Raw genomic sequence first — 54,982 nt, forward strand, 5'->3', positions numbered from 1 at the left:
GCCTGGTCGCGGCTGTTCTCGTTGATGCCGTACTCATCGTTCCAGTGCACCGCTTCGATCTTGTGCTGGCGGCATACGTCAAGCAGCGTTTGCGCCGCCTGATCCCAGGTGTCGATCCTGCGGACCAGCAGCGGGATATTGAGGCCCTCGAGTGACTTTCGCAGGTCGCGCAGGTTACGCAGCCAGAAGTCGACCTTGCAGGCAGCGTCGTCGTGCGCCTGCCATTGGCCTGGGCTGGCCAGCCACAAGGCCACGGTAGGGCCGCGTTCACAGGCGGCGCTCAGGGCAGTGTTGTCGTTGACGCGCAGGTCGCTGCGCAGCCAGATCAATTGCATGGGGTATCTACTCTACAGGCGGGCGGTCACTGCCTTGCAGCGTTCGCAATGCCGCCTGCGGGGTATCGAACAGGAAAAGCTCGGGCAGACCGAAGGCTTGCAGTTGAGCTTGATGGAGGGAAATCGTGGCACCGCCCAGCAGCTTCGTGCCTGCTATGCCCTGCAGGGTGCGCAGCAGGGCCCTGCCTTCGATGCGCGGGCCCAGGTGCAGCAGCAGGGCGCGAGGTTGCAGAGCGGTGACGGCGCGCTGCAACTCCACCCCGCTCACGGGGTATTCCAGCACTTCGACGGGGATGCCACTGCTGCTCAGCAACCAGGCAGAAAGCCAAAAGCTGGGGTCGAAGGCGTGCTCGCTGTCTTGGGCCAGCAGCACGGCCGGGCCGTGCAGTGATTGATTGTCGTGGTATACCCGCGCCCCCAGCTTGCTGCGCAGCCACGTGTGGAAGAACACCTGTTCAAGCCTGGCATTGAAGTAATTGCACCAACGCTGCGCCAGGCTATCGAGCAACGGCAGTAGCAATTTCTCGCACAGGGTGACGGCAGGGTACAGCGCCATGGCTTGGTTCAGCTGCTGGTCGAGGCTGCGCTGGGACAGATTGGCGATGGCCTCGATCAACTGTTGCTGGCGGGTTTGCCAGTCGCCTTGCGGGGCTGCGCCGGGTGGTTTGTCGAGCAACTCACGCACCTGGCCAACCGATGCCCCCCGTTCCAGCCACGCCAGGATCGCTTGGACCCGTTCGACCTGATCACGGCCATACAAGCGGTGGCCTTTGGCGGTCCGTTGGGGCTTCAGCAGGCCATAGCGCCGCTCCCAGGCGCGCAGGGTGACTGGGTTCACGCCGGTGCGGCGGGCCAGTTCACCAATGGGCATGGACGTTTCAGACTGCATTACGTAGCCCCAAGCTGTCGGGGTGTGGCTGCAAGTAGGCCTGCTGCAGCAGGTACGGGTCTGGGTGCTTGCGCAAATGGTGTTTGAGCAAGGTCAGCGGCACCACCAGCGGCACGACCCCTTGCTGGTACTGGTCGATGATGTGTTTCAGCTCGGCCTTGTCCTGCTGCGTCAATGCGTCTTTGAAATAGCCACTGAGGTGCTGCAGAACGTTGCCATGGGTGCCGCGGCTGGCGCAGCGACGCAGCGCCTGCATCAACTGGCTGAAATAGCGGGGCCCGATGACCTCAGGGTCGTCGTCCCGGCTCATGCTGCCAAGCAGGCGCCCAAGCTGCCGGTAAGCCTGCGGGTTGTTGGCCATGAGCAGGTACTTGTAGCGCGAATGGAAGCGCACCAGTGCGCCACGGCTCAAACCCTCGGCCAGCAGATGCTGCCAGTCCGCATAGGCGTAGACGCGGCTGATGAAGTTTTCGCGCAATACCGGGTCGTGCAGGCGGCCCTCTTCCTCCACCGGCAGGTCCGGGCGACGGGCGCAGAAGGCCGCTGCATAGGCGCCCCTGCCGCCCTGTACTGCCGGGTGACCGTTATCCTGGTAGACCTTGACCCGTTCCAGCCCGCAGGACGGCGACTTCTGCATGAAAATGTAGCCACAGATATCATCCAGCTCATCGGCCATCTGTTCGCCGTAGCTGGCGAGTGGGCCAGTGAAGTCCTCGCCAGGGTTGCGTGTCCCGACTACGGCGGGGTGTTCGGGGTCACCGACCAGGCGGATCGGGTCGCGGGGCACGCCCAAGCCGATGGCGACTTCTGGGCAGACCGGCCGCCAATCGAAATGTTCTTCCAGCTGGGTACGGCACAGATCGGACGACTTGTGCCCGCCGTTGTAGCGCACACTGTGGCCTGTCAGGCATGAGCTGATGGCAATGCGGGGCTTACGCTGGGCGGATGGATCGTGCATGGCTGCCTCCGAAAACTTGTACATGGAATCGCGCGTGTACAAGGTTATTCCAGCACAGCCACAAACTTATGCAAACTAGTATTTTTGTATAGTTTTGCAGTTTTGCTTATTCGAGATGCTCCAGCAGGCGTCGGGCCGCCTCCTGACCGCTGAGCCAGGCGCCTTCCACGCGGCCAGACAAGCACCAGTCGCCGCAGGCATAGAGCCCTTGGTCGGCATCGGCCAGCGCGCCCCATTCGTGACTGCCGGCCGGCCGCGCATACAGCCAGCGATGCGCCACGGAGAAGGACGGTGCGGGCACCACGCAGCCGACCAGTTCGGCGAATTCGCCCCAAAGCTGTTCGATCACTTCTTCCTTGGCCAGGTCGATGTGCTGCTTGCTCCACGTGGAGGTGGCATGCAGTACCCAGGTATCGAGCTGCTCATCGCGGCCTGGCTTGCTACGGTTGCGGGCCAACCAGTCGAGCGGGTTGTCTTGTACGAAGCAGCCCTGCATCGGGGTGTCCAGCGGTGTCTGAAAAGCCAGGGCAACGGCCCATGTGGGCTCCATCACCACGCCCGCTGCCACAGCGGCCAGTTTGGGGGTCGCGGCCAGCAGCGGCGTGGCTTGCGGCGCGGGGACGGCAATTACAACGCGGCTGAACGGGCCATGGCTGCAGCCTTCGGTGTCCTGAAGGTGCCAGTACTGCTTGCCGCGGAACACTTCGGCGATGCGGCAGCCGAAGTTGACCGTGACGTCCTTGAGCATGCCGCGGGTGATCGCGCTCATGCGCGGCACGCCGACCCAGCGCGTCTGTTCGTCGGGGGAGGGAGTCAGTTCACCGTCACGGTAGTTGTACAGCTGCGGCTTCCACTGTTCGGCCCAGCCGGCGGCCACCCATTGCTGCACTTGCTCGACGAAGCGCCGGTCGCGCGCAGTGAAGTACTGGGCGCCCAGATCGAGCGCTCCGGCCTCGCTGCGTTTGCTGGCCATGCGCCCGCCACTGCCGTGGCCTTTGTCGAACAGGTGAACGGATTGCCCGGCCTTCTGCAGGGCCTGGGCAGCGGAAAGGCCGGCGATACCGGCACCGATGATGGCAATAGGTACTGTCATGATGGCCTCTTCGAACCTTGCTGTAAGCAGACTACGCTGTCAGGCAAACCTGTACAATGCTTAAAATCTGTATAAGGTTATACCGCTTCTTAGGGCAGGTTGGCCTATGTTTATCTGAGAGCGTTGGGTTAAAAAAGTGCCTTGCTGTAAAAATAGACCATCGCCGCACTCTGTGAGGACACAGCCATGCATATATTGCTGACAGGCGGCACTGGCTTGATCGGCCAGCATCTTTGCCCGTTCTGGCTCGCCCAAGGTCATCGCCTGACCGTGTGGAGCCGGCGCCCCGACCAGGTTGCGCGCCTGTGTGGCAGCGGGGTGCGAGGTGTTGCCCGGCTGGAAGAGCTGGCCGCAGACGAGCCCGTGGACGCCGTGATCAACCTGGCCGGCGCACCGATTGCCGACCGGCCCTGGACTGCGTCACGGCGCAATGTGCTATGGGCCAGCCGTATCAGCCTTACCGAACAATTGCTGGCCTGGCTCGAGACCCGCGAGCAACGTCCCGAAGTGCTGATTTCGGGGTCGGCGGTGGGCTGGTATGGCGATGGCGGTGAGCGTGAATTGACCGAGGCTTCGCCGCCGGTGCGCGAGGATTTCGCCAGCCAACTGTGCATCGCGTGGGAAGAAACCGCGCAGCGTGCGCAGGCCCTTGGGCTGCGCGTGGTGTTGGTGCGCACGGGGCTGGTGCTGGCCAGCGATGGGGGCTTCCTGTCGCGCCTGCGCCTGCCGTTCAAGCTGGGGCTGGGCGGCCCATTGGGCAATGGCCGGCAGTGGATGCCTTGGGTGCATATAGACGACCAGGTTGCCCTGATAGATTTTCTGTTACGGCACAAGGACACCAGCGGTCCTTATAATGCCTGCGCGCCAGAGCCTGTGCGTAACCGCGAATTCGCCCGGCGCCTGGGCCGTGCGCTGCACCGGCCGGCGCTGTTGCCGGTACCCGGCCTGCTGCTGAAGGCGGGCCTGGGCGAGCTGTCGACGCTGTTGCTTGGTGGCCAGCGGGCACGGCCTGTGCGTTTGCTGGCCGCAGGCTTCACCTTCCGTTTCAACGATCTGCAATCGGCCTTGGACAACCTGTCCAAGCGCCTCTGACATAGGACGCTGCATGACCGATCACGCGCTGTTGCTGGTCAACCTGGGTTCTCCGGCTTCCACCTCGGTAGCCGATGTGCGCCGCTACCTCAATCAGTTCCTGATGGACCCCTACGTAGTCGACCTGCCATGGCCGTTGCGGCGGTTGCTGGTGTCGCTGATCCTGATCAAGCGCCCGGAGCAATCTGCCCACGCCTATGCTTCGATCTGGTGGGAGGAGGGCTCGCCCCTGGTGGTGTTGACGCGTCGGCTGCAGGCCGCGATGGTCGAGCACTGGCCCCACGGCCCGGTGGAAATCGCCATGCGTTATGGCGAGCCGGCGCTGCCACAGGTGCTCGAGCGCCTTGCCGCTCAAGGTGTACGCACCGTGACGCTGGCGCCGCTTTACCCACAATTCGCTGACAGTACGGTGACTACGGTGGTGGCGCAGGCCAACCAGACTGTCGCCGAACGCGCCTTGCCGTTGCAATTGCGTGTGCTGCAACCATTCTACGACCACCCTGAATACATCGATGCCTTGGTGGCCAGCGCCCGGCCTTACCTTGAACAGGACTATGACCACCTGTTGCTGAGTTTCCATGGTTTGCCGGAGCGGCACCTGAAGAAGCTCATGCCTGGCAGCAAGCATGATCTGCGGGCAGCGGACTGCTGCAAGGACGCCAGCGCCGAAGTGCGGGCGGTGTGCTACCGCGGGCAGTGCCTGGCGTCGGCCAAGGCGTTCGCCACCAGGATGGGCATCCCGGACGGCAAGTGGTCTGTCTCGTTCCAGTCGCGGTTAGGGCGGGACAAGTGGATCGAACCCTATACCGAGACGCGTCTGGATGAGCTGGCCAAGGCCGGTGCCAAAAAGCTGCTGGTGATGTGCCCTGCATTCGTGGCCGATTGCATCGAGACGCTGGAGGAGATTGGCGATCGCGGCAAGGAGCAGTTCATCGAGGCGGGGGGCGAAGAGTTGGTCCTGGTGCCGTGCCTGAATGATCACCCGGAGTGGGTGAGGGTGCTGGCGCAGATGTGTGAAAAGGCGTGAATGAAAAAGGGCCGCTTAGCGGCCCTTTAGCGACGCGAGGCCGCTTCTACACATCCAGCTTCTCTTTCTTCCAGCCATCGTTGCCCGGCAGGATCAGGTTCAGGGCAATGGCCACGATAGCGCACAGGGCGATGCCCTTCAGGCCCCAATCATCTGGGCCGTCGCCGCTGCCGATCAGCACGCCGCCGATACCGAATACCAGGGTCACCGACACGATCACCAGGTTGCGTGCTTCGCCCAGGTCGATCTTGTGGCGGATCATGGTGTTCATGCCCACCGCTGCGATCGAGCCGAACAGCAGGCAGAGGATGCCGCCCATCACCGGCACCGGGATGCTTTGCAACAACGCGCCGAACTTGCCGATGAAGGCCAGGGTGATGGCAAAGATCGCCGCCCAGGTCATGATCTTCGGGTTGTAGTTCTTGGTCAGCATCACGGCGCCGGTCACTTCGGCATACGTGGTATTGGGTGGGCCGCCGAACAGGCCTGCTGCCGTGGTGGCCAGGCCGTCACCGAGCAGGGTGCGGTGCAGGCCAGGCTTCTTCAGGTAGTCGCGGCCGGTCACGCTGCCGACTGCGATCACGCCGCCGATGTGCTCGATCGCCGGGGCCAGGGCTACCGGTACGATGAACAGGATGGCCTGCCAGTTGAACGCTGGTGCGGTGAAGTTGGGGATCTCAAGCCAAGGCGCGGCGGCAATCTTGGCGGTGTCGACCACGCCAAAGGCGAACGCCAAAGCAAACCCTACCAGTACCCCGGAGATGATCGGCACCAGGCGGAAGATGCCTTTGCCGAACACCGCGACGATCAGGGTGGTGAGCAACGCCGGCATTGAAATCAGCATGGCGGTCTTGTACGGCATGAGTACCGCGCCGTCACCGGCCTTGCCCATTGCCATGTTGGCCGCGATCGGTGCCATGGCCAGGCCGATGGAGATGATCACCGGGCCGATCACCACGGGTGGCAGCATGCGGTCAATGAAACCGGTGCCCTTGATCTTCACCATCAGGCCCATGAAGGTGTACACGAAACCTGCGGCCATCACGCCGCCCATGGTCTCGGCCAGGCCGAACTGGCCTTTGGCAAGGATGATGGGCGTGATGAAGGCAAAGCTCGAGGCCAGGAACACCGGGACCTGGCGGCCGGTGACCAGCTGGAACAGCAGGGTGCCGATACCCGCGGTGAACAGCGCGACGTTAGGGTCCAGGCCGGTGATCAGCGGCATCAGCACCAGCGCGCCAAATGCCACGAAGAGCATCTGCGCGCCCGAAACGACCTGGCGCCAGAGCGGGTCGTTGAAGCCGTCCTGCATGGTCAGGCGTCCTTCTGCTTGGTGCCGAAGATCTTGTCACCGGCGTCGCCCAGGCCCGGCACGATGTAGCCGTGTTCGTTGAGGCGCTGGTCGATCGAGGCGGTGTAGATCTGCACATCCGGGTGGGCTTTTTCCACCACTTCGATACCTTCTGGGGCTGCGACCAGCACCATGGCGCGGATTTCCTTGCAGCCGGCTTTCTTCAGCAGGTCGATGGTGGCGACCATCGAACCACCGGTGGCGAGCATCGGGTCGATGATCAGCGCCAGGCGCTGGTTGATGTCCGGCGCCAGCTTTTCCAGGTAGGTGTGTGCTTCGAGGGTCTCCTCGTTGCGGGCGACACCCACGGCACTGACCTTGGCGCCCGGGATCAGGCTGAGCACGCCATCAAGCATGCCGATGCCGGCGCGCAGGATCGGTACCACGGTGATCTTCTTGCCGGCGATTTTTTCAACTTGCACCTTGCCACACCAGCCATCGATCTCGTAGGTTTCCAGTGGCAGGTCCTGAGTGGCTTCGTAGGTCAGTAGCGCGCCGACTTCCTGGGCGAGTTCGCGAAAGTTCTTGGTGCTGATGTCGGCACGGCGCATCAGGCCGAGCTTATGGCGGATCAGCGGGTGGCGGATCTCACGAGTGGGCATAGGGGGGCTCCGAAAGGCGGGCAAAAAAACCGCGCTAGATTAATCTATTCAGCCTTTGCTGTCGTGCAGTCCTTTTGCACGTTAGTCCATAAATGCTTGATCTGTGACGAGCGGATGCGTACCTTTGCCCGCTTTTCCAAAATCCCCCTGGAGAGCGCAATGTCCGCTGATCTCGAGCACATCCGTCAAGTCATGCGCGAGGCAGACTGCCTGTACAACGAAGCCGAAGTCGAAGCGGCCATTGCCAAGGTTGGCGAGCAGATCTGCAAGGACCTGCACGACAAGAACCCGGTGGTGTTCTGTGTCATGAACGGAGGCCTGATCTTCGCTGGCAAGCTGCTGACCCACCTGCAGTTCCCGCTGGAGGCCTCGTACCTGCATGCCACGCGTTATCGCAACCAGACCAGTGGCGGTGAGCTGTTCTGGAAGGCTAAGCCTGAGGTGTCGTTCATCGATCGTGACGTGCTGATCGTCGACGATATCCTCGACGAGGGTCACACCCTCAGCGCCATCATCGAGTTCTGCAAGCATGCCGGCGCCCGCTCGGTGCACACTGCAGTACTGATCGACAAAGACCATGACCGCAAGGCCAGCCCGGACCTGAAGGCCAGCTATGTGGGCCTGCCGTGCATCGATCGCTACATCTTCGGTTATGGCATGGACTATAAAGGTTACTGGCGTAACGCGAACGGCATCTTCGCCGTCAAGGGACTGTGATCATGAGCCAGCCTGCTTTCATCGACCAAGCGTTGTTTGCCGGGCTGGCGCAAAAAGCCGCCGAGGCACCGCGTGGTCGCTACCATCACAACTTCCATGACATGCAGGACCCCTGTCACCGTTTGGCAGTGGGCTTGCAGCCGTCCACTTACATCGCGCCTCACCGGCACCTGAGCGAGGACAAGGCCGAGACCTTGTTGGCGCTCAAAGGCCGCTTGGGGCTGCTGATGTTCGATGAGCAGGGTGCCGTCATCGACAAGCGCGTGCTCGAAGCCGGTGGCGACTGCCTTGGCGTGGACCTGCGCCCGGGCATCTTCCATTCTTTGGTGGTGCTCGAGGCAGACAGCATCCTGTTCGAATGCAAGGCGGGCCCGTACCGGCCCTTGGCCGACGGCGAGCATGCCCCTTGGGCGCCGCGTGAAGGCGAAGAGGGTGTTGCCCAGTATCACGCCTGGATGCTCGCGCAGTTCGATTGACAGCCCCTGTCGTTGCGCGTGCTAGAGTGCGCCTTCATGCCAAGGAGCCTCACATGCGTGCGATCGTTCCCCTGTTGCTGGCGGTCAGCCTGCCTCTTGCCGCCGCACCGCTGCACAGCCAGTTTCTCCCGCCCGATGACCAGGCCCTGCGCCAGGAAGCGCCGACCGGCCAGCAACTGTTGCAGGTCACCGACTACTCGGTAGTGGTTGGAGCGCAGCGCCAATCTGATCAACAGCCCATTCCGATCACAGCCTCCTTGCAGATGCGCCTCAAAGGCAAGCCGCTGAGTAAAGGTGCGACCATCAGCCAGGTGTTGCTCACCTTCGAGGGCGAGGCGGGCAAGAGCCTGAAAAAGCCGGTGTATGACGACAAGACCCGTACGTTGAGCCTGAATTATCCGGTCAGCGACTACCGAGTGGTGATGGACCTGCTGCGCAACGAGACGGTGTATGTACAGTTTCTGACCTACCCCAACGGCCATGTCTGGGCCGACTTGCACACGGGTACCGTACGTACGCGTTGAGACGTGCTGCGTGTGGGGGGTAAACTGCCGGCCTTCGAAAATTCGTGATGGTCCAGTTGGAGCCGGCAATGCGCAAAGACAAGAAGCAGGTGATTGGTGACGAAATCAGCGACGACTATATCAAGTCGTTCCTTCAGTTTGAGCCTGCGGATGGTGTGACCTCACCTGCTCAGCACAAGCTGATCAAGGCTTACCGCGGTTTGCGTGTCGACGATTTCGAGCGTTTCGTAGGGTTCTTCGTCGAAGCCGGGTTGGACCTGGATGGCAAAGACGAACAGGGCAAGACCTTCGTCGAAGTGATCGCCGATCAGCGCAATGCGGCTGAGTACATCGAGATCATCGAAAAAGCCCGGGGCTGACTGATCCCCAGGCACAAAAAACGCCCCAGGGGCGATGCCATACAGTCAGTGTGATCAGGGCCGCAAAGCGGCCCTGGATCACCTAACTGACAGGCATAACTCCAAGGGGCGTTTTCGTCTCAGCCGGTTCAGGCGTAATGCTTGGCCGGGCTGCTCTCTACCAGGTCCAGCGCCTCATCATTCTCGGCACTGATCTTGTGGTACAGGGCTGCATCGGTGGCCAAGGTCTTTTCGCGAGCCGGGAAGATCTCCTTGAGCTTGGCGGCCCAGGGGCCCTTGGTCTGCTCGGGGAAGCAGCGTTCGATCAGTTCAAGCATGATCGACACCGTCACCGATGCGCCAGGGGACGCGCCGAGCAGCGCTGCCAGGCTGCCGTCCTGTGCCGACACCAACTCGGTACCGAACTGCAGGATGCCGCCTTTTTTCGGATCCTTCTTGATGATCTGCACGCGCTGGCCAGCCACTTCCAAGCGCCAGTCTTCGGCCTTGGCCTGCGGGTAGAAGCGGCGCAGCGACTCGAGGCGCTGTTCCATCGACTGCATCACTTCGCTGACCAGGTACTTGGTCAGGTCCATGTTGTCGCGGGCAACGGCCAGCATCGGGCCAATGTTGCCCATGCGCACCGACAGCGGCAGGTCCATCAACGAGCCGTGCTTGAGGAACTTGGTAGTGAAGCCGGCATAGGGGCCGAACAGCAGCGATGTCTTGCCGTCCACCACGCGGGTGTCCAGGTGCGGCACCGACATCGGCGGCGCGCCAACGGCGGCCTGGCTGTAGACCTTGGCCTGGTGCTGCTTGACGATTTCCGGGTTGTCGCAACGCAGCCACTGGCCGCTCACCGGGAAGCCGCCGAAGCCTTTGCCTTCCGGGATGCCCGACAGTTGCAGTAGCGGCAGTGCCGCGCCGCCGGCGCCGAGGAACACGAAGCGGGCGTCCACTTCACGGCTGCCGCCGCTGTTGACGTCCTTGATGCTGACGGTCCAGCCAGCGCCATTACGGCGCAGGCCAACGACCTTCTTGCTGTACTTGACCTGCGCATTCTGCGAGTCGCCCAGCAGCTTGAGCAGCTTGTTGGTCAGTGCGCCGAAGTTGACGTCGGTACCCTTGGTCACGCGGGTGGCGGCAATATGCTGGTCGGCCGGGCGGCCTGGCATCATCAGCGGCATCCATTCATTCATCACCGCCTTGTCTTCGGTGTATTCCATCTCGGCGAAGGCGTGGTGCTGCTTGAGCAGCTCGAAACGCTTCTTGAGGAAGGCAACACCTTTGTCACCTTCGACGTAGCTCAGGTGCGGGACAGGGTTGATGAAGGCACGGGCCGGGCCGAAATTGCCTTTTTTGCTCAGGTAAGCCCAGAACTGGCGCGATACCTCGAACTGGGTGTTGATGTGCACGGCCTTCTTGATGTCGATGCTGCCATCGGCGGCCTGGGGCGTGTAGTTCAGCTCGCACAGGCCGGCATGGCCGGTGCCTGCGTTGTTCCAGGGGTTGGAGCTTTCCGCGGCCCCGGAGTCCATCGCCTCGACGACCTCAAGCTTCAGGGTCGGGTCGAGCTCCTTGAGCAGTACGGCCAGGGTGGCACTCATGATGCCCGCGCCTACCAGTACTACATCAACCGATTCGTTCTGCGCCATTTAACGCGTCTCCACAATCTACAGCTACCTAATTGACAGCATAGGACCCCAGGGGTGCCAGGATCGCCATGTCCGACTTTTCGCAGTTCTTGCAACTTCCGCGGACACCGCCAAATCAGTCTTCGGGTTCGTCTATTGAACGCCGTTTGCCCCAGGTGCGGCAATTCGACTTATGGTCAAGGTGTCGTGCGTGCGTTATGGAACGGATTCAGACACCCATGTGAAATGAGCGTATCAGCCGCCTGTTAAGGGCCGTTCGGGACACCTCTGTCGCTATTGCACATGCCAGACTGTTCATTTGCTCGCCACACTCTCGTGAAGTTGTGAAAACCGTTTTTTTCACGCTCTTTTGGAGACGTGAACCTCAAAAGGGGACTGCGCGATGGCAACCCACAGGTTCATGCAGTGCGAAGGGCCGGAAAAGCAGGCACGACAGCTGATGCAAGACCTGAGTGGAAGGCTCTCTGTGGGCGAAGCGGTGAAGGTGCCGGGGTCAAACGGCAAATGCGGGGCCCGATCAGGAGACGTCCTTATAATCGGGGGGAGATTATAACGATGTCGCGGGCAGAAAGGTCGTTATTCGTGCTTTTTATTGCAGCGTTTGTCAGGCGGGCAGGGTGCGCCGCTGCCAATGGCGGTTTGCATGGGCGCAAACCCGGGCGCTGGCGGGCAGTGGGCGGCCCAGCCAGGCAAGCTGGATTTCCGTGACCTGCACCCAGCCACTGTTGCCGGGTGGCTGGGTGCATTGCTTGAACCCCAGGCAGATGCCGTCGCCATCGAGGCGGGCATAGGTGGTGTGGCGCGAGCGTTGGAAGAGTAGGGTCCAGAGCGAGGCCATGGTGTTGAGTCCTGTGTGTTAGGGCTTGTGGCGAGGATAACCGCCGGACCATGAACCGCGTGTGACAGACGCCCCTGGTATCAAGCGGCAAGCCACAACAAGGTGCCCGCGGGCTTTTACTTCTAGCTTGCCGCTTGTAGCTTGCCGCTAGGTATACTGTGAGCCTTCGCCGCATTTTCTGGAGAAACACGCATGTTGCAACGTCTGTTGTTCGGTTTGCTTGCCGTGGCCAGCCTGAGCCTGGTGGGTTGTGCCCACAGCCCGCAACAACTCAGCCCGCAACCCAAGCTCAACGCCCAGCTCGCTCCGGTCGGCCACGGCCAGCCGGTGGTGGTCAAGGTAGTGGACGGCCGGGCTTCGCAGTCCCTGGGTACTCGTGGTGGCATGTACCCCGAGACCAGCACTATCAGTGTCAGTGGCAATGACATCGTGCCCAAAGTGCAGGCCCAGGCCGAGGCCGCCGTACGCCTGTTGGGCTTCACCCCCACGGCCAACGCCGGCAATGCGCCGCAGCTGACCGTGACCCTGGCCGAGTTGAAGTACCAGTCGCCCAAGGACAACCTGTACGTGACCGAAGCCACCATCGGCGCCACCTTCCGCGCCGATGTGTCGAACGCCAACCGCCGTTACAGCGGCCGCTATGGCGCCTCGTTGGACCAGCGCTTCGGCATGGCGCCCAACCAGGAAACCAACACCAAGCTGGTGAGTGACGTGCTGAGCGATGCGTTGACCCGCCTGTTCAAGGACCCGACCATCGGTCAGGTGCTGGGCGAATAAGCTTTTCGCTGGAGCGAGAAAAAACCGCTGCCTGTTTGCCAGGCAACGGTTTTTTTTTGCTCGTGCACAGGCCTCAGGCCGCGTCGAAATGAAAGTCCAGCACGCTCACGCCCGTCAGCAGGTCCACCTCTGGCAAATGCTCATGCGCATGCCCGCCCAGCGCGCAATACACCAGCCACTGGCGGTCCTGGACATTGATGGCGAAACCATCGATCAACGCCTGCTGTTCATCGCTCTGGGCAACGAGATAGAGGCGATCCTGGTTTTCGGCGTGCAGCATGAACAAGCTCCGGCTTGGGAAAAGGCCGACAGGGTGGCCTGCCCTTATGACGAGCGTGTGACAGATGAAATTTAGTGACACTTTGTCGCCAATGTCGGGCGTCGGCGCCGGCCTTCGGTAGAATGCCGGCCTTCGCTGACGTTCTGACCGAGGTTGCGTGATGTCCTTGCAAGTGCTCTGGGGGGTTCTGGCCGCCCATCCGACCAAGCTGATCAATCTGCTGGCACTGTTGATGACCTGCCCGGGCGGGTTGCTGCTGCACAGTGCACGGCGTCGCCAGGCCATCACCCGCGAGAGCCTGGCAGCGGACGAAGGCTTGGTGGATGCGTTCGACCAGCGGGTGCCGCGCTATTACTACATTCTCGGCTTTTGCTGCCTGGCGATGGCCTTGCTGCTGTCCTGGTTCAGTACCTGGATCTGAACCCTGCGGGGCCGCCAAGCGGCCCCTGTGATCAGGCAACCGGTGCCTGTTGCCTGACCTGATACTGGTTGCGCACCGGGGTGGCGTATTGCAACACCAGGTATGGCCGCTGCTCCTGCGGGCAGGCGTCCAGGCGGCGTTGCCATTCTTCCTTGGCTTTTGCCAGCTCCTCTGCGGGGAACACCTTCTCGGCGCTCGGCACCTGCAGTGCCTCATCCTTTTCGTCCCACATTGCATAGGCCAGGTAGTGCACTGGGAACAACCGGTAGCCCCCCAGGATCTGCCGGTCGATCTCCTGCGCCAGCTGTTTGGTGTCCTCGTAGAACGCGGTTACCGGCGGGGCGAAGTTGATATGGACACGGCCCTTGTAGCCGGTGATGCCTTTGGCAATGCTGTTGTCGTCTTCACCTGGCGCTTTCTGGTAGGTACCGGTGGTCGCACGGATATACAGCTCGCGCGCCTTGGCCTGATCGCAAGGGTCGTACTCGTAGCTGATGGACACCGGGGTGAGGTTGAGGCCCTGGATCACTGCACCGAAAGGCTCATCCTTGCGGCTCATGTGGAACATCTTGAGGATGGCTGAGTCGGTACGGTCATCACCATCCTTGGCACGGCCTTCGGCCTGGGCGATCCAGATCGAGGTACCGTCGTTGCGGATCGAATGGTTGATGTAGGCCGAGAGCAACTGGTAGGCCGCGAGCTTTTCACGCCGGCCGCTGAGCGAGCGGTGGACGATGAAACTCTTGTTCAGGCGCATCATGTCGCTGACGAATGGCTTTTGCAGCAGGTTGTCGCCAATGGCGATGCGTGGCGTCGGCAGGCCGGCGTGGTACACCGCGTAGTTGACGAAGGCCGGATCCATGACGATGTCACGGTGGTTGGCCAGGAACAGATAGGCGGTACCGGATTTGAGTTGCTCGACGCCTGTGTACGTGACCCCGTCGGTAGCGCGCTCGATGGTGTGGTCGACGTAGTATTCGACCTTGTCCTGCAACGTGGACACGCAGGTGACCCCGGCGAACTCCTTGCGCAGGCGGCGGGCGATCAGCGGCTTGAGCAGCCAGCCGAATGCCCCGGCTGCGCGCGGGAAGCGGAAGTGGGTGAGGATATCGAGGAATGCCGGGTCGCTGAGCAGGCGTGCCAGCACGGCAGGGACCTCAGCATCGTCGTACGGTCGGATGGCATCGAATTCGCCCATCATGCTCTCTTGTTGGAAACGGCTAGGGTAATAAGGTAGGGGTGGGGCCCGAAAAACGGCTCGGACACACGCAGGCCCTGTAAACAGACCGGCAATTATACGCATAAGTCACTGCGGAGGCCGCGATGCTGGAAACCGACTTCTACGATTGCCCTTATTGCGGCGAGCGCGTGGAAACCACTGTGGACATCTCCGGTGGCGACCAGATGTACACCGAAGACTGCCAGGTATGTTGTCAGCCGGTGGTTTTCATCCTGCAGGTGCACGGCGACGAATGGATGCTTGAAGTCAGACGCGAGGACGATGCCTGATGCGGCGGATCTACGAACCAGAAACGTTGCTGGAAGCAGAAATGCTCGCTGGCATGCTGGCCAGCGAGGGTATCGAGGTGCACCTGATCGGCCGTGACCTGATGGGCGGTGTTGGCGAGTTGCCGATGCAAGGCTTGCTCGGGCTTGCGGTGGCCGATGAGCAGGCCGGTTACGCACGGCAGCTGATCGATGCGTACAATGGTGCCCAGCCGCTTGTCGGCGACGAACCGGAGAGCTATCCCGGTACCTTGATCTGCTAGGTTCTGAATTCGCCCATGTGTGGACGCTATGCCCTGTTTCGCTGGCCCCAGGCGCTTGCCAGCCTGCCAGGCTTTCCTGCCGGCCAGCCGGCGCAATGGAATATCGCGCCCGGCGCTTCGGTGCTGATCCAGCGCCAGGTCGACGGCCAGATGCAAGTGGCCAAGGCACGCTGGGGCCTGACCCCGGCCTGGCTCACTGACCTCTCACGCACCCCCGCGCATGCCCGGGCCGAAACCTTGGCCGAGCAGCCCATGTTCCGCGAAGCGTTGCGTCTGCGGCGCTGCCTGATGCCCGCCAACGGCTTTTACGAATGGCGTGGCACGGCACGCAAGCGCCCTTACTGGCTGACGCCGGGGGAGGGCGCGTCGTTGTGGTTCGCGGCCATATGGGAGGCTTATCCGGTCCAGGACCAGGTGTGGTTGAGCTGTGCGGTAGTGACCCAGGCGGCGATGAACCAGCGTCGGCCGCTGATCCTGGATGAGGCGGGGCAGGCTGCATGGTTGGACCCTGACACGCCGCTGGCGCGTTTGCATGAGCTGCTCGCCAGCCCACCAGCCACGCTACGTGAACGTGCGTTGGCCAATTTCGTCAATGACCCGAAACTGGACGCGCCGGAGTGTTTGACACCGGTATGACTGTAGTTGGCTGCCAATAACGCCTGTCATTTATGCTAGTTGACCACCTCTAGGTCCCGCCATAACGTTGTTCGTACCGAATTGGTGCAACCGTTTAAAGGGGCCATTATGAAAAATAACCCGTTGCCAGGCGAGGAGCAATCTGCGGTTTCGTCTGCACTCACGAATTTCAAAGTTCTACCTTCGGCCGATACAGATAGAAGGGTGTATGGGCGCTGGTTTCGTTATGCTGACTTTCAGCCAACGGGCATCTTCATTGAGCCCGGAGGTTATGTCATGTATCACTTCTCGATGCCGCCCAGGGCAAACGTCAAGATGCATTTCATGGTCGGGACTCCCGGCTTCAATACACAAGGCGCTGAGACTGAAGATCCTCGTACCTATGAAGTGCTCGAATCCCCCGGGATGATAAGCGATCCGGAAGGAGGGTTGCTGTGGTTGCGGGTAATACCTGACGAGCTCGCCCCGGCCGCCGAGGAGGTAACGTGCAATTTTGAATGCGTCGCTCTTTCGCATCGAGTACCTGTATTTATACAAGGTGAAACCTCCGCTGGTCAGTGGGGCCAGATGCTTGAGGCGGCCAGAGCAAAAGGACGAGCTCCAGCGCAGCTCATCAGTGATAAAGTCGTTCTAACCGCGTGGTGGGAGACGGCCTATGAATTTAAGGGTTATGACCCCTCGGAAGTATTAGATGAATACAAAGAAATTCTGAGAGTTGAAAATGAAATTGGCGCAATTGGTGAGGGTGCGGATCAAGCCCGGCCAAGTCCGCTGCGCATATTGGTCTCGGAGAAAGAAAGTGGTTATCCTAACGCCACTCACTTTCGAATAAGCCTACCGCAATACGGCAGTTCGTTATTGACGCCCGAGGGTGTGCGCGGCGAATGGGGCGTCTGGCATGAGTTGGGTCATATGCAGCAACAAATTGCTTGGAGCGCTAATGCGTTGACGGAAAATTCTGTCAATATATTTTCTCTTGCGGTTGAGCGCGCACAAGATAAACCCTCTAGCGCCGTGCGTTATGACAGCGAGGCTCATGCCTTCTTAAACAATACTGATCCGAACAAAAAGTTTGAAGATAATGGCCCCTACGTCTGTCTTGTCATGTGGGAACAGCTGCGCATAGCTTACGGTGACGCCTTCTTTCATAGGCTCCACCGCGAAACCCGTGCGAATGGCAACAGTGACTCCGGCCAGGGTGATGCTCAATATCGCCATTACTTTATGGTCACCACCGCACTGGCTGCGCAGCACGACCTCACGCGATTCTTCATTCGCTGGGGTTGGCACCCCACTCAGCGCACGCTAGATGCTATTCGAGATTTGCGGCTGCCTTCACCTGACCCCGACCCCTCTACCATCCACCTGAGAGCCAACACACAGATTGATGCGGGCGCGCAATTTTCCAGTTGCACGGCACATACGGGAGGTGACGATCATTGACAGTCGGAGATGGCAATTGACAGGGAAGCATGGCCATTCAGTACGCCGGTGAAATGCCGGCGTGCTGCAGTGTGTGAAAGCCCAAAGGTGACGTGAGTGCGAGCGCAGGTGTAACGGATGTCAAGAATCTTCCCTGCGGCTCTGGTAGCGCATGGGCGACTCGGCCTAGGATATCCCGCATGTAAAAAGGGAGTGTTTTCATGCGTAAGTCTTTTGTCGTCAGCCTGTTGAGTGCTGGCATCCTGCTGGCTGGCTGCCAGGCGGTCAATACCACCAGCGGGGGTGCTGTGGGCGTTGAGCGCAAGCAGTACATGTTCAGCATGCTCTCGACCGATGAGGTCAACCAGATGTACGCCCAGTCGTACCAGCAGACCCTCGGCGAAGCGTCGAGCAAGGGCGTGCTGGACAAGACCAGCGCCGATGCCAAGCGCGTGCAGGTGATTGCCGACCGGCTGATCGCTCAGGCGCCGAAATTCCGTCCTGATGCCGCGCAGTGGCAGTGGGAGGTCAATGTGATCAAGAGCGATGAGCTCAACGCCAACTGCGGCCCTGGCGGCAAGATCATCGTCTACACCGGTCTGATCGACCAGCTCAAGCTCACCGATGCCGAGATTGCCGCCGTGGTTGGCCATGAAATCGCGCATGCCTTGCGTGAGCACAGCCGCGAAGCGATGTCCAAGGCTTATGGCGTGGAAATGGCCCGCCAGGGTGCAGGTGCGTTGTTTGGCCTTGGTCAGAACAGTATTGCGCTGGCAGATCAGGTGGTGAACTACGCGATGACCCTGCCCAACAGCCGTGCCAATGAAAACGAAGCTGACCTGATCGGCCTGGAGCTGTCGGCACGTGCCGGCTACGACCCGAATGCCGCGATCACCTTGTGGAACAAGATGAGCAAGGCGTCCGAAGGCGCACCGCCTGAGTTCATGAGCACTCACCCGGCGTCCGAGAGCCGGATCGCCTCGTTACAGGCGGCGATTCCCAAAGTCATGCCTCTGTACCAGGCCGCCAAGAAGTAAGAGCAGCTGCAAGCTTCAAGCTTCAAGCTACAAGCTACAAGCTACAAGCTACAAGCTACAAGCTACAAGCTGCAAGCAAGAGCAAGAGCAGTACGCGTATGTCTGCCTCTCTCGTACAGCTTGCAGCTTGCAGCTCAAAGCTTGCAGCTTAACCCCCCACCCAGCCGCTGGCTTTCATGGCCGAGTAGACTGCGACGATTGCCAGCACGATGAAGGCTGTTGCGGCGAGGCGGCGAATCAGCGTCAGCGGCAGCTTTTCTGCGGCAAAATTGCCCGCCAGGACTACCGGTACATTCGCAATCAGCATGCCCAGCGTGGTACCGATGATGACCATGATCAGGTGCGGGTACTGAGCTGCCAGCATCACCGTCGCAACCTGGGTCTTGTCACCGATCTCGGCCAGGAAGAATGCGATCAGCGTGGTCAGGAACGGGCCGAAACGTCGCGCAGGGTTTTCATCATCATCCATCTTGTCCGGCACCAGGGTCCACAGGGCCGTCGCCGTGAAGCTCGCAGCCAGTATCCAGTGCAGCGCTGTCTCGCTGAAGAACCCGCTGACCCAGGCACCCACTGCACCTGCTGCGGCATGGTTGGCCAAGGTGGCGGCGATGATGCCGGCGATGATCGGCCACGGCTTGCGGAAACGGGCAGCGAGAATGAGCGCGAGCAGCTGCGTCTTGTCGCCAATTTCGGCTAACGCGACGATCGCGGTGGGTACGAGAAGAGATTCCAGCATCAGGATTCCTGTGGGGGCGGGTCGACACGGCTATGACACGTACAGCCTCCCCGCCCCGGGTAAGGTGTGCGTGTCATAGGTCTTGTCAAACCCCGGATCCGTCTGCGCAGATCGTGGGTCGCACGCGCCATGGCCTGTGGGCCAAGTGTGTTGACGCGTGCCGGGCAAGCAGGTTGCTTGCGGGAGACTACTCCCCTAGGACGGTGCGGATTCTGCCTAGGCGAAACGGTTTGGGCAAGCCCTGTTTTTGTCAGCGTGTTGCCTGATAGATGCGAAAGCCGTCTGCCTCGGCGCAGGTCCGGCAGTTGCCCAGAGCGCCTTCGATCAGCGGCTGATAACGCAGGAAGCTATTGGCAACCAAGCGCATTTCGCCGCCTTTTCGCAGATGTTGCCCTGATTTTTTCAGCAGGTTTTCCGAAGCCTGGTAGTTGGTATGCACCCCGGTATGGAACGGCGGGTTGCTCAGGATCAGGCTCAAGTCGCCGGGCGCAGCATCGATACCGTCGCCACTGATCACGTCACCTTCCAGCTGATTGGCCGCCAGTGTCAGGCGACTGGCGGCCACGGCAAAGGCGTCCACGTCCAGCATCGTGACCCGGCTCTGGGGGTAACGGCGTTTGACCGTGGCGCCGAGTACGCCGGCACCACAACCGAAGTCCAGTACATGGCCCACGGGCAGGTTATCCAAGTGTTTGAGCAGCAACGCCGTGCCGCGGTCCAGACGGCCGTGGCTGAACACCCCAGGCAGGCTGACCACGTGCAGTGGGCCGTCTTCCAGCTCGAGCGTGAAGCGTTCGGCCAGGCTTTCCAGTGGCTTGGCTTCGGGCGCGTTGTCCACGGTGACCTGCCACAGCTGGCAATGCCGGGCACTGTCGAGCTTGCGTGGCTTGCCCAAGGCTTGCAGAAGCTTGGCCGCGCCTTCGATGCCGCCGCGTTTTTCGCCCACCAGATAGAGCTCGCCACCGCCCAGGCGTGACGCCAGTGCGTTAACCAAGTAGGCCGCCAGTTCGCGCGACTTGGGCAGGTACAGCACTGCCGCCTCGAAGGGGACCGACGGCACGTCGACGCCGTAATGGCTGCGCCCGGCAAAGCGGGCGTCGAGCATGGCCTGATCGCCCGCATGCCACGTCCAGGCCTGAGCCTGCGGCAACTGGCCGAGCAGGTCATCGGCGGGGGCGCCGGCAATCAGCAGCCGACCCTGGAACAGGTCCGCCTGGCGGAGCAAAACTTCACTGCGCGGGTCCATGGACGACGCCTCCTGAAAAAAGTGGCGCAGTGTAGCAGAGCCTGCCCTTGCGCTCAGCTGACCACGCGGCGTGGCTGGCCGGCAAAGAATGCCTGGGTGTTCTCGCTGAGCTGGCCGACGATGCGCTGGCGCGACTCCACCGCGCCCCAGGCGCTATGCGGTGTGATCAGCAGGCGTGGGATGTCGCTGGCCAACAGCGGGTTGCCGTTGACCGGTGGCTCGACGCTCAGTACATCGGTGGCGGCGCCGCCCAGATGGCCGCGACGCAGGGTTTCAGCCAGGGCGTGCTCGTCGATCAGGCCGCCACGGGCAGTATTGACCACCAGCGCGCCGGGCTTGAGCAAGGCCAGCTCACGTGCACCGATCATATGCCGGGTGTGTTCGTTGAGAGGGCAGTGCAGGGTCAGGGCATCGACTTGCGGCAGCAATTCGTCCAGCGGCAGGCGATCGTCGCGCGCCGGGCGCCCGGGGATCTGCCCGCTCAACACGCGCATGCCAAAGGCTTGCGCCAGCCGCGCGACGGCGCCACCGAGTTCACCATGGCCGAGCAGGCCCAGGGTTTTGCCTTCCAGTTCCACGATCGGGAAGTCCAGCAGGCAGAACTGGCTGGCCTTGGCCCATTGCCCCTCGGCCACCGCCCGGTTGTAGTCGCACAGGCGCGTGGCCAACGCCAGCAGCAGGGCCAGAGTGTGTTGTGCCACCGAGGGTGTGCCGTAGCCCTGGCAGTTGCAGACCGTGATGCCCTGGGCGCGGGCGGCAGCCAGGTCGACGTTGTTGGTGCCGGTGGCGGCGACCAGGATCAGCTTGAGCTGTGGGTTGGCAGCCAGGGCGTTGGCGTCGAGCATGACCTTGTTGCTGATCACCGCAACGGCGCCCTGCAGGCGCTCGGCTACCTGATCCGGGCGGGTGGCGTCGTACAGTTCGAAGGCGTCGAACTGGCTCTGCAGCGGTGACAGGTCGAGGTCACCAAGGTCCAGGGATTTATGGTCGAGAAACACGGCGCGACGCGGGCTGGGCATAGGTACGGCTCCAGTGGCAGGGCAAGGGTTGGTCCATCGACCGCACAATGCCACTCATACCTCGCGCAGCCAAATCATTCCTTCGGCTGATTTGACCGTCACATTGACGAACTACAGTAGGTAACAGACTTGTCCGGCCAGCTTTTCAAGAAGGGATAACCATGCTGCAGACCCGCATCATCAAGCCCGCCGAGGGCGCCTACAGCTTTCCTCTGCTGATCAAACGCCTGCTGATGTCCGGCAGCCGCTATGAAAAGACCCGCGAAATCGTCTATCGCGACCAGTTGCGGCTGACTTATCCACAGCTCAACGAACGTATCGCCCGCCTGGCCAACGTGCTGACCGAAGCCGGGGTCAAGGCCGGTGACACCGTGGCGGTGATGGATTGGGACAGCCACCGTTATCTGGAATGCATGTTCGCCATCCCGATGATCGGCGCGGTGGTGCACACCATCAACGTGCGCCTGTCGCCTGAGCAGATCCTCTACACCATGAACCACGCCGAGGACCGCTTCGTGCTGGTCAACAGCGATTTTGTCGGCCTTTACCAGTCCATTGCCGGGCAGTTGACCACGGTCGACAAGACCCTGCTGCTGACCGATGGCCCGGACAAGACCGCCGAGTTGCCGAACCTGGTGGGCGAGTACGAGCAGTTGCTCGCTGCGGCCAGCGCGCAGTACGACTTCCCGGACTTCGACGAGAACTCGGTCGCCACCACGTTCTACACCACCGGCACCACAGGTAACCCCAAGGGCGTTTACTTCACCCATCGCCAGTTGGTGCTGCACACCTTGGCCGAGGCTTCGGTGACCGGCAGTATCGACAGCGTCCGCCTGCTTGGCAGCAATGATGTGTACATGCCCATCACCCCCATGTTTCACGTGCATGCCTGGGGCATCCCGTATGCGGCCACCATGCTCGGCATGAAGCAGGTGTACCCGGGCCGGTACGAGCCCGACATGCTGATCAAGCTGTGGCGGGACGAAAAGGTCACCTTCTCGCACTGCGTGCCCACCATCCTGCAGATGTTGCTCAATTGCCCGAGCTCCCAGGGCCAGCACTTCGGCGGCTGGAAGATCATCATCGGTGGCAGCGCGCTCAACCGCTCGCTTTATCAGGCGGCGCTGGCCCGGGGCATTCAGCTGACTGCAGCCTATGGCATGTCCGAGACATGCCCGCTGATTTCTGCTGCGCACCTGAACGATGAGCTGCAGGCCGGCAGCGAAGACGAACGCGTGACCTACCGCATCAAGGCGGGTGTGCCGGTGCCACTGGTGGAGGCAGCGATCGTCGATGGCGATGGCAATTTCCTCCCGGCAGATGGCGAGACTCAAGGCGAACTGGTGTTGCGTGCCCCGTGGTTGACCATGGGCTATTTCAAGGAACCGCAGAAAAGCGAGGAGCTGTGGCAGGGTGGCTGGCTGCACACCGGTGACGTCGCCACACTCGACGGCATGGGTTACATAGACATCCGCGACCGCATCAAAGACGTTATCAAGACCGGGGGCGAATGGATCTCCTCTCTGGACCTCGAGGACCTGATCAGCCGCCATCCTGATGTGCGTGAGGTTGCCGTGGTTGGGGTCGCCGACCCGCAGTGGGGTGAGCGCCCGTTCGCCCTGCTGGTGGTGCGTGACGGCCAGATGGTCGATGCCAAGGCGTTGAAGGAGCACCTCAAGCCGTTTGTGGAACAAGGGCACATCAACAAGTGGGCGATTCCCTGCCAGATCGCCGTTGTTACAGAAATTCCCAAGACCAGTGTCGGGAAACTCGACAAGAAGCGCATCCGCCAGGACATCGTCCAGTGGCAGGCAAGTAACAGCGCCTTCCTTTCCACGCTGTAGCCGCATGGCGGGTCGTGTGCCCCGCGACACGACCCGCAGGCCAGAGCGGCTGGCACCTTGCCATTCAGTAAAAATCGGCCATGCTTGAGCACTGCCGGTGCGCAACCTGGTTACACGCCAGGGCGAATTGGCCAAGGGAATGCAAATCACACTTTAGAGGGATCAAGCACCTTGGTCGGCTGGCTATAGTCGGGGCCAGGGGATTTTCAGGAATGGGGGAGGGCGACACGCGCAACACGTGTCGTCACGGGCGCAAGCCCGAACACCGGTCGCACGGGCCGTTCTTGAAAGGACTCACTGCCATAACAAAAAAGTACATGGAGTAGCGTCGATGACATCTGCATACCCGTTCTGGCGTCGGGCCAAGCTGCCTTTGGCCGTCAGCCTTGCTTCCACGCTCGCAAGCCCTGCTTTCGCGGTCAGTTTCAACATCGGGGAAATCGAAGGCCAGTTCGACTCGTCGCTCTCTGTCGGGGCCAGCTGGTCGACCGCCAACCCGAACAGCAACCTGATCGGCGCCAACAACGGCGGCAAGGGTCTTTCGCAAACTTCGGACGATGGTCACCTCAACTTCAAGAAAGGTGAAACCTTCTCGAAGATCTTCAAAGGCATCCATGACCTTGAACTGAAGTACGGGGACACCGGCATCTTCGTGCGGGGCAAGTACTGGTACGACTTCGAACTCAAGGACGAAAACCGCGAGTTCAAGGACATCAGCGATTCAAACCGCAAAGAGGGCGCAAAATCCTCTGGCGCCGAACTGCTCGACGCGTTCGTCTATCACAACTACGCCATTGGTGATCAGCCAGGCTCGGTGCGTCTGGGCAAGCAGGTGGTGAGCTGGGGGGAAAGTACCTTCATCGGCGGCGGCATCAACGCAGTCAACCCGATCGACGTTTCTGCGTTCCGCCGGCCAGGGGCTGAAATCAAGGAAGGCCTGATTCCGGTCAACATGTTCTACGTCTCGCAAAGCCTCACCGACAACCTGTCGGCCGAAGCTTTCTACCAGATCGAGTGGGACCAGACCGTTGTCGACAACTGCGGCACCTTCTTCTCCCAGCCCGACGTGATCGCCGACGGCTGTGACAACAACCTGGCCGTGCTGGCCACGCAAAACACCTTGGCCAGCCGGCTTGGGCCGCTGGCTGCGCCTGTCGCGGCCACTCTGGCTGCACGTGGTGTGAGTTACGGCTCCCCCGATGAGGGCGTGATCGTGCGCCGTGGCGCTGACCGCGATGCCCGGGACAGTGGCCAGTTTGGCGTTGCATTGCGCTATATGTATGAGCCGCTCAATACCGAGTTCGGTGGCTACTTCATGAACTACCACAGCCGTGCGCCGATCTTCAGTGGTCGCGGTGCCGATGCCCAGTTCTACGATCCAGCCGGCCTGGCGGGCGCGCTGGTCAGTGCGGGTGTGCCGGCTGCTGCGCTGGCGAGCCTGTTGCCAAGCCTCATGCCATTGCAGGTTGCAGGGAACTCCAGCTACTACGTGGAGTATCCGGAGGACATCCGCCTGTATGGTCTGAGCTTCTCGACCACACTGCCTACCGGTACCGCCTGGAGCGGGGAGGTCAGCTACCGGCCGAACGCTCCAGTGCAGCTCAATACCACCGATATCCTCTACTCGGGCCTGACGCCGCTCAACCCAGATGTGTCTGTGTTGCAGGGCACACCTGGTGCCGACCAGCCTGGCTATCGTCGCAAGGAAATCACCCAGCTGCAGACCACCTTCACCCACTTCTTCGATCAGGTGATGGGTGCCGAGCGGCTGACCATGGTCGGCGAAATCGGCTGGACCCACGTCGGTGGCCTGGAAAGCACCTCCAAGATGCGTTACGGGCGTGACCCGGTGTTCGGCCCGGGGCCTCTGCCCAACGGCCAGTGCGAGGCGCTCAACAGCAGTACCCTGGGCACCGCCGATGCCAACAACGTATCGCGCTACTGCGAGAACGATGGCTATACCACGTCTGATTCCTGGGGCTATCGCGTCCGTGCGATCTGGGACTACAACAACGTCTTTGCCGGTGTGAACCTGCGCCCCAGCCTGGCCTGGTCGCATGACGTCGATGGTTACTCGCCGGGCCCTGGCGGCAACTTCGAGGAAGGCCGCAAGGCCGTCAGCCTTGGGCTGGACGCCGAGTATCAGCAGACCTACACCGCGAGCCTGTCGTACACCAATTTCTTCGACGGCAAGTACAGCACCGTGGATGATCGCGACTTCGTCGCCCTCAGCTTCGGCGTGAACTTCTAAGCACACAGATCCAGGACGACACGACATGAACAAGACCAGAAGTCTGCTGCAAGCCGGTGTACTGGGCCTGTCCCTGCTGGCAACCAGCGTCATGGCTGCGGTTTCCGCCGATGAAGCGGCAAAGCTGGGCAGCACCCTGACCCCGATGGGCGCGGAAAAGGCCGGAAACGCCGACGGTTCCATCGGCCCGTGGCAGCCGCTGTCAAAGACTGCAGGCAGCGTCGATGCCAAGGGTTTCCTTTCCGACCCCTATGCCAGCGACAAGCCACTGTTCACCATCACCGCGCAGAACGTTGACCAGTACAAGGACAAGCTGTCGCCAGGCCAGGTGGCAATGTTCAAGCGCTACCCGGAAACCTTCAAGATCCCGGTGTACAAGACCCACCGCGGTTCCACGGTACCTGACGATGTGTTCGCCGCCATCAAGAAGAATGCCACCGCGACCACGCTGGTCGAAGGCGGCAACGGCCTGAACAACTTCCAGACCGCCGTGCCATTCCCGATTCCCAAGAGTGGCATCGAGGTTATCTGGAACCACATCACCCGCTACCGTGGCGGCAGCGTCAGCCGTTTGGTAACCCAGGCCACGCCGCAGCAGAACGGCTCCTACAGCCTGGTGTACTTCGCCGACCAGTTCGTCTTTCGCGACAAGATGAAGGACTTCGATCCGAACAACCCGGGCAACGTCCTCTTCTACTTCAAGCAGGAGGTGACCGCACCGGCACGCCTGGCCGGTACCGTGCTGCTGGTGCACGAAACCCTCGACCAGGTGAAAGAGCCACGCAAGGCCTGGATCTACAACGCCGGCCAGCGTCGCGTGCGCCAGGCACCGCAGGTGTCGTATGACGGGCCAGGTACCGCAGCCGACGGCCTGCGTACCTCGGACAACCTGGACATGTACAACGGTGCGCCAGACCGCTACGACTGGAAGCTTGAAGGCAAGAAGGAGATGTACATCGCCTCCAACGCTTACAAGCTCGACGATCCGAAGCTCAAGTACGCCGACATCCTCAAGGCCGGTCACATCAATCAGGACCTGACCCGTTACGAGCTGCGCCGGGTCTGGCATGTGGTCGCGACGCTCAAGCCGGGCCAGCGCCACATCTATGCCAAGCGCGACTTCTATATCGACGAGGACACCTGGCAGGCAGCGGTGATCGACCAGTATGACGGCCGCGGCCAGCTGTGGCGGGTTTCCGAGGCGCACGCCCAGGATTACTACAATGTGCAGGTACCGTGGTACACCCTGGAGGCCATCTACGACCTGCAATCGGGCCGTTACCTGGCCTTGGGCATGAAGAACGAGGAGAAGCGCGCCTACGACTTCGGCTTCAGTGCCAGCAAGGCAGATTTCCAGCCAGCTGCGCTGCGCCAGTCGGGTATTCGCTGACCCGCTAGTGTTTCACCCCTTGTGATACTCCCAGAACGCCCCGGCTTGCCGGGGCGTTTCTGTTACGGCCCCGCCATTGAGTCGCCGGCGCAGTCATAAAGCGGGTGAATATCTCGCTAAACCCTGCGCCAGCCCCCTGTCAATCAGCTCCGTCTTTTTTTGTCGTAGTCTTTTACGGGCCATTTGCGCCCATCATCTTCAAATGCTCCGCATTACCCGCTAGTCTCGGAACAATCCGTACTGCCGTAGTCTTCCAATCAGAACGAGCCGGCCATGACTGATTTGTCCCGTACGCATGGAGTCGCCAGCCAGGCCGTGGGCCTGCTGGACGGGCGTTTCTTCCGGCCGCCGCTGCCGCACGGCCACGTGCCGCGTGCGCGCCTGTGCCAGCGCTTGCAGGCTGGCCTCGGCGGCCGTTTGTTGCTGGTCAATGCACCGGCAGGCTTTGGCAAGAGCTCCTTGGCCATGGAGTTCTGCGAGGCGCTGCCCGACCATTGGCGCAGCCTCTGGCTGGGGCTGAGCCAGCGCGATGCCGACCCGGGCCGTTTTCTCGAGCGCTTGCTAGAGGGCCTGCAGCAGTACTGCCCGGCGTTGGGCGGCCAGGCCATGGGCCTGCTGAAAATGCGCCAGCGCCACCAACCCTTCGCCTTCGAGGAATGGATCGACAGCTTGCTCGACGAGTTGGCGTTGTACCTGCAAGCTGACACACCGCTGCTGCTGGTGCTGGACGACTATCACCTGGCCCAGGGGCCAGTGCTCGATCGCTGCCTGCAGTTTTTTCTCAACCACTTGCCGGCCGGCTTGGTGTTGCTGGTCACCAGCCGCCAGCGGCCAGACTGGCACCTGGCGCGGCTGCGGCTCTCGCGGCAACTTATCGAGATCAACGAGCAGGAGCTGCGCCTGACGCCCGACGAGGCCCTGGCCGTTATCGGACGCCAGCCTACAGGCCTGCGCGGCCAGGCCTTGGACAACCTGATCCAGCGCAGCGACGGCTGGGTTGCCGGATTGCGGTTCTGGCAACTGGCAGCCAGCGAGTCCGGCGACGAGCATGCGCTGCCCCAGGCTCTGCATGGCGGTGAAGGGCTGATCCGCGATTATCTGCTGGAAGAAGTCATCGAAATCCTGCCGGAAGACGTGCAGGCGTTTCTGTTCGACACGGCGTGCCAGGAGCGCTTCTGCGCGGCGTTGTGCGATGCCCTGCGCGAGCGCGACGACAGCGCGGCCATCCTGCATTACCTGCAGGCGCACCAGGTGTTTCTGGTGCCGCTGGACGAGCATGGCCACTGGTATCGCTACCATCACCTGTTCTCCGACCTGTTACGCAGCCGCCAGTCCAACGAACCGCAGGCGCACCTGCACCTGCGTGCCTGCCGTTGGTTCCAGGCTCAGGGGCTGCTTGACGAAGCGGTGGAGCAAGCCCTGCGGGCTGGCCATCTGGACGTTGCCGCTGACCTGGTGCAGAGCCTGTCGGAGGAGCAGCTGTTGGCCGAGCAGAACGTCGGCATGCTGCTGCGCTGGAAGATGGACTTGCCCGACAGCCTGCTGATCAGTACGCCCCGGCTGATCGTGCTGTACAGCTGGGCGCTGGGCCTGGCGTGCCAGTTGGACGCCGCCGAAGAGCTGGCAAGCTACCTCAGCCGCTTTTTGCCAGCGCCTTCAGCCACCGCGCAACGCTCCATGCTGGCCCAGTGGCTGGCCTTGAGCGGGGTAATCGCACGTGGCCGCGGTGATCGCGAACGCACCCTGGCCTATTGTGGTGAGGCGCTGCAAAGCCTGCCTTGCAAACGTTACGGGCAGCGTCTGGTGTGCCTGTCGACGCTGTCCAACCTGGCCATTGCCGATGGCGACTTCTGGCGGGCGCGTGGTTGGAACCGCGAGGCGCTGGAGCTGGCCCAGCGGGTTGGCAACCCTTTGTTCGAAGCCTTGGCGCACTACGACCGTGCCCGGGTGCTGCATGCCAGGGGCGAGGCACTGCGCGCGCTGGATGAAGTACGCCAAGGGCTGCACCGCCTCCAGGGCCTCGCGGCGCAGCGGCTGTATGCCGTGCGCGCGCGGCTGACGTTGTACGAGGGTTACCTGCTGGTGACGCGCCTGCAACCTGCGCAAGGGCGTGCGCGCTTGCGTGCGGGGCTGGGCGAGGCGCGCGCCTGCCGCGATATCAGCGTGCTGATAGGCCACTGCGTGATCGCAACCCTCGACGGCCGTGAAGGGCGCTACGCCGACGCCTTCGCCGAGTTGGCCGAAGCCGAGAGGCTGATGCATATCTGGGATGTGCCGCCGATCTTCTACCTGGCCATGATCACGCTGGTGAAGTGCGAGTTGTGGCTGGCGCAGGGGCGTATCGACCTGGCTGAGTCCTGGCTGCTGCGCCTGGGCCAGACGTACGGTGGCGAACAGCCGGCGGCGGCGCCGGAGTTCCACCCGTTGTTACCGCTGCACATCGAGCTGCAGCAGGCCTTGCTCGAACGCATCCAAGGCCGCAGTGAGGATGCCGCTGCGCGCCTGCGCGGCCTGGTCGAGCGCGGGCAGGTAAGCGGCGGCATGATGCTGACCCTCAGCGCGCTGTGCCAACTGATGGCCTTGTCGTTGGAGCAGGGTGCCGAGGCGCAGGCTGCCGAGCGTTTGCCCGTGGCCCTGGCAGCAGCCCAAGGCGGAGTGATGCAGCCGTTTCAGTGGTTGATCGAGCAGCACCCGCTGTGGCTTCGCGAGCAGCTGCTCGCACGGCCCGCCTGCAAGGTTCAGGTGGAGCTGCTGGCTCGTCTGCCCGAGCTGGCGGCGCCGAGTAGCGGCACGTGCGAGGCGCTGAGTGGTCGTGAGCTGGCAGTGCTGGAGTTGATCGCCCAAGGCTGCTCGAACCAGCAGATCAGCGAGCGCCTGTTCATCTCCTTGCACACGGTCAAGACCCACGCCAGCCATATCAACAGCAAACTCGGGGTAGAGCGGCGTACCCAGGCGGTGGCACGGGCCAAGTCGTTGGGCCTGCTGGCCTGATGCCGGCCGTTGACAGCCTGGCCGGATAAACGACCGCCCAGGCCAGCCTCTGGCTGCTGCACGGCCTGCCCTCATCTTTTGCGCCTGCCTGCCGATACACGTTTCGGCGGTATGCATCGCCGCACGCCACCCTCCCATCATCCAATACAGGTCGTGTTGATGCTGCAGTACGGGCAAAAGAGCTTTCTGATCGTCGATGACTTCACCGACTTTCGCACGTCGACGCGCTCCATGCTGCGCGAGCTGGGCGTGCGTGACGTCGACACTGCCGACAGCGGTGAGCAGGCCCTGCGCATGTGCGGGCAAAAGCGCTATGACTACATTCTTCAGGATTTCCACCTTGGGGATGGCAAGAAGAACGGCCAGCAAGTGCTGGAGGACATGATCCTCGACAAGCTGATCAGCCATGAGTGCGTGTTCATCATGGTGACCGCCGAGAGTAGCCAGGCCATCGTGCTCAGCGCCCTGGAGCACGAGCCCGATGCCTACCTGACCAAACCGTTCAACCGGGTAGGCCTGGCTCAGCGCCTGGACAAGCTGACGCAGCGCAAGACCTTGCTCAAGCCGATCCTGCAGGCCCTGGACCGCGGCCGCCCGGCCGAAGTGCTGGCAGCGTGCGCCGAGTTGTGCAAGAAGGACCCGCGTTTCGCGCCCCTGTGCCTGCGTTACCGGGCTGATGCTTTACGCGATCTGAACCGCTTCGACGAGCTGGAAAAGTTCCTCAAGGGCATTCTCGCCAGCCGTCCGCAGCCGTGGGTGTATGCGGCATTGGGCAGCCTGATGCACAAGCGTGGCCAGCATGCCCAGGCCCAGGGCGTTTATGAGCAGGCGCTCAAGGCCTTCCCGATCATGCCCGGGCTTTACGACGGCATGGCGGATGTTCTGGTGGCCCAAGGCGAGACCAAGCGCGCGCAGAACATGCTTGAAGAAGCCGTGCGCCTGTCGCCCCTGGCCGTACGCCGCCAGGCCGCGCTGGGCAAACTGGCGCTGGATAACGAAGACTTCGAAAGCGCCTCGAAGGCATTTCGCCATGCGGTGAACCAAGGCCAGAGCTCGCGCTACAAGGATGCAGAAAGCAACCTTGGGCTGGTGCAGGCCTTGATGAACAAGAACGCCGGCTTCGGCCTGGATGCACGTACCCGGGTCGAGATCAACACCGTGCTCAGCGAGGTGGCCAAGGACAACGTCGAGGATCAGGGCCTGCAAGTGCGTGCGCGCTTGATGAAGGCTGCCAGCCTGCAGCAGGCCGGTGATGCAGAGACCGCCGCCAAGCTGACCGAGCAGGCCCTGCAGCGGCTGGACAAGATGGACCAGTTCTTCTCGGTCGAAGCCGCCCTGACCGTGGCCAAACAGCTGCAGGCCCTGGGCCAGGAAGACGCCGGCGGGACGATCCTCAAGGGCTGTGTGGAAACCTACGGCGATGACCCGAAGGTCATGCAGAGTGTGGCCAAGCTGACGGATGACCCCACTGTGCTCGGGGCCGTCACCGAAGCGGTCGACCTCAACCGCCAGGGTGTACGCAGCTATCAGGCCGGGCAGCTCAATGAAGCCCTGCAGATGTTCCGCAAGGCCCTGTCACTGCAACCGAAGAACATCAGCATCGCCCTGAACACTGCCCAGGCGCTGTTGCGCATCGGTGGCGAAGCCACACCGCCGGCAATCATGCAGGAGTGTCGCAATTGCCTGACCAGCGTCGCGGGTATCCCTGCCAGCGACAGCCGGTATGACCGTTACCGCAAACTGCACATCAAGGTGTTCGGCGCATGAGCCAGGACAATCAGGGGCTGGATTTTTCCACGGTGATCGCCTCCACCGTGCACGACCTGAAAAACTCGTTGTCTGCACTGATCCAGTCCCACGACCAGTGGCTGGCGCGCCTGCCCGAGGCGCTGCGCGGGGGAACCGAGCAGGGCGTGATCGAGCACGAATTCCGCCACCTCAATGGCATGCTGGTACAAATGCTGGGCTTGTACAAACTGGGCGTGAACCAGCTGCCGGTGTGCCCGGATTATCACGAGCTGGACGACTTCATCGAAGCGCAGCTGGCGGCTCATCAGCAAGTGCTGGAGCACAACGATATCCTCGCCACCTGGCGCATCGACAGCGAAAATCCGCTGGGATTCTTCGACCGGGAACTGGTCGCTTCGGTGATTGCCAACGTGATCACCAATGCCACTCGCTATGCCGGCCATGCGCTATTGATCAGCATCGCGGAAGAAAACGAGCAATTGGTGATCAGCGTCAACGATGACGGCCCTGGCTACCCGGCCCGCATGCTTGAGCGGCAGCAGGATTATGTACAGGGCATCGATGCTCAGAGCGGCAGTACCGGGCTAGGCCTGTATTTCGCCGCGCGCATCGCTGCGCTGCATGAGCGCGATGGCGTGCGGGGGCGGATCGAGATCGCCAATGGTGGCGCGCTTGGCGGAGGCTTGTTCAGGTTGTATCTACCTTAGGCTCGATTTCACAGGCCCTGAAAGCTTCCAGACAGGCTTTCCATCCTCGACAACACCGCATAATTGCCTCCCTGGGGCGGGCAACGATAACATCCAGGCAGTCGTCAGGAGCCCCCATGAACACTGCCCCAACCACCCTCATCCGCGAAACCTTCCCCGTTGGGCCATTGCAGTGCAATTGCACCCTGATCGGCGATCCGCTGACCAAAAAGGCCATCGTCGTCGACCCCGGTGGTGACCCGGAGAAGATCCTCGCCCGCCTGCAGGCCCACGGCCTGACCCTGGTGAGCATCATCCACACCCATGCGCACTTCGATCATTTCCTCGCCTCGGGCAAGCTCAAGGAGCTGACCGGGGCCACCTTGCACCTGCACAAGGACGACCAAGTGCTGTGGGATAACCTGGAGATGCAGTGCCAGATGTTCGGTGTCCCTTATACCCCGGTGCCCTCACCAGACCGCTGGCTGGGTGACGATGAAGCGCTGGCCTGCGGCTGTGGCGTGGCGTTGCACACCCCCGGGCATACGCCGGGCTCGATGAGTTTCTGGTTCGCTGACGCCAAGCTGTTGGTGGCCGGGGACACCCTGTTCCGGCGTGGCATCGGCCGTACCGATTTGTGGGGCGGCGATCAGCGGGCTATCGTTCGCTCGATCAAGGAGCGGCTGTATCGTCTGGATGAAGATGCAATCGTGGTCACCGGCCACGGCCCTGATACCCGGCTGGGTGACGAGATGCGTGAGAACCCGTTCGTGCGGGCCTGAACCAGCATGAACAGTTCGTCATGGAATTTTTTTGTCTAAGCGCGATCCAAGGCTGGCATAGATGCATTCATGATGTGCCGCACACACGAATTATTGTAGGAGCTTGTCCATGTTCACCATGCGTCGCCTGATTATCGTCGCAACCGCTGCAGCCCTGATGACCGGCTGTGCCGGCCAGAACCCCTACGACAGCCAAGGTCAGGCGCAAGGTGGTTCGACCGGGATGAGCAAGACCGCCAAGTACGGCGGCCTGGGCGCGCTGGCCGGCGCCATCGCCGGTGCCGCCATCGACCATGACAACCGTGGCAAGGGCGCGCTGATCGGCGCCGCTGCGGTAGGTGCTGCCGCTGCGGGTTACGGTTACTACGCTGACAAGCAAGAAGCCGAACTGCGTGCGCAGATGGCCAACACCGGCGTCGAAGTGCAGCGCCAGGGCGATCAGATCAAGCTGATCATGCCGGGCAACATCACGTTCGCCACCGATTCGGCGAACATCGCACCAAGCTTCTACTCGCCACTGAACAACCTGGCTACCTCGTTCAAGCAGTTCAACCAGAACACCATCGAAGTGGTTGGTTTCACTGACAGCACTGGCAGCCGCCAGCACAACATGGACCTGTCGCAGCGCCGAGCCCAGGCAGTGAGCACCTATCTGACCTCGCAAGGCGTGGACGCATCGCGCGTGTCGGTGCGTGGCATGGGCCCGGACCAGCCGATCGCGAGCAACGCCGATGCCAATGGCCGTGCGCAGAACCGCCGCGTCGAGGTCAACCTCAAGCCTATCCCTGGCCAACAGTACGATCAGCAGGGGCAGGTGCAGCAGTACCCTTGAACCAGCAGGGCCGGCGATTGGGGCTGCAAAGCAGCCCCCGGTTTCAACGCACCACGCTGGCCTGAATGGCTGTCAGCGCGATCGTGTGCACGATATCGTCCACCTGAGCGCCCCGCGGCAGGTCGTTCACCGGTTTGCGCAGCCCTTGCAGCATTGGCCCCAGGCTAACGCCATCGGTACTGCGTTGCACCGCCTTGTGGGTGGTGTTACCCGTGTTCAGGTCTGGGAACACGAACACGGTGGCGCGCCCTGCCACTTGGCTGTTCGGCGCCAACTGGCGGGCGATGGCCGGGTTGGCGGCAGCGTCGTACTGTAGCGGGCCGTCGATCACAAGGCCCCGCTCGGCCTCTTGTGCCAGGCGCGTTGCTTCGCGCACCTTCTCGACTTCCTCGTCGCTCGCCGAGTCACTTGAATAGCTGATCATCGCCACCCGTGGCGCAATGCCGAAGGCTTGCGCCGATTCAGCGCTCTGCCGCGCGATTTCAGCCAGCTCGCTGGCGCTGGGGTGAGGGTTCATCACGCAGTCGCCGTACACCAGTACCTGCTCGGGGAACAGCATGAAAAAGACCGAAGACACCAGGCTGGCCCCGGGTGCGGTCTTGATCAGCTGCAGGGCAGGGCGGATGGTGTTGGCGGTGGAATGCACCAGGCCGGACACCAGGCCGTCGACCTCGTCCAGCGCAAGCATCATGGTGCCGATCACCACCGGGTCTTCCAGCTGTTGCTCAGCCATCGGCGCATTGAGGTTCTTGCTTTTGCGCAGGTCGACCATCGGCTCGACATAGCGCCCGCGAATCAACTCAGGGTCAAGGATTTCCAGGTCCGCCGGCAGTGTGATCCCCTGCGCACGAGCCACCGCTTCGACGTCCTCGGGCTTGGCCAGCAGCACGCAGCGGGCGATGCCCCGCGCCTGGCAGATCGCAGCGGCCTGTACCAACAAGGGTTCGGCGCCTTCGGGCAGGACAATACGTTTGTTGGCCTGCTGCGCCCGCTGTATCAGCTGGTAGCGGAACACTGCAGGTGACAGGCGCAGCTCACGTGGAGTACCACAGCGCTGGTGCAGCCAGGCAGCGTCGAGGTGGCTGGCGACGAAATCGGTGATGAACTCGGCGCGCTCACGGTCGTCCACCGGGATCTCGCGGTTGAGCGAGTTGAGCTGGTTGGCCGTGTCGTACGAACCGGTGCTGACCGAGAGGATCGGCAAGCCAGCCTGCAGAGCACCGCGGCACAGGCCGAGGATGCGTGCATCGGGCTTGCTGTCGCTGGTCAGCAGCAGGCCGGCCAGGGGCACGCCGTTGATCGCGGCCAGGCTCACCGCCAGAATGATGTCGTCGCGGTCGCCCGGGGTCACCACCAGGGTGCCTGGCGTAAGCAACGGCACGGTATTGGCCACGGTGCGTGCACAGATGATGATCTTGTTCATGCGCCGTTGCTCGTAGTCACCGGCATTGATCACCTGGGCGCCAAGCAGGTCGGCCACATCACGGGTGCGCGGGGCGTTGAGTTCGGGTTGGTAGGGGATGCAGCCGAGCAGCCTGAAATCGTTGCCGCGCAGCAGCGGCGAGTGCTCGCGCAGGCGTGCGGCGAATTCGGCCATGCTTTCGTCGGTGCGGACCTTGTTGAGGATCACCCCGAGCACTTTCGGGTCGCGCGGGCCACCGAACAGTTGGGCCTGCAACTCGACCCGCCCGGACAGTTCGCTGAGCACTTCGTTTTCTGGCGCCGACACCAGGATCACTTCGGCATCCAGGCTCTTGGCAAGGTGCAGGTTGACCCGTGCTGCGTAGCTGGCGTGGCGGGTCGGCACCATGCCTTCGACCACCACCACGTCGTTGCCCACGCAAGCCTGCTGGTATAGGCGGATGATTTCTTCGAGCAGTTCGTCGAGCTGGCCATCGCCGAGCATACGCTCGACCTGAGCGAGGCTCAGCGGCATTGGCGGTTTGATACCGTGGGTGCGTGCGACCAGTTCGCTGGAGCGTTCCGGGCCGGTATCCCCGGGGTGGGGCTGGGCGATCGGCTTGAAAAAACCGACCTTGAGCCCGGCGCGTTCCAACGTGCGCACCAGGCCGAGGCTGATGGATGTCAGGCCGACACCGAAGTCGGTCGGCGCAATGAAAAATGTCTGCATGCGTGCTTCTCGGAATAAGCGTTGCAAGGAATCAACGGCCAAGGGTATCGCTATCGGCCTCTTGTGCACACCAGCCACAGGCGAAAGCCTGGCCGATGCGCAGTGCACGCTGCTGGGGGTCGAGCACCCACGGGCGTGCCTGCCACGGCGGCTGATGGCGCAGGTGCTGGGTGTGGCCGCAGGACAGCTCGACCACCCAGTGGCCTTCGTGGTCCTGGTGAAAGCCCATGATCCGACTGATGGATCTCCCAGCCGCCGCGCTGCGTTCGCAATCGGGCGATGCGTTGGTTACACTTGTGCGCTCTACATTCTTTTGCAAAAGGTCTTGCCCCATGCTGATCGCCGCCAATAAGGCAGTCTCCATCGACTATACCCTGACCAACGACGCCGGGGAGACCATCGACAGCTCCGCCGGTGGCGCGCCGCTGGTCTACCTGCACGGCCACGCCAACATCATCCCGGGCCTGGAAAAAGCCCTGGAAGGCAAACAGGCTGGCGATGAACTGAACGTCAGCGTCGAGCCTGAAGAGGCTTACGGCGAATACCTGGCCGAACTGGTCAGCACCCTGAACCGCAGCATGTTCGAAGGTGTCGACCAAGTGGAAGTGGGCATGCAGTTCCATGCCTCGGCACCGGATGGCCAGATGCAGATCGTCACCATCCGTGACGTGGACGGCGACGACGTGACTGTCGACGGCAACCACCCGCTGGCCGGCCAGCGTCTGAACTTCCAGGTCAAGGTCGTCAACGTGCGTGATGCCAGCGAAGAAGAAATCGCTCACCGTCACGTCCACGGTGAAGGTGGCCATCACCACTGATTTTCTGCGCTAAGCTCAGAAAGTCGCCAGGCGCTCGGACAAGCCGACATACCTCCCCGCGAGGTGCACGGCTTGGATGAGCGCCTTTTTAGTGGGCGCTGTTCGCCCCAGCGGCAACCGGGAACCTGAGAGGGGATTCATCATGAGTGCATTTCACGACCTGACGTTAAAGGCGCTTAACGGCCAGGACCTGCCTTTGGCACCGTTCAAGGGCCAGGTAGTGCTGGTGGTCAATGTCGCCTCCAAGTGTGGCCTGACGCCGCAATACGCTTCGCTGGAAAAGCTGCAGCAGCAGTTCAAGGGTAAGGGCTTCAACGTGCTTGGCTTGCCCTGTAACCAGTTCGCCGGCCAGGAGCCGGGCAGCGAGAAGGAAATCCAGGAGTTCTGCAGCCTCAACTATGGCGTGAGCTTCCCGTTGGGGGCCAAGCTCGAGGTCAACGGGCCGCAGCGTCATTCGCTGTACCGCCTGCTGGCGGGTGAGGGCGCGGAGTTTCCTGGCGATATCAGCTGGAACTTCGAAAAGTTTCTGGTGGGCAAGGACGGGCGGGTGTTGGCGCGTTTCGCACCGCGTACGGCGCCGGATGATCCAACCGTGGTGCAAGCCATCGAGAAAGCGTTGGGCTGACGATCCCTGGGGCCGCTTCGCGCCCCCAGCGATACCGCAGAATCACCCCGATCAATAATGCTGGGCCATGCCTTCCACTGGCCCTAACCTCAGGCGTATTTCCTCACCCAGACGGAAGCGCCCAATGTCCACCCACCCCCTCTTCCAGCCATTCACCCTCGGCGCGCTCCAGTTGCCGACCCGTGTCGTGATGGCGCCGATGACCCGTACCTTCTGCCCAGGCGGCGTACCGCACGACGGCGTGGTCGAGTACTACCGCCGCCGCGCCGCCGCAGGTGTGGGCCTGATCATCACTGAAGGCACCACGGTCGAACACAAGGCTGCCAACGGTTATGCCCATGTCCCGCGTTTTCATGGCGAAGATGCCTTGGCCGGTTGGGCGCGCGTAGTCGATGCTGTCCATGCCGAAGGTGGGCGTATCGTGCCGCAGTTGTGGCATGTGGGTGCGGTTCGCCGCCTGGGCACCGAGCCGGACCCGGAAGTGCCGGGCTATGGGCCAAGCGAAAAGGCCAAGGATGGCCAGGTGCTGGTGCACGGCATGACACACGATGATATCCGTGAGGTGATTGCCGCGTTCGCCACTGCAGCACGCGATGCCCAGGCCATCGGCATGGACGGCGTGGAAATCCATGGCGCCCACGGCTATCTGATCGACCAGTTCTTCTGGGCAGCCAGCAACCGCCGCGAGGATGAGTACGGCGGCGACCTGGCCGGCCGCTCGCGCTTTGCCATCGAGCTGATCCAGGCCGTGCGGGCGGCTGTGGGCCCTGACTTCCCGATCATCTTCCGCTTCTCGCAATGGAAGCAGCAGGATTACAACGCCCGCCTGGTTGAAACACCTGAGGCCCTGGCCGCGTTCCTCAAGCCCCTGTCCGACGCGGGTGTGGATATCTTTCATTGTTCGACGCGACGGTTCTGGGAACCGGAGTTCGAAGGTTCCGAGCTGAACCTCGCCGGTTGGACGCGCAAGCTGACTGGCAAACCGACCATTACCGTGGGTAGCGTCGGGCTCGACGGCGAGTTCCTGCAGTTCATGGTCGATACCGACAAGGTGGCCAAGCCTGCGAGCCTCGAAGGTTTGCTGCGCCGCCTGGGTGATGAGGAATTTGACCTGGTGGCCGTAGGCCGGGCTTTGCTGGTGGATGCCGAATGGGCGCAGAAGGTTCGCGAAGGCCGCGAAGCACAGGTGCTGCCGTTCAGCCGCGAGGCGCTGGCGACCCTGGCTTGACCGCCAGAGCGGTGCCTGCGGGCTCGCTACCCGCGCGCGCTAGCAGGCAAGCGTTGTACAGGTGCGTCTCGAATTGCTCGACGATCGCCGGCCAGCCTTGGCGGCTGGCGTGCTGGCGGGCATTCAGACGCACCCGGCGCAGGGTTTCGCTTTCTTCGAGCAGCCAGCAGGCGGCATCGATGAACGCCACCTGATCCCCGGGCATGGCCAGGGCGCCACTGTGCCCCTGGCGGATATGCTGGGCGGCGGCGGCTTCATCATAGGCCACCACCGCCAGCCCCGAGGCCATGGCTTCGAGCACTACATTGCCAAAAGTCTCGGTCAGGCTGGGGAACAGAAACAGGTCACCGCTGGCATAGTGCTCGGCCAGTGACTCACCTCGCTGGGCGCCACAGAACACGGCATCGGGCAACTGCTGTTCGAGCGCAGCGCGCTGCGGGCCGTCACCGACCACGATCAGGCGCAGCCGCTTGTGTGGATAAGTCTTCTTCAGGGCGTCCATACAGGGGCGTAGCAGCCCCAGATTCTTTTCTGCCGCCAGGCGCCCAACGTGCAGTACGGCGATGTCTTCAGAGCCCAACTCCCAGGTATCACGCATCGGCTGACTGCGCCTGGTCGGGTTGAACAGGCAGGCGTCCACCCCACGGGCCATCAACGCCAGGCGTTCGAAGCCACGCCGCTCCAGTTCCAGCTTCTGGCTGGCGCTGGGTACCAAGGTGGCACCGGTGCGTCGGTGGAACCAACGCAAGTAATGAGTGAGCAGCCGCGCCAGCAGGCCAAGGCCATAGCGGCCGCAATACTGCGGGAAATTGGTATGGAAACCGCTGACCACCGGGACGCCCAAGCGCCGGGCCGCCCGCAATGCGCTGAGCCCCAGAGGCCCTTGCGTGGCAATGTACAGCACATCCGGGCGCTGCCGGCGCCAGCGCCGCAATAGCGTGTGCATCGACACTTCGCCCCATTGCAGCCCCGGGTATCCCGGCAGGCCCCAGCCGCGGCACAGCAACAGGTGCTGATCGTCGCCTGCAGGCAATTCGCCGGCCTGGCGTGGCCGTACGATCTCGACCTGGTGGCCACGCTGTCGCAGGCCATCGCCAAGTTGGCCAAGTGTATTGGCCACGCCGTTGATTTCGGGTGGGAAGGTTTCGCTGACGAGGGTGATGCGCAGGGCTGGTGTGTTCATGAAAAAAGTTTCCGCTCGCCGCATTGCGCCCATGTGACAGCCTTGTGACGCGCCCGTGACGCCTGATCGCCGGCCGTTTCAGTGGGATGAATATTTCCTTGAACAGCACTCAAGAGCCCTGATAGGCAGCCGATGAAGATGCATCTGATCAGGTGACGCGCTCCGGGAGCGGTGATGTTCAACAGCAAGCTCAAAAAAGAAATCCAGCAACTGCGCGAGGAGCTTCATTCCATCGAGCAGATCAAGAACAGCCTGGACAGCGAAATGCTGGTGCTACAGCTCGACCCACAAGGGCGTATCGAGCTGGTCAACGGCAACTTCGAGAAAGAGATGCTGTACCGTAGCGAGCAACTGATCGGGCGCAGTATCGAAGAAATCGTGCCGGAACATGTGAAGAAGCTCGACTTCTACCAGCGCATGAAAAGCGCCATCCACCGCGGCGAACACCTCAATGGTGCCTTCCGCTTGCTGCGTGGCAACGGCGAAGAAGCCTGGCTGCGCTCGATCCTGCAACCGGTCAAGGGCAGTGATGGGCGCATCAGGCATTTCTCCATGCACTCCAGCGACCTGACCCGCACCATCGAGACCTCGCGCGAACACGAAAGCCTCATCAAGGCCTTGATGCGCTCCACTGCGGTGATCGAATTCAATCTTGACGGCTTGGTGCTGACTGCCAATGACCGCTTTCTGCAAACGCTGGGCTACAGCCTGGAGCAGGTTCGCGGCAAGCATCACCGCATGTTCTGCGAGCCGGAAGAAGCCAACTCGGCAGGCTATCAGGCATTCTGGGACAAGCTGCGCCGCGGTGAGTACGTGGCCGACCGCTTCAAGCGGATCGATGCCCATGGCCGTACCGTGTGGCTGGAGGCTTCCTACAACCCGATCATCGATGCCCATGATGTGCTGTACAAGGTAGTGAAGTTCGCCACCGTGATCACCGACCAGGTCAATCAGGAGCAAGCCGTGGCGCAGGCAGCGGACATCGCCTACACCACCTCGCTCGAAACCGACAGCAGCGCGCGCAAGGCTACCGATGTGGTGACCCAGACCGTCGAGGTGATGCGCGGCTTGGAGGGCTCGATGCAGGACGCCGCGGACGGTATCCAGGCGTTGGACAAACAGTCCAAGGTGATCGGCGCGATCATCAAGACCATCAGCGATATTGCCGGCCAGACCAACCTGCTGGCGCTCAACGCCGCCATCGAGGCCGCGCGTGCCGGGGAGCAGGGGCGTGGCTTCGCGGTGGTCGCCGACGAAGTGCGCCAGTTGGCTTCACGTACGAGTACCGCTACTGAAGAGATCGCCAAGGTCGTGCAGCAGAATGAGCAATTGGCCCAGGCGGCGGTGGACATCATCGATACCAGCAAGCGCCAGGCCGAACAGGGGCTTGCGCTGGCGGCGGATACCGGAGGCGTGATCGTCGAAATTCAGGAGGGGGCGAAGAAAGTGGTGGATGCGGTGGGGCAGTTTTCCAGTCAGCTGAGCCATTGATACGGTTGTCGTATGCCAACGCGAAAAACCCGGAGCAGATAGGCGCCGGGTACGCAGTCATGGGTCAGGCAATCAGTTGCTCGTAGACGTCACTGGCAATGGCAGCGAAGGTTTCGATACTGGCGTACTTGCCATCGATGCGGTGCTCGTCAGCGAACGAATGCGCGACACCGAAGACGCCGCTGGTCTCACCCCTGATGACCGGATGCTCATTGTTTTGCACAGCCTCGACCAGCAGGATTACCAGCGAGGCGCTGTGAGTCACCACCTGCTCACTTGGGTCATTGACGCTGTTGACGAACAGCGCGGAGGCCGGAAAATCGATGCCTTGGGCCTGCAACGCTTCATCCAGCCGCCAGTTGGCCTTGTGCTTGAGAATCTCGAAGCCTTGCAGGTGCTCAGGAATGCCAGACAGGTCCAAATAGTCTTTGTCATCGTTCATAGTGTTCAACTCCTGATTATCGGGCTGCGAAGGTGCGGCCCGATAATCAGTAGACAACGGCGGGTAATGCGGCTAGCCGTACATATGTCTCGCTAGCGCTCCCTCACCCAGAACAGCGTCGCCCCCGCCACCGCAGCCGGCATCATCAGCACGTTTACGCCTGGTATAAGCAACGCCAGGTACGTGATGCCACCGAAGCCCATCGACTGCCAGCGCTTCTCGCGCAACCAGGCCAGCATGTCCTGCCAGCTCATCTTGTTGTTGTCCGCCGGGTAGTCGATGTACTGGATGGCCATCATCCACACACCGAAGATCAGCCACAGCGGCGCGGCGATCACGTTGATCACCGGGATGAACGAGAGGATGAACAGCGCGATGGCCCGTGGCAGAAAGTAACCGAGCTTGCGCATTTCGCGGCCGAAGGTGCGTGGCACCATCGCCACCAGTTCGCCCCAGCTGAAGGCTGGGAAGTTATCCTCGCCACGCACCACCACCTCGACCTTTTCGGCCAGAAAGCCATTGAAAGGCGCGGCGATGATGTTGGCCACCAGGGTGAAGGTGAAGAACACCATCAGCACCAGCAAGGCGACGAAAAGCGGCCAGAGGATGTAGCTGAGAAAGCTCAGCCAGTCGGGCAGGGTTGGCAACAGGGCATCGAGCCAAAGGCCGAACTGGTGGCCGGCGAAGTAGATCATGCCGCCGAACAGCAGCAGGTTGATCGCCAACGGCAGCAGCACGAACAACCGCAGATTGGGGCTGAGCACCAGTTTCAGGCCTTCGCGCAGGTACTGGGGGCCGGAGAGGACAGGGGCTTGCATCGAGACGCTCCGCAGAGAAGGGAAAACGCGCTGACCTTACCGGCTTTGCCGCGCCGACGAAAGGCGGGCAGCGTGCGGGAAACTGCCTGTAACAAAAGCGCCAGGGCCTTTTTCGTAGGTGAAATTGACGTATAGAGGGTGCCTATGAGGTGGATTGTCGAAGGATATTTCCTTAATCTCTGCCACCTCGCTACAGTGCGCTCAACTTTCAGGTTTCGGACCTGCGCGTTGTAGCCTTCCCCAAGTGCTGCGTGGGTCCTTTTTAATTTCCAGCTGGCGCAGCCGGTATACCGATGCCGGCCCCTGAGGCCCGCTCGACAGGAGTTCGACATGTCTGAAGTACGTCATTCGCGCGTCATCATCCTCGGTTCCGGCCCTGCCGGTTACAGTGCGGCGGTGTACGCCGCCCGCGCCAACCTCAAGCCGCTGCTGATCACCGGCATGCAGGCTGGCGGCCAACTGACCACCACTACCGAAGTCGACAACTGGCCAGGCGACCCCCATGGCCTGACCGGCCCGGCGCTGATGCAGCGCATGCAGGAACACGCCGAGCGTTTCGAGACCGAGATCGTCTTCGACCACATCAACGCCGTGGACCTGGCCAACAAGCCCTTCACCCTGCAGGGTGACAGCGGCAAGTACACCTGCGACGCGCTGATCATCGCCACGGGTGCCAGCGCGCGCTACCTGGGCCTGCCGTCGGAAGAAACCTTCATGGGCAAGGGTGTGTCGGCTTGCGCTACCTGCGACGGCTTCTTCTACCGCAACAAGCCGGTGGCAGTGGTTGGCGGTGGTAACACTGCCGTGGAAGAGGCGTTGTACCTGGCCAACATCGCCAGCAAGGTAACCCTGGTGCACCGCCGCGAAACGTTCCGCGCCGAAAAGATCCTGGTCGACAAGCTCAACGCCCGCGTCGCCGAAGGCAAGATCGAGCTCAAGCTCAACGCTACCTTGGATGAAGTGCTGGGTGACAACATGGGCGTGACCGGTGCGCGCTTGAAGAACAACGATGGCAGCAGCGACGAAATCAAGGTCGACGGCGTGTTCATCGCTATCGGTCACACGCCGAACACCTCGCTGTTCGAAGGCCAGCTCACCCTGAAGGACGGCTACCTGGTGGTCAACGGCGGCCGTGAAGGCAACGCTACCGCCACCAATGTCGAAGGTGTGTTTGCCGCAGGCGACGTGGCTGACCACGTTTACCGCCAGGCGATCACCTCTGCTGGTGCCGGCTGCATGGCGGCGCTGGATGTCGAGCGTTACCTGGACGGCCTGGCCAACGCCTCGTTCTGATCTGTTGCCGGTTTTTAGCGTTTCAGGGCTGCTACGCAGCCCATCGCCGGCTTGCCGGCGATGGGCCGCAAAGCGGCCCCCATCCCAACACATCGCGCCATCTGGCCGGTGTTTTCTCTAGTCCCGGTTCAGCCCCCTTCAGAGGCTCAGGCGCATCGACAGGTCGACAGCCTTCACATCCTTGGTCATCGCACCAATGGAGATGTAGTCCACCCCAGTCTCGGCAATCACCCGCAGGGTGCTTTCAGTTACCCCGCCACTGGCCTCCAGCTTGGCTTTGCCAGCGGTAATGCGTACCGCTTCGCCCATTTCGTCCAGGCTCAGCTCATCGAGCATGATGATGTCAGCACCGGCGCTCAACGCCTGGCGCAGTTCATCCAGGCTTTCCACTTCGATTTCCACCGGCTTGCCCGGCGCAATGCGGTGGGCTGCCGCTACTGCTTCGGGCACACCGCCGCTGGCGGCAATATGGTTTTCCTTGATCAGGAACGCATCGAACAGGCCGATGCGGTGGTTGTGGCAGCCGCCGCAGGTCACCGCATATTTTTGCGCCAGGCGCAGGCCGGGCAGGGTCTTGCGGGTGTCGAGCAGTTGCACCTGGGTGCCTTCGACCAGGTCGGCGAGCGCACGGGCCCGCGTGGCCACGCCCGACAGCAGCTGCAGGAAGTTCAGCGCACTTCGCTCGCCGCTGAGCAGTGAACGTGCCGGGCCTTCGAGGTGGAACAGCGCCTGGTTGGCCGTGGCACGGTCACCATCGGCCACCTGCCAGTGCACCGCAACACGCGGATCGAGTTGACGGAACACGGCATCGACCCAGGCGGTGCCGGCAATCACGCAATCTTCGCGGGTGATGATGGTGGCCTTGGCCAGGCGCTCGGCCGGAATCAGCTGCGCGGTGATGTCGCCGCTGCCGATGTCCTCCAGCAGCGCGCGGCGCACGTTGGCTTCGATCTCGGCGGTCAGGTCGGCAAGGCGTAGGTTCGGCATGGTCGGCTCCACAAGCAAGTTGCCGGCGATTATAGGGCAGGGGGCCGCTGTTTACAGCCGCCTTGCAGCGGACCTTTGGTCAGGCCAAGTGAGCATTTGGCAAAAAATACAGTCATTTACCGGCGAGTGAAGCGGCGCTGGCAGGGATCGGCTTTTTTACCGATAATAGCGCCCAGTATTTGGCGTCATAGCTTTGACGATTTTCATATTTATCGAACACGTCGCCCAGCAAGGAGTTCGGGATGCATAAAGAAGGCAAGGTGGTGCCCTTGGCGGCCGCCATCGATCGAGGTGCGCGCACGCCCTTGCCTTGTCTGCCGATGCTGTTGCTGCAGGTGCGCGACAAGGCGGCGCTGCAATTGCGCCAAGGCTTGCAGGCCTTGTTCGACAACGCTGACGATACCCTTTTTGAAATGGCCGAGAAGGCTGCCGACCGTTTCGATCAGAACCTCTATTTCGAAGCCATGCGCGACCTGCGCCTCAAGCGCAAGAGCATCGAGCGCGGCTTTCTCGACACCTTCTACGAGACTTTCGCCCGCCTCGGGCAGCCCGAGCCGCTGGGTTTTGCAGCCGCCGATCACCCGCGGAACAAGGCTCAACAGGAGCGGGCCGCGACCGTCGACAAAATGGTCGCGCAGGTGCTGTCGCGTGACGGGCTTGCCCTGGATCAGTTGAGCCTGCGTTTGCAGGCCCTGCTCGACTGTACCCTGGACGCGCAAAAGAACCCGCTCGCACCTGGCGCATTATGTGGCTACTTCCTCGAAGCCGGGCGTAATCTGGGTGTTGGCCTGCGGGTCAAACTGGTCTTGCTGAAGCTGTTCGAACGCTATGTGCTGCGTGATACCGACGTGCTCTACGGCGAAGCCAACCAGTTGCTGGCCGCTGCCGGCGTGCTGGCTGAGCTGCCGCCTGCGCCGCGCCGGCGTGCCGAGGACCGTCGCCTGAGTTCGCGGCGCGCGCCTGCCAGCCTCAGGCCTGACGGGGCCATCGGCGCAGACAGTGCCGGGCAGGCTTTCTTCACCTCGTTGCAGGGGCTGCTGGCACCGGCGCGCGGGAGGATCGCGCCACGCTTGCAATCGATTGCCACGGCTCAGCCGATAAACACTGCCGACCTGCTGCGCCTGCTCACGCATTTGCAGCACTACGTGCCGGCCACCTTCGACGAAGACGATTTCGACCTTGGCCAGCAGCTCGAACAGTTGCTGTTGCGGGTGAGTGTGCGCAGTGGCACCCGCAGGCGCATTGCCACGGCCGACATAGACATGATCAACCTGGTCGGCCTGCTGTTCGATTACATCCAGGCCGATGACAACCTGCCGCACAGCCTGCGGGCGCTGATTGCACGCCTGCATATCCCGATGCTCAAGGTGGCACTGCTCGACAAAGGGCTGTTCAGCCGCGCCAGCCACCCTGCCCGGCGCTTGCTCAATGAGATCGCTGCCGCCTCGATCGGCTGGGAGACCGGCAGCGAAGGCCTGCGTGACAGCCTGCACCTGCGGGTAGAGCGCATCGTCCAGCGTCTGCTCAACGACTTCACCGAGGACGCGGCGGTGTTCGCCGAACTGCTGGAGGACTTCATGGCCTTCAGCCAGGATGAACGGCGGCGCAACGAACTGCTCGAGCAGCGCACCCGCGATGCCGAAGAAGGGCGTGCGCGGGCGGTGCAGGCTCGCCAGCAGGTGCAACAGGTACTCAATCAGCGCTTGCGCGGTAAGGTGCTGCCTCAAGTGGTCGTGCAGATGCTGGTACAAGCCTGGAGCCAGGTGCTGCTGCTGGCATGGCTCAAACAGGGTGAGGGCTCCTCGGCGTGGATCAACGCCCTTGCGACCATGGACACCTTGCTCGCCAGCATCCTGCCCCGGCGTGATCCGCAGGCCCTGCTGCAGCAAGTGCCCGGCCTGCTCAAGGCATTGCGCGAGGGGTTGGCCGGCGTGGCGCTGGACTCGCAGTCGACCCGCGACTTTTTCCAACAGCTCGAGCAACTGCACCTGCGTGCCTGCGCCGGGGCCGAACTGCCACCTGCCCCAGACGATCAGGCCCTGGCCGCAGTGCTGGTGGCTGAGGACATCGTGCTGGCAATGGCCGAAGAGCCCGCTTGTACGCCGCTGCACCCGCACGACGAGCACACCGCGCAGCTGCGTGCGGTACAGCGCCTGCGCATCGGCGCGTGGATAGAAGTGCTCGACGATGACGAGCCGTTGCGCTGCAAACTGGTGGCGCGTATCGACAGCAGTGACCGCCTGGTATTCGCCAACCGCACCGGCATGAAGGTACGCGAGTGGAACCTGCTGGGCCTCGCTCAAGCACTGCGCCTTGGTGAGGTGCGGCTACTGGACGACGGCCTGCTGTTCGAGCGGGCACTGGAGAGCGTGCTGGAAAGCTTGCGCCAGCAGCAGGTTCATTGACCTGCTGCTGCAGATTCACATGCAAAGCGCGATACTGGCAGGGCATACTGCGCCTCTGTACCTAGCGTTCTTCAGGAACTGCCCCATGCAATTGGACCGTGCCACCGGCTGGTTCCACGGAAACGGAATCACCCACTGCCCTTCGCCGAACTTCAACGCGCGACCCGAGGGCGAATCGATTTCCCTGCTGGTGATCCACAACATCAGCCTGCCGCCGGCCTGCTTCGGCAGCGGCAAAGTCCAACAGTTCTTCCAGAACCGCCTGGACCCCAACGAACATCCCTACTTTGCCAGCATCAGCCACCTGACCGTATCGGCGCACCTGTTCGTGGAACGCGACGGTGCGGTGACCCAGTTCGTGTCGTTGCTGGACCGTGCCTGGCATGCGGGTGTGTCGTGTTTTGACGGCCGAGAAGGCTGTAACGACTTTTCCATCGGTATCGAGCTGGAAGGTACCGACGACCTGCCTTACAGCGATGCCCAGTACCGTGCGCTGGAGCAACTCACCCGGCAGATTCAGGCGGCTTGGCCAGCTATCGACCTGGGCCGGATCCGTGGCCATAGCGACATTGCCCCGCAGCGCAAGACCGATCCCGGCCCGGCATTCGACTGGCAGCGTTACCGTGCCGCCGTGCAGCACAACGAGGACAAGGCATGAGTTTTCTGGTGTTGATACTGGCGTTGTGGGTCGAGAAGTTCTCGGCGCTACGCCATCAGGTACAGCGCGATGGCTTCTTCCTGGGCGAGCTGGTGCGCCTGGAGCGCAGCGGGCGGGTGCATCCCTGGTGGAGCCTGGCCATCCTGGTGCTTGCGCCCGTGGCGGTGCTGGTGTTGCTGCTGCACGTGCTCGAGCCGGTGGCCTATGGGTTGCTGGCGCTGCCAGTGCACCTGCTGGTGCTGATCTACAGCCTGGGCCGCGGCGATGCCAAGGCTGCCTTGGGCCCGCTTCGCGATGCCTGGCGGCGCGGCGACGACCAGGCCGCGCTGCATGTGGCCGAGCGCGACCTGGGCCTGGAGGCTGATGAAGCCCAGGTGTTGCTGGTGCGCGTGCAAGGCTACTTGTTGTGGCAGGCCTATCAGAGTTTCTTCGCTGTGATCTTCTGGTACTTCGTGCTCGGCCCCGGGGCGGCGTTGGCCTATCGCTTGCTGGCGCTGACAGGCGATAACAGTAGCCAACCTGCCCTGAAGGCCCGTGCCGAGCAACTGCGGCACATCATGGACTGGCTTCCAGTGCGCGTGCTGGCCCTGAGTTTTGCCCTGGTTGGCAATTTCGTCGCAGTGACCCGCGTGATGCTGCACGAACTGCTCAACTGGCATATCAGCGCCGGGCACCTGGTGGCCAGGGTCGGGCGGGTTGCCGATGACATTCCCGAGCAAGAGGACAGCCAGCGTGGTGTGGCCCGGCTCGATAGCCTGTGGGAGCTGCTGCTGCGCTGTGCGGTGCTGTGGTACGCGGGCTTTGCGCTGTGGACGGTGCTGGTCTGAGCGCCGGTTAACCTTAAGTTACAAACCTCCGGTTCGATCTGCGTTATACAGGTGGCCTAGTGCTACCCCTCGCAGAACAACAAGAATTCAAGGAGGTGCCCCGTGAAGCGTCTGCTCTACCCGGCAATCGCACTGATGAACCGGCTGAGCTTCGGCCAGAAGTTCAGCCTCATCAGCGCCCTGTTCTTCCTGCCCATGCTCGCCACCAGCAGCTACCTGGTGCGCGACGCCTATCAGCAGTTCCAGGCAACCCGTGCTCAATTGCAGGGCATCACCCCATTGAGTGGCAGCCTGGTATTGCGCGCCGACATGGAAACCCTCGGCAACCTCATGCAGATCAATGCCGTGCTCGGGCAGTCGGGCCAGGCCGGCGACCTGGAGTCGCGCATCGCTGCCTTGCAGGACAAGGTCCAGGCTCAGATGCAAGCCCTGCAAGGCCATGAGTCGGTTCCTCAGGCAAAGCTCGACGAGCTGGCCGGCGCTTTTGCCAGTGCCCAGGCCGAAACCTCTTTGCAGGCCAAGGTCGCCCTCTTCGACAAACTGCTGGGCCAAGTACAGGTGCTGAGCAAATTGGTGGCCAGCCAGTCCGGCCTGAGCCAGGACAGCCAGGTTTCGGTGCGCCAGTTGAGCGAATTGCTCGGCACCGCCACCGCACAGGTGACCCTGGCCCTGGGCGAGGGCAGGGCGATGGGCGCCATTGCGCTTGGCCGAGGGTTCATCGACTCGTCCGGCAGCGTGCGTTTCGAAGACTTGCTGCAGCGCCTGGAGCGTTTGGCGGCGGACTATGGCATGCGGGTGGATGAAGCCCTGGCCAGTGACCCCGGCGTCCCCGCGGCCATGAGCGCCGCTGCGCAGGCCAGCAAAGCTTCCGTCAAACAAGCCGCCGCGTTGTTCGAGGAGCGTGTGGTGGTCGCTGAAACCCTGGATGCGCCCTGGCTCCCCTTCTATCAACAGGTGAGTGAGCTGATGGCTCACACCTACCAACTGAACGATCAAGTGCTTGGGCATCTGCAACTGCAGTTGCAGGAGCGTCTTGGCCAGCAGCGCCTGCGCATGGTCGCCCTGGTGGCGGTGCTGGCGGGCGTCTTCGCGCTGATCCTCTACCTCTACGGCGGCTTTTATGTGTCGACCCGCACGACGCTGCGCAAGCTGGGTGGCGCGATGGACAAGGTGGCGGCCGGTGACATGACGGTCAGTTTCAACGCCCACAGCCGCGATGAACTGGGCGAACTGGCGCAGGGCTTCAGCGAAACCGTGCGCCGGATCCGTTGCCTGATCGAGCAGGTTGGCCACACCGTTGTGGCGGTCGAAGCGCAGGCCGGGCAGGTATTGGCGGTATCGGCACGCAGCAGCCAGTCCGTCAGCGGCCAGCGTGAACAGATCGAGCAGGTGGCCACGGCGATGAACCAGATGAGCGCCACTGCCCAGGAGGTGGCGCGCAGTGCTGCCTTGGCCGCCGATGGTGCGCAGCAGGTCAATCACGAAAGTGCCAATGGCCGCACTTTGGTGCAAGAGCAGCAAGGCAGCATTGGCCGGCTGGCTGCCGAAATCGACCAGACCGTATTGGCGATCAATCAGCTGGCGGACGACAGCCAGGCGATCAGCCAGGTCCTTGAGGTGATCCGCAGTATCGCTGAGCAGACCAACCTGCTGGCACTCAACGCTGCTATCGAGGCGGCTCGGGCCGGTGAGCAAGGGCGCGGGTTTGCCGTGGTCGCTGATGAAGTGCGTACCTTGGCCAAACGTACCCAGGACTCCACTGCGCAGATAGCGCAGATGATCCAGCGTTTGCAGGACGGTGTCGGGGCAGCGGTTCGCGCCATGGGCAGCAGCCATCAGATGGCTGCGGGCACGGTCGAAGAGGCACGCCAGGTGCAACAGGCGCTTGGCAATATCCTTGGCGCGGTGGGCGGCATCGTTGAGCAGAACCAGCAGATAGCGGCGGCGGTAGAGCAGCAGACGGCGGTGGCCCATGACATTGACCAGAACATCGTGGCGATCAACCAGGCGGCGCAGGACACCTCGTTGGGCGCTTGCCAGACCGAGGATGCCAGCCGGGCATTGTCGGAGCAGGTGGTGGAGTTGAAACGCTTGATTGGCGCGTTCAGGGTTTAGCCAGTGCCGGCCTGTGCACGGGCCGAGCCTGTGCCAGCACTACCAGCCAAACAACTCACAGGCATTTGTGCTGCTGGCCTCGGCCAGCAACTGCACATCAATGCCGATCACCTCGGCCAATGCCTGGGCAATCTCTGGCAGATGCTCCGGGCTGTTTCGCTCACCGGCAAACATCGCCGGGGCCATGTCCGGGGCGTCGGTCTCCAGCACGATGCTCTCCAGCGGCAGGCGCGGCAGGGTCTTGCGCAAGCGCACAGCCTGCGGCCAGGTTGCGGCGCCACCCAGCCCCAGGCGGAAACCCAGCTTGATGTATTCGCGCGCTTCTTCGTAACTGCCGGCGAAGGCGTGGATGATCCCTGCCCGCGCCGGCTTGAAGCGCTTGAGCGTGGCGATTACCTGAGCATGGCTGCGGCGCACGTGGAGCAGGGCGGGCAGTTCGAAGTCACAGGCCATCTGCAATTGGGCTTCGAACAGCGCTTGCTGGCGCGCCTTGTCCAGCGCTTCGATGTAGTAGTCCAGGCCGAATTCGCCCACGGCGCAGAGCCGCGGATCACCATCCAGACGTTCAAGCCATTGACGCAACTGCACCAGGTGCTCGGGGCGATGCTGCTCCAGGTAGACCGGATGCAACCCAAGCGCTGCGCGCACGCGCTCATCGCTGCAGGCCAGGTCCCACACCCGCTGGAAATTGGCCTGATAAACCCCCAGCACGACCATGCGCTCCACCCCACGCCCCTGCGCACTGGCCAGCAGGCGCGTGCGGTCGGCATCGAAGTCGGGGAAGTCAAGGTGGGTGTGCGTGTCGATCAGGCGCATGTTCAGGCCACAGTGATACGTTGCTTGAAGGTTCTGGCGACGGCATGCACGCCGGGTTCGTAGCGTTTGTCCTCGATGGCCGCCAAGGCAAGCTCCAGGGCGGTGGCGGCGATCAGGCCATGTTGCTGGGCCATGGCATTGACCGGCAGCGGCAGGAAATCGAGCAACTGGTTGTCACCGAAGGTGCCCAAGTGCAGCAGGCGCGAATCGGCCGGGCGCGCCTGTAGGGTGTCGAACACGCCTTGCAGCAGCACGTAGGACGTCGTGACCAAGGCATCCGGCAGGCCGCCCAGCTCGTCGATCAGCTGCTGCATCAAGCGCTGGCCGCATTCGCGGCTGAATGCCTCGCCCTGATAACGGCGCACGTCCCCGCTAAAACCCTGCATCGCTTCGTCGAAGCCGCCCGCACGGGCCTGGCTGACCGACAGCTCCGGGCGCGCGCCGATCAGCGCGATGCTGCGCGGTGCCGTGGCCAGCAGGCTATCGGCCAACTGGCGGCTGGCATCGCGATCATCGCTGATGACCGAACAGAAGTGTGCCGGGTTCAGGCGCCGGTCGATGGCGATCACCGGCAGGCCCTTGTCCTGCAGTTCACGGTAGCTGTCATCTTCCGGGGGCAGGCAACTGGCGACGAACAAGGCATCGCAACGCCGGGCACGGAACAGTTGCTGCAGTTGGCGCTCACTGTCGGGCCGGTCATCGCTGCTGGCGATCAGCAGTTGATAGCCACGGGCGCGGGCGCCTTGCTCCAGCTGCTTGGCAATGCGAGCGTAGCTGGGGTTTTCCAGGTCCGGCAGAATGAAGCCCAAGGTACGGGTATGCCGGCTGCGCAGGCCCGCAGCCTGGGGGTTGGGCGTGAAGCCGTGGGCCTCGACCACCGCACGCACCCGCTCGACGGTGCTGTTGCTGATGCGCTGCTGTTCGGCCTTGCCATTGATGACGTAGCTGGCAGTGGTCACGGACACACCAGCCAGACGGGCGATATCGCTGAGTTTCACCGAATTTTCCTTGTTATTACCGGGGCGGGCTATACCACCAGACCGGGCAGTTTGACCCGGGCTGGTCGCCACGCGCAGACGACCATTGTCGCAATTGTCCGACAGGATGGGGCTTTTTCCCCGGAAGATTATCGAGTAACGTGGCCGCTTGGTCAGATTAAACGTTTCAGCTATTAATTTTTCTGCCTTGCCTGCCGCTCGTGCAAGGCCTTTGACTGGCTGAATACGTGAATTTCACAACAATACCTCAGTACCCGGTGCAAAAGTGCGCGCAGGGGCTGCAAAAGGAGAAGGTCATGCTCGAGCTCGCCAAAGAGCAGATAGCCATGGGCCAGACGGCTACCGACAAAGGCCAGGCCCTGCGCCTGCTGGCGGATCGACTGGTCGCAGACGGCCTGGTCGCCGAAGGGTATTTGCAGGGCCTGCAGGCGCGCGAAGCGCAAGGGTCCACATTCCTGGGCCAAGGTATCGCCATCCCCCACGGCACGCCGCAGACCCGCGACCTGGTGTACGCCACTGGCGTGCGCTTGCTGCAGTTTCCTGACGGCGTGGACTGGGGGGACGGGCAGATCGTCTACCTGGCCATCGGCATTGCCGCACGCTCCGACGAGCACCTGCGTTTGCTGCAATTGCTGACCCGCGCCCTGGGCGAAACCGACCTGGCCGAAGCCCTGCGCCGTGCCAGTTCCGCCGAAGCGCTGCTCAAGCTGCTGCAGGGCGCACCCCAGGCGCTGGCGCTGGATGCGCAACTGGTCAGCCTGAACCTGCCCGCCGAAGACTTCGACGAGTTGGCCTGGCGCGGTGCCCGCCTCTTGCAACGTGCCGGGTGTGTCGACAATGGTTTTGCCGCCGTGCTGCAGCAGGCCGAGCCCCTGCCCCTGGGCGAGGGGCTCTGGTGGCTGCACAGCGAGCGGCAGGTCCGTCAGCCTGGCTTGGCCTTCGTCACTCCCCAGCAGCCGCTGCGCTACCGCGACCAGCCACTGAATGGCCTGTTTTGCCTGGCCAGCCTCGGCGCTGCCCACCAGGCGCTGCTCGAGCGCCTGTGCGAGGTGCTGATCGAGGGGCGTGGGCAAACGCTTTACCAGGCCACCAGCAGCCGCGCGGTACTGGAGGTGCTCGGTGGCGAGACCGCGCCTGACTGGCCCAGCGCCCGTATCGTGCTGGCCAATCCACATGGCCTGCACGCCCGCCCGGCAAAAATCCTCGCGCAGTTGGCCAAGGGTTTCGAGGGCGAAATCCGCCTGCGAGTGCTGGACAGCGCGCAACCTGCGGTGTCGGTCAAGAGCCTGAGCAAGCTGCTCAGCCTCGGCGCACGGCGTGGCCAGGAACTGGAGCTGCTGGCCGAGCCGTCCATTGCCGCTGATGCTTTGCCGGCACTGCTGGCGGCAATCGAGCAGGGCTTGGGTGAGGATGTCGAGCCTTTGCCGAAAACCACCGCTGCGGTGAGCCCCGCGCCTGTCGAGGTGTTGCAGGCGCCGGCTGCCGGTAGCCGTATCCAGGCGGTGGCTGCGGCCCCGGGCATTGCCAGTGGGCCCGCCCACGTCTGCGTCGAGCGCGACATCGATTACCCCCTGCGTGGCGAATCGCCGGCGCAGGAGCGGGCCAAGCTGCGCCGGGCACTGGAGACAGTGAACGCCGAGTTGCAGGCCTTGGTGCAGCGCAGCGACAAGGCCGTTGGCGAGATCTTCGTCACCCATCAGGAAATGCTCGCCGACCCTGCACTGGCCGACGATGTCGAGCTGCGTCTGGCCCAGGGTGAGAGCGCCGCCGCCGCGTGGATGGCCGTTATCGAAGCGGCGGCCCGCGAACAGGAGGCGCTGCATGATGCGCTGCTCGCCGAGCGTGCCGCCGACCTGCGTGACATCGGCCGCCGGGTGTTGGCGCAGCTGTGCGGTGTGCAGACGCAAGCCGAGCCTGATCAACCTTATGTGCTGGTGATGGGCGAAGTCGGCCCCTCGGATGTTGCCCGCCTGGACCCGGCGCGGGTTGCCGGTATCGTCACCGCCCATGGCGGCGCAACCGCACACAGCGCGATCGTCGCGCGGGCCCTGGGCATCCCGGCGGTGGTCGGCGCGGGCGCGGCGCTGCTGCTGCTCGAACCCGGTACGCCGCTGTTGCTCGATGGCCAGCGCGGCGTGGTCAGCGTCGCCCCGCCAGCCGATGAGCTGCAACGTGCGCTGGCCGAGCGCGACCTGCGCGAACAGCGCCTGCAAGCAGCCTGGGCCAACCGTCATGCGCCCGCGGTAACCCGCGATGGCCATGCCGTCGAGGTGTTCGCCAACATCGGCCAGAGCGGCGGCATCGACAAGGTGGTGGAGCAGGGCGCCGAAGGTATCGGCCTCTTGCGCACCGAGCTGATCTTCATGGCCCACTCGCAGGCGCCG

At 62.6% G+C, this 54,982-nt stretch carries 52 protein-coding genes, 1 pseudogene and 1 riboswitch (2 of these 54 cut by a window edge); of the genes and pseudogenes, 32 read left to right on the plus strand and 21 right to left on the minus strand.

All coding sequences use genetic code 11. From position 1 onward, the window contains the following. The 4 genes from phrB to ACIPZC_RS07380 form a co-directional block, all read right to left on the minus strand. Positions 1-335, minus strand: the 5' portion of a protein-coding gene (gene phrB, locus ACIPZC_RS07365) for a deoxyribodipyrimidine photo-lyase (RefSeq protein WP_400625948.1). 1,087 nt of this gene lie to the left of the window's left edge; only the first 335 of its 1,422 coding nucleotides appear in the window; it begins with the start codon at positions 333-335; its stop codon lies beyond the left edge, outside the window. A gap of 7 nt (positions 336-342) precedes the next feature. Continuing rightward, a complete protein-coding gene (locus ACIPZC_RS07370; RefSeq protein WP_400625950.1) occupies positions 343-1,224 on the minus strand; it encodes a MerR family transcriptional regulator in 882 nt (293 codons plus the stop codon). Continuing rightward, positions 1,214-2,182 (minus strand): YbgA family protein, encoded by a 969-nt coding sequence (locus ACIPZC_RS07375; protein WP_400625952.1) that lies wholly within the window; start codon positions 2,180-2,182, stop codon positions 1,214-1,216. Before ACIPZC_RS07375 ends, ACIPZC_RS07370 begins: the two co-directional genes overlap by 11 nt. A gap of 106 nt (positions 2,183-2,288) precedes the next feature. Beyond that, positions 2,289-3,275, minus strand: coding sequence for an NAD(P)/FAD-dependent oxidoreductase (locus ACIPZC_RS07380; RefSeq protein ID WP_012316253.1), 987 nt, complete (start codon positions 3,273-3,275; stop codon positions 2,289-2,291). 186 nt (positions 3,276-3,461) lie between these two features. On the opposite strand from ACIPZC_RS07380, the gene ACIPZC_RS07385 reads away from it, so the two are divergent. Both ACIPZC_RS07385 and hemH read left to right on the plus strand, forming a co-directional pair. Further along, the gene (locus ACIPZC_RS07385) at positions 3,462-4,367 is read left to right on the plus strand and encodes a TIGR01777 family oxidoreductase (RefSeq protein ID WP_241806329.1); all 906 of its coding nucleotides are present in this window, start codon (positions 3,462-3,464) and stop codon (positions 4,365-4,367) included. Positions 4,368-4,380: 13 nt separating this feature from the next. Further along, positions 4,381-5,394 (plus strand): ferrochelatase, encoded by a 1,014-nt coding sequence (gene hemH / locus ACIPZC_RS07390; protein WP_400625954.1) that lies wholly within the window; start codon positions 4,381-4,383, stop codon positions 5,392-5,394. A 46-nt stretch (positions 5,395-5,440) separates the two neighbouring features. Here the strand turns inward: hemH and ACIPZC_RS07395 are convergent, their stop codons facing one another. After that, a complete protein-coding gene (locus tag ACIPZC_RS07395) occupies positions 5,441-6,706 on the minus strand; it encodes a uracil-xanthine permease family protein (RefSeq protein WP_400625956.1) in 1,266 nt (421 codons plus the stop codon). A 2-nt stretch (positions 6,707-6,708) separates the two neighbouring features. Then, positions 6,709-7,347 (minus strand): uracil phosphoribosyltransferase, encoded by a 639-nt coding sequence (gene upp, locus ACIPZC_RS07400; protein ID WP_011532223.1) that lies wholly within the window; start codon positions 7,345-7,347, stop codon positions 6,709-6,711. Between the two features lie 159 nt (positions 7,348-7,506). Here upp and ACIPZC_RS07405 point away from each other — a divergent pair, with 159 nt between their 5' ends. The 4 genes from ACIPZC_RS07405 (at position 7,507) to ACIPZC_RS07420 (ending at position 9,423) form a co-directional block, all read left to right on the plus strand. After that, a complete protein-coding gene (locus ACIPZC_RS07405) occupies positions 7,507-8,064 on the plus strand; it encodes a hypoxanthine-guanine phosphoribosyltransferase (protein ID WP_012316248.1) in 558 nt (185 codons plus the stop codon). A 2-nt stretch (positions 8,065-8,066) separates the two neighbouring features. Then, positions 8,067-8,540 (plus strand): WbuC family cupin fold metalloprotein, encoded by a 474-nt coding sequence (locus ACIPZC_RS07410; protein WP_400625959.1) that lies wholly within the window; start codon positions 8,067-8,069, stop codon positions 8,538-8,540. Between the two features lie 53 nt (positions 8,541-8,593). After that, positions 8,594-9,064, plus strand: coding sequence for a hypothetical protein (locus ACIPZC_RS07415; protein WP_241806333.1), 471 nt, complete (start codon positions 8,594-8,596; stop codon positions 9,062-9,064). 68 nt (positions 9,065-9,132) lie between these two features. Further along, complete coding sequence (locus tag ACIPZC_RS07420; protein ID WP_267818735.1) at positions 9,133-9,423, plus strand: PA4642 family protein; 291 nt, start codon at positions 9,133-9,135, stop codon at positions 9,421-9,423. Between the two features lie 128 nt (positions 9,424-9,551). Here ACIPZC_RS07420 and mqo read toward each other — a convergent pair whose 3' ends face one another. Further along, on the minus strand, positions 9,552-11,057 hold the full coding sequence (gene mqo, locus ACIPZC_RS07425; RefSeq protein ID WP_400625961.1) for a malate dehydrogenase (quinone): 1,506 nt from the start codon (positions 11,055-11,057) through the stop codon (positions 9,552-9,554). 604 nt (positions 11,058-11,661) lie between these two features. Next, positions 11,662-11,895, minus strand: a complete 234-nt coding sequence (locus tag ACIPZC_RS07430) for a hypothetical protein (protein ID WP_400625963.1) — start codon at positions 11,893-11,895, stop codon at positions 11,662-11,664. Positions 11,896-12,087: 192 nt separating this feature from the next. Between ACIPZC_RS07430 and ACIPZC_RS07435 the strand changes: the two genes are divergently transcribed. Continuing rightward, entirely contained in the window at positions 12,088-12,672 is a 585-nt protein-coding gene (locus tag ACIPZC_RS07435; RefSeq protein WP_241806337.1) for a YajG family lipoprotein, read from the plus strand. A gap of 73 nt (positions 12,673-12,745) precedes the next feature. On the opposite strand, the gene ACIPZC_RS07440 is transcribed toward ACIPZC_RS07435, so the two are convergent. Further along, entirely contained in the window at positions 12,746-12,952 is a 207-nt protein-coding gene (locus ACIPZC_RS07440; RefSeq protein ID WP_267818729.1) for a hypothetical protein, read from the minus strand. A gap of 160 nt (positions 12,953-13,112) precedes the next feature. Between ACIPZC_RS07440 and ACIPZC_RS07445 the strand changes: the two genes are divergently transcribed. Next, positions 13,113-13,373, plus strand: a complete 261-nt coding sequence (locus ACIPZC_RS07445) for a hypothetical protein (protein WP_400625966.1) — start codon at positions 13,113-13,115, stop codon at positions 13,371-13,373. A 31-nt stretch (positions 13,374-13,404) separates the two neighbouring features. Here the strand turns inward: ACIPZC_RS07445 and ACIPZC_RS07450 are convergent, their stop codons facing one another. Further along, the gene (locus ACIPZC_RS07450) at positions 13,405-14,574 is read right to left on the minus strand and encodes a 1-acyl-sn-glycerol-3-phosphate acyltransferase (protein ID WP_241806340.1); all 1,170 of its coding nucleotides are present in this window, start codon (positions 14,572-14,574) and stop codon (positions 13,405-13,407) included. A 122-nt stretch (positions 14,575-14,696) separates the two neighbouring features. Between ACIPZC_RS07450 and ACIPZC_RS07455 the strand changes: the two genes are divergently transcribed. From ACIPZC_RS07455 to ACIPZC_RS07475, 5 genes are all read left to right on the plus strand, one after another. Then, on the plus strand, positions 14,697-14,882 hold the full coding sequence (locus tag ACIPZC_RS07455; protein WP_012316238.1) for a CPXCG motif-containing cysteine-rich protein: 186 nt from the start codon (positions 14,697-14,699) through the stop codon (positions 14,880-14,882). Then, complete coding sequence (locus ACIPZC_RS07460; RefSeq protein ID WP_115273872.1) at positions 14,882-15,142, plus strand: putative signal transducing protein; 261 nt, start codon at positions 14,882-14,884, stop codon at positions 15,140-15,142. The genes ACIPZC_RS07455 and ACIPZC_RS07460 overlap by 1 nt, the downstream gene beginning before the upstream one ends. 15 nt (positions 15,143-15,157) lie before the next feature. After that, positions 15,158-15,778, plus strand: a complete 621-nt coding sequence (locus ACIPZC_RS07465) for an SOS response-associated peptidase (RefSeq protein WP_400625969.1) — start codon at positions 15,158-15,160, stop codon at positions 15,776-15,778. A gap of 108 nt (positions 15,779-15,886) precedes the next feature. Beyond that, positions 15,887-17,221 carry a M60 family metallopeptidase gene (locus ACIPZC_RS07470; protein WP_400625971.1) on the plus strand — a complete coding sequence of 445 codons (1,335 nt, stop codon included), beginning with the start codon at positions 15,887-15,889 and terminating at the stop codon, positions 17,219-17,221. Between the two features lie 200 nt (positions 17,222-17,421). Next, positions 17,422-18,237, plus strand: a complete 816-nt coding sequence (locus tag ACIPZC_RS07475; protein ID WP_400625973.1) for a M48 family metallopeptidase — start codon at positions 17,422-17,424, stop codon at positions 18,235-18,237. A 148-nt stretch (positions 18,238-18,385) separates the two neighbouring features. Here the strand turns inward: ACIPZC_RS07475 and ACIPZC_RS07480 are convergent, their stop codons facing one another. The 3 genes from ACIPZC_RS07480 to ACIPZC_RS07490 form a co-directional block, all read right to left on the minus strand. Next, entirely contained in the window at positions 18,386-18,970 is a 585-nt protein-coding gene (locus ACIPZC_RS07480) for a TMEM165/GDT1 family protein (RefSeq protein ID WP_241806377.1), read from the minus strand. A gap of 91 nt (positions 18,971-19,061) precedes the next feature. Next, a riboswitch (yybP-ykoY riboswitch) is annotated at positions 19,062-19,181 on the minus strand. Positions 19,182-19,223: 42 nt separating this feature from the next. Beyond that, on the minus strand, positions 19,224-20,219 hold the full coding sequence (locus ACIPZC_RS07485) for a methyltransferase (protein WP_400625975.1): 996 nt from the start codon (positions 20,217-20,219) through the stop codon (positions 19,224-19,226). Between the two features lie 53 nt (positions 20,220-20,272). Next, positions 20,273-21,238 (minus strand): 2-hydroxyacid dehydrogenase, encoded by a 966-nt coding sequence (locus ACIPZC_RS07490; protein ID WP_241806344.1) that lies wholly within the window; start codon positions 21,236-21,238, stop codon positions 20,273-20,275. A gap of 161 nt (positions 21,239-21,399) precedes the next feature. Between ACIPZC_RS07490 and ACIPZC_RS07495 the strand changes: the two genes are divergently transcribed. The 8 genes from ACIPZC_RS07495 to ACIPZC_RS07530 all read left to right on the plus strand — a co-directional run bounded on the left by ACIPZC_RS07495 (position 21,400) and on the right by ACIPZC_RS07530 (position 33,763). Further along, entirely contained in the window at positions 21,400-23,082 is a 1,683-nt protein-coding gene (locus ACIPZC_RS07495; RefSeq protein WP_241806345.1) for a fatty acid--CoA ligase, read from the plus strand. A gap of 331 nt (positions 23,083-23,413) precedes the next feature. Next, on the plus strand, positions 23,414-25,333 hold the full coding sequence (locus ACIPZC_RS07500) for a DUF1302 domain-containing protein (RefSeq protein ID WP_400625978.1): 1,920 nt from the start codon (positions 23,414-23,416) through the stop codon (positions 25,331-25,333). A 25-nt stretch (positions 25,334-25,358) separates the two neighbouring features. Further along, on the plus strand, positions 25,359-26,723 hold the full coding sequence (locus tag ACIPZC_RS07505; RefSeq protein WP_400625980.1) for a DUF1329 domain-containing protein: 1,365 nt from the start codon (positions 25,359-25,361) through the stop codon (positions 26,721-26,723). A 273-nt stretch (positions 26,724-26,996) separates the two neighbouring features. Next, positions 26,997-29,714 (plus strand): LuxR C-terminal-related transcriptional regulator, encoded by a 2,718-nt coding sequence (locus tag ACIPZC_RS07510; protein ID WP_400625982.1) that lies wholly within the window; start codon positions 26,997-26,999, stop codon positions 29,712-29,714. Between the two features lie 159 nt (positions 29,715-29,873). Continuing rightward, positions 29,874-31,481, plus strand: a complete 1,608-nt coding sequence (locus tag ACIPZC_RS07515; protein ID WP_241806349.1) for a tetratricopeptide repeat-containing response regulator — start codon at positions 29,874-29,876, stop codon at positions 31,479-31,481. Further along, positions 31,478-32,170 carry a sensor histidine kinase KdpD gene (locus ACIPZC_RS07520; RefSeq protein WP_241806350.1) on the plus strand — a complete coding sequence of 231 codons (693 nt, stop codon included), beginning with the start codon at positions 31,478-31,480 and terminating at the stop codon, positions 32,168-32,170. The genes ACIPZC_RS07515 and ACIPZC_RS07520 overlap by 4 nt, the downstream gene beginning before the upstream one ends. Positions 32,171-32,286: 116 nt before the next feature. Beyond that, positions 32,287-32,931 (plus strand): MBL fold metallo-hydrolase, encoded by a 645-nt coding sequence (locus ACIPZC_RS07525; RefSeq protein ID WP_241806351.1) that lies wholly within the window; start codon positions 32,287-32,289, stop codon positions 32,929-32,931. 109 nt (positions 32,932-33,040) lie between these two features. Beyond that, positions 33,041-33,763, plus strand: coding sequence for an OmpA family protein (locus ACIPZC_RS07530; protein ID WP_241806352.1), 723 nt, complete (start codon positions 33,041-33,043; stop codon positions 33,761-33,763). Positions 33,764-33,806: 43 nt separating this feature from the next. Here the strand turns inward: ACIPZC_RS07530 and pta are convergent, their stop codons facing one another. Next, positions 33,807-35,894 (minus strand): phosphate acetyltransferase, encoded by a 2,088-nt coding sequence (gene pta, locus ACIPZC_RS07535; RefSeq protein WP_400625985.1) that lies wholly within the window; start codon positions 35,892-35,894, stop codon positions 33,807-33,809. Positions 35,895-35,925: 31 nt separating this feature from the next. Beyond that, positions 35,926-36,228 carry a DUF3565 domain-containing protein gene (locus ACIPZC_RS07540; RefSeq protein ID WP_241806354.1) on the minus strand — a complete coding sequence of 101 codons (303 nt, stop codon included), beginning with the start codon at positions 36,226-36,228 and terminating at the stop codon, positions 35,926-35,928. On the opposite strand from ACIPZC_RS07540, the gene ACIPZC_RS07545 reads away from it, so the two are divergent. From ACIPZC_RS07545 to ACIPZC_RS07555, 3 genes are all read left to right on the plus strand, one after another. Next, the gene (locus ACIPZC_RS07545) at positions 36,227-36,712 is read left to right on the plus strand and encodes a peptidylprolyl isomerase (RefSeq protein WP_241806355.1); all 486 of its coding nucleotides are present in this window, start codon (positions 36,227-36,229) and stop codon (positions 36,710-36,712) included. The genes ACIPZC_RS07540 and ACIPZC_RS07545 overlap by 2 nt on opposite strands. A gap of 142 nt (positions 36,713-36,854) precedes the next feature. After that, positions 36,855-37,337, plus strand: coding sequence for a glutathione peroxidase (locus ACIPZC_RS07550; protein ID WP_046784531.1), 483 nt, complete (start codon positions 36,855-36,857; stop codon positions 37,335-37,337). A 124-nt stretch (positions 37,338-37,461) separates the two neighbouring features. Then, positions 37,462-38,565 carry an NADH:flavin oxidoreductase gene (locus ACIPZC_RS07555; protein WP_400625988.1) on the plus strand — a complete coding sequence of 368 codons (1,104 nt, stop codon included), beginning with the start codon at positions 37,462-37,464 and terminating at the stop codon, positions 38,563-38,565. On the opposite strand, the gene ACIPZC_RS07560 is transcribed toward ACIPZC_RS07555, so the two are convergent. Continuing rightward, entirely contained in the window at positions 38,534-39,748 is a 1,215-nt protein-coding gene (locus ACIPZC_RS07560) for a glycosyltransferase family 4 protein (RefSeq protein WP_400625990.1), read from the minus strand. The genes ACIPZC_RS07555 and ACIPZC_RS07560 overlap by 32 nt on opposite strands. A gap of 174 nt (positions 39,749-39,922) precedes the next feature. Here ACIPZC_RS07560 and ACIPZC_RS07565 point away from each other — a divergent pair, with 174 nt between their 5' ends. Next, the gene (locus tag ACIPZC_RS07565; protein WP_400625992.1) at positions 39,923-41,239 is read left to right on the plus strand and encodes a methyl-accepting chemotaxis protein; all 1,317 of its coding nucleotides are present in this window, start codon (positions 39,923-39,925) and stop codon (positions 41,237-41,239) included. 64 nt (positions 41,240-41,303) lie between these two features. Here ACIPZC_RS07565 and ACIPZC_RS07570 read toward each other — a convergent pair whose 3' ends face one another. Together ACIPZC_RS07570 and cysZ are read right to left on the minus strand one after the other, a co-directional pair. Further along, entirely contained in the window at positions 41,304-41,681 is a 378-nt protein-coding gene (locus ACIPZC_RS07570; protein WP_400625994.1) for a hypothetical protein, read from the minus strand. 92 nt (positions 41,682-41,773) lie between these two features. Beyond that, positions 41,774-42,499 (minus strand): sulfate transporter CysZ, encoded by a 726-nt coding sequence (gene cysZ / locus ACIPZC_RS07575; RefSeq protein WP_400625996.1) that lies wholly within the window; start codon positions 42,497-42,499, stop codon positions 41,774-41,776. A 330-nt stretch (positions 42,500-42,829) separates the two neighbouring features. On the opposite strand from cysZ, the gene trxB reads away from it, so the two are divergent. Further along, positions 42,830-43,792, plus strand: a complete 963-nt coding sequence (trxB, locus tag ACIPZC_RS07580; protein ID WP_003247318.1) for a thioredoxin-disulfide reductase — start codon at positions 42,830-42,832, stop codon at positions 43,790-43,792. Between the two features lie 138 nt (positions 43,793-43,930). Here trxB and nadC read toward each other — a convergent pair whose 3' ends face one another. Then, the gene (gene nadC / locus ACIPZC_RS07585; protein WP_400625998.1) at positions 43,931-44,779 is read right to left on the minus strand and encodes a carboxylating nicotinate-nucleotide diphosphorylase; all 849 of its coding nucleotides are present in this window, start codon (positions 44,777-44,779) and stop codon (positions 43,931-43,933) included. A 242-nt stretch (positions 44,780-45,021) separates the two neighbouring features. Between nadC and ACIPZC_RS07590 the strand changes: the two genes are divergently transcribed. The 5 genes and pseudogenes from ACIPZC_RS07590 (at position 45,022) to ACIPZC_RS07610 (ending at position 50,784) form a co-directional block, all read left to right on the plus strand. Further along, positions 45,022-47,184, plus strand: coding sequence for a DUF1631 domain-containing protein (locus tag ACIPZC_RS07590; RefSeq protein WP_400626000.1), 2,163 nt, complete (start codon positions 45,022-45,024; stop codon positions 47,182-47,184). Positions 47,185-47,269: 85 nt separating this feature from the next. After that, a complete protein-coding gene (ampD, locus tag ACIPZC_RS07595) occupies positions 47,270-47,842 on the plus strand; it encodes a 1,6-anhydro-N-acetylmuramyl-L-alanine amidase AmpD (RefSeq protein WP_267818687.1) in 573 nt (190 codons plus the stop codon). Further along, positions 47,839-48,669: a regulatory signaling modulator protein AmpE gene (gene ampE / locus ACIPZC_RS07600; protein WP_400626002.1), complete on the plus strand. Its 831-nt coding sequence runs from the start codon at positions 47,839-47,841 to the stop codon at positions 48,667-48,669. Before ampD ends, ampE begins: the two co-directional genes overlap by 4 nt. Before the next feature lie 1,053 nt (positions 48,670-49,722). Continuing rightward, positions 49,723-49,926 (plus strand): annotated as a pseudogene (locus ACIPZC_RS07605) (HAMP domain-containing protein); the annotation flags it as partial. Between the two features lie 153 nt (positions 49,927-50,079). Then, positions 50,080-50,784, plus strand: coding sequence for a methyl-accepting chemotaxis protein (locus tag ACIPZC_RS07610; protein WP_400626363.1), 705 nt, complete (start codon positions 50,080-50,082; stop codon positions 50,782-50,784). A 39-nt stretch (positions 50,785-50,823) separates the two neighbouring features. Here ACIPZC_RS07610 and ACIPZC_RS07615 read toward each other — a convergent pair whose 3' ends face one another. Both ACIPZC_RS07615 and cra read right to left on the minus strand, forming a co-directional pair. Continuing rightward, a complete protein-coding gene (locus tag ACIPZC_RS07615; RefSeq protein ID WP_400626004.1) occupies positions 50,824-51,600 on the minus strand; it encodes a TatD family hydrolase in 777 nt (258 codons plus the stop codon). A 2-nt stretch (positions 51,601-51,602) separates the two neighbouring features. Beyond that, on the minus strand, positions 51,603-52,598 hold the full coding sequence (gene cra, locus ACIPZC_RS07620) for a catabolite repressor/activator (RefSeq protein ID WP_241806367.1): 996 nt from the start codon (positions 52,596-52,598) through the stop codon (positions 51,603-51,605). A gap of 296 nt (positions 52,599-52,894) precedes the next feature. On the opposite strand from cra, the gene ptsP reads away from it, so the two are divergent. Then, positions 52,895-54,982, plus strand: the 5' portion of a protein-coding gene (gene ptsP / locus ACIPZC_RS07625; RefSeq protein WP_400626006.1) for a phosphoenolpyruvate--protein phosphotransferase. Its footprint extends 765 nt past the window's final position; the window shows 2,088 of its 2,853 coding nt (coding positions 1-2,088); it begins with the start codon at positions 52,895-52,897; its stop codon lies beyond the right edge, outside the window.

Origin of the sequence: Pseudomonas sp. NPDC089743 (assembly GCF_044748785.1) — a bacterium.
Classification (GTDB): domain Bacteria; phylum Pseudomonadota; class Gammaproteobacteria; order Pseudomonadales; family Pseudomonadaceae; genus Aquipseudomonas; species Aquipseudomonas putida_X.

What these genes read in the sequence shown, in the direction of transcription:
- ACIPZC_RS07525 (WP_241806351.1), top strand. Translation starts at nt 32,287, where the DNA reads ATGAACACTGCCCCAACCACCCTCATCCGCGAAACCTTCCCCGTTGGG.
- ACIPZC_RS07495 (WP_241806345.1), top strand. Translation starts at nt 21,400, where the DNA reads ATGCTGCAGACCCGCATCATCAAGCCCGCCGAGGGCGCCTACAGCTTT.
- ACIPZC_RS07430 (WP_400625963.1), bottom strand. Translation starts at nt 11,895, where the DNA reads ATGGCCTCGCTCTGGACCCTACTCTTCCAACGCTCGCGCCACACCACC.
- ACIPZC_RS07460 (WP_115273872.1), top strand. Translation starts at nt 14,882, where the DNA reads ATGCGGCGGATCTACGAACCAGAAACGTTGCTGGAAGCAGAAATGCTC.
- ACIPZC_RS07565 (WP_400625992.1), top strand. Translation starts at nt 39,923, where the DNA reads ATGTTCAACAGCAAGCTCAAAAAAGAAATCCAGCAACTGCGCGAGGAG.
- ACIPZC_RS07520 (WP_241806350.1), top strand. Translation starts at nt 31,478, where the DNA reads ATGAGCCAGGACAATCAGGGGCTGGATTTTTCCACGGTGATCGCCTCC.
- ACIPZC_RS07540 (WP_241806354.1), bottom strand. Translation starts at nt 36,228, where the DNA reads ATGGGGCAAGACCTTTTGCAAAAGAATGTAGAGCGCACAAGTGTAACC.
- ACIPZC_RS07375 (WP_400625952.1), bottom strand. Translation starts at nt 2,182, where the DNA reads ATGCACGATCCATCCGCCCAGCGTAAGCCCCGCATTGCCATCAGCTCA.
- ACIPZC_RS07410 (WP_400625959.1), top strand. Translation starts at nt 8,067, where the DNA reads ATGAGCCAGCCTGCTTTCATCGACCAAGCGTTGTTTGCCGGGCTGGCG.
- ACIPZC_RS07555 (WP_400625988.1), top strand. Translation starts at nt 37,462, where the DNA reads ATGTCCACCCACCCCCTCTTCCAGCCATTCACCCTCGGCGCGCTCCAG.
- ACIPZC_RS07445 (WP_400625966.1), top strand. Translation starts at nt 13,113, where the DNA reads ATGTCCTTGCAAGTGCTCTGGGGGGTTCTGGCCGCCCATCCGACCAAG.
- ampD (WP_267818687.1), top strand. Translation starts at nt 47,270, where the DNA reads ATGCAATTGGACCGTGCCACCGGCTGGTTCCACGGAAACGGAATCACC.
- ACIPZC_RS07440 (WP_267818729.1), bottom strand. Translation starts at nt 12,952, where the DNA reads ATGCTGCACGCCGAAAACCAGGATCGCCTCTATCTCGTTGCCCAGAGC.
- ampE (WP_400626002.1), top strand. Translation starts at nt 47,839, where the DNA reads ATGAGTTTTCTGGTGTTGATACTGGCGTTGTGGGTCGAGAAGTTCTCG.
- ACIPZC_RS07590 (WP_400626000.1), top strand. Translation starts at nt 45,022, where the DNA reads ATGCATAAAGAAGGCAAGGTGGTGCCCTTGGCGGCCGCCATCGATCGA.
- ACIPZC_RS07465 (WP_400625969.1), top strand. Translation starts at nt 15,158, where the DNA reads ATGTGTGGACGCTATGCCCTGTTTCGCTGGCCCCAGGCGCTTGCCAGC.
- ACIPZC_RS07610 (WP_400626363.1), top strand. Translation starts at nt 50,080, where the DNA reads ATGAGCGCCACTGCCCAGGAGGTGGCGCGCAGTGCTGCCTTGGCCGCC.
- ACIPZC_RS07485 (WP_400625975.1), bottom strand. Translation starts at nt 20,219, where the DNA reads ATGGACCCGCGCAGTGAAGTTTTGCTCCGCCAGGCGGACCTGTTCCAG.
- ACIPZC_RS07510 (WP_400625982.1), top strand. Translation starts at nt 26,997, where the DNA reads ATGACTGATTTGTCCCGTACGCATGGAGTCGCCAGCCAGGCCGTGGGC.
- ACIPZC_RS07515 (WP_241806349.1), top strand. Translation starts at nt 29,874, where the DNA reads ATGCTGCAGTACGGGCAAAAGAGCTTTCTGATCGTCGATGACTTCACC.
- ACIPZC_RS07530 (WP_241806352.1), top strand. Translation starts at nt 33,041, where the DNA reads ATGTTCACCATGCGTCGCCTGATTATCGTCGCAACCGCTGCAGCCCTG.
- pta (WP_400625985.1), bottom strand. Translation starts at nt 35,894, where the DNA reads ATGCAGACATTTTTCATTGCGCCGACCGACTTCGGTGTCGGCCTGACA.
- ACIPZC_RS07505 (WP_400625980.1), top strand. Translation starts at nt 25,359, where the DNA reads ATGAACAAGACCAGAAGTCTGCTGCAAGCCGGTGTACTGGGCCTGTCC.
- ACIPZC_RS07395 (WP_400625956.1), bottom strand. Translation starts at nt 6,706, where the DNA reads ATGCAGGACGGCTTCAACGACCCGCTCTGGCGCCAGGTCGTTTCGGGC.
- mqo (WP_400625961.1), bottom strand. Translation starts at nt 11,057, where the DNA reads ATGGCGCAGAACGAATCGGTTGATGTAGTACTGGTAGGCGCGGGCATC.
- ACIPZC_RS07550 (WP_046784531.1), top strand. Translation starts at nt 36,855, where the DNA reads ATGAGTGCATTTCACGACCTGACGTTAAAGGCGCTTAACGGCCAGGAC.
- ACIPZC_RS07420 (WP_267818735.1), top strand. Translation starts at nt 9,133, where the DNA reads ATGCGCAAAGACAAGAAGCAGGTGATTGGTGACGAAATCAGCGACGAC.
- cysZ (WP_400625996.1), bottom strand. Translation starts at nt 42,499, where the DNA reads ATGCAAGCCCCTGTCCTCTCCGGCCCCCAGTACCTGCGCGAAGGCCTG.
- ACIPZC_RS07450 (WP_241806340.1), bottom strand. Translation starts at nt 14,574, where the DNA reads ATGATGGGCGAATTCGATGCCATCCGACCGTACGACGATGCTGAGGTC.
- ACIPZC_RS07385 (WP_241806329.1), top strand. Translation starts at nt 3,462, where the DNA reads ATGCATATATTGCTGACAGGCGGCACTGGCTTGATCGGCCAGCATCTT.
- ACIPZC_RS07500 (WP_400625978.1), top strand. Translation starts at nt 23,414, where the DNA reads ATGACATCTGCATACCCGTTCTGGCGTCGGGCCAAGCTGCCTTTGGCC.
- ACIPZC_RS07560 (WP_400625990.1), bottom strand. Translation starts at nt 39,748, where the DNA reads ATGAACACACCAGCCCTGCGCATCACCCTCGTCAGCGAAACCTTCCCA.
- ACIPZC_RS07380 (WP_012316253.1), bottom strand. Translation starts at nt 3,275, where the DNA reads ATGACAGTACCTATTGCCATCATCGGTGCCGGTATCGCCGGCCTTTCC.
- ACIPZC_RS07545 (WP_241806355.1), top strand. Translation starts at nt 36,227, where the DNA reads ATGCTGATCGCCGCCAATAAGGCAGTCTCCATCGACTATACCCTGACC.
- ACIPZC_RS07435 (WP_241806337.1), top strand. Translation starts at nt 12,088, where the DNA reads ATGTTGCAACGTCTGTTGTTCGGTTTGCTTGCCGTGGCCAGCCTGAGC.
- upp (WP_011532223.1), bottom strand. Translation starts at nt 7,347, where the DNA reads ATGCCCACTCGTGAGATCCGCCACCCGCTGATCCGCCATAAGCTCGGC.
- trxB (WP_003247318.1), top strand. Translation starts at nt 42,830, where the DNA reads ATGTCTGAAGTACGTCATTCGCGCGTCATCATCCTCGGTTCCGGCCCT.
- ACIPZC_RS07415 (WP_241806333.1), top strand. Translation starts at nt 8,594, where the DNA reads ATGCGTGCGATCGTTCCCCTGTTGCTGGCGGTCAGCCTGCCTCTTGCC.
- ACIPZC_RS07615 (WP_400626004.1), bottom strand. Translation starts at nt 51,600, where the DNA reads ATGCGCCTGATCGACACGCACACCCACCTTGACTTCCCCGACTTCGAT.
- nadC (WP_400625998.1), bottom strand. Translation starts at nt 44,779, where the DNA reads ATGCCGAACCTACGCCTTGCCGACCTGACCGCCGAGATCGAAGCCAAC.
- ACIPZC_RS07455 (WP_012316238.1), top strand. Translation starts at nt 14,697, where the DNA reads ATGCTGGAAACCGACTTCTACGATTGCCCTTATTGCGGCGAGCGCGTG.
- ACIPZC_RS07475 (WP_400625973.1), top strand. Translation starts at nt 17,422, where the DNA reads ATGCGTAAGTCTTTTGTCGTCAGCCTGTTGAGTGCTGGCATCCTGCTG.
- ACIPZC_RS07370 (WP_400625950.1), bottom strand. Translation starts at nt 1,224, where the DNA reads ATGCAGTCTGAAACGTCCATGCCCATTGGTGAACTGGCCCGCCGCACC.
- ACIPZC_RS07490 (WP_241806344.1), bottom strand. Translation starts at nt 21,238, where the DNA reads ATGCCCAGCCCGCGTCGCGCCGTGTTTCTCGACCATAAATCCCTGGAC.
- ACIPZC_RS07405 (WP_012316248.1), top strand. Translation starts at nt 7,507, where the DNA reads ATGTCCGCTGATCTCGAGCACATCCGTCAAGTCATGCGCGAGGCAGAC.
- ACIPZC_RS07570 (WP_400625994.1), bottom strand. Translation starts at nt 41,681, where the DNA reads ATGAACGATGACAAAGACTATTTGGACCTGTCTGGCATTCCTGAGCAC.
- hemH (WP_400625954.1), top strand. Translation starts at nt 4,381, where the DNA reads ATGACCGATCACGCGCTGTTGCTGGTCAACCTGGGTTCTCCGGCTTCC.
- ACIPZC_RS07470 (WP_400625971.1), top strand. Translation starts at nt 15,887, where the DNA reads ATGAAAAATAACCCGTTGCCAGGCGAGGAGCAATCTGCGGTTTCGTCT.